Source organism: Spirochaetota bacterium, assembly GCA_030154445.1.
Taxonomy (GTDB): domain Bacteria; phylum Spirochaetota; class Brevinematia; order Brevinematales; family Brevinemataceae; genus Brevinema_A.
Genome location: JAGUQW010000013.1, coordinates 1 through 57,671, shown reverse-complemented (window position 1 = coordinate 57,671; position 57,671 = coordinate 1). Strand labels below are relative to the sequence as shown.

Sequence of the window (57,671 nt, the reverse complement as noted above, 5' to 3'; positions counted from 1 at the left end):
CACAATACCATCAGAAAATGACAAGCGTTTGATTTTTGGTTGAACACGGATAAAATCTGATACAGATACACCTGATTCTCTTACCCATTCACTTGAGGGAGACATAGCTTGAGAAGATTGATCCAATTCATCAAGACCTTCCGTTATACTTTGCATATCTTCAATTAAGCTTGTTTTTTCTAACACTTCTAATGATTTTGATTTTATAAAAGTATTTTCTTCTATTTTATCATAAAAAGAATTTGAACCTTTCAAATAAGGAGATAAGAGATCAACATCTACATCTCTTAATAGCATTTCTTTTTCTTTCATAAGAGGTTTTTTAGAAATAAAAACTGACTTTACAGGTTCAGATAAATCTTCAGCACCAATTTCTTGTAAAAAACTTGGTAGTTGAGAGTGATATTGAAACTTACTTGGCTCTAAATCATCTATTAAAGTATCTATAGATCCATAGTGAACCTCTTCATCAAACATAGGATTATATTGTGTAGATGGTATTTTTATAGAATTATTAATTGCTTCTAATTCATCAATATATTCATTATGATAAGCAGAATTATCTTGATATTCTGAATTATCTGTAGTTACTGCTATAGTTTGAGGAAGTTGATGCCAAGAATTTAGATATTTACTAAACTGTTGATAAGGAAAAGGCCACATCTTTATTAATAATATGATTAATAAAGACACAATGATAGCAATTATCATAAAATTAGGAACAGTACCCACAATTATATTTCCTATAATAGCTCCAAAAATTCCCCCTGTAAGAAAAGAAAAATTAGCAGTATAGACAGATAAAAGTACAGAACTTAGAAGTGCAACAATATGAAAAATAACAAAACGAATTAACAAATTACGCGGTTCAATACCTATTAAAATACTTATTCCCATAGACAAAGAAAATAGTACCCAAATCCAAGAAAAATATCCATAGAAAAACACAAATGGCGTTGCTATTGTTACACCAAATATTCCTAATATATTCATATATGATGTATTCATAGCTGTTGTATAAAAAAACCAATCATAAGGAGAAAATTTGACTAAAGAAATCATTAATAAAAGAGAAAACAAGATTAAAGTATAGGAAATTAAAATTCTTAAAATACCTTTGAACATTTTTGTACCTACAACTTTATAAAATAACAAATAGAAGTAATATTCCTATTATAAAACAATACACAGAAAATAAATATAATTTACCATTTTTTAATATATTAATTAAAAATTTCAATGACATTAATCCTACTATAAATGCTACTATAAATCCAATAAACAACATGCTATATGATAATGTTGAATTCCCTTGCTTAATATAATCTAATGTTTCTAGTAATAAAGCACCAAAAATAGTAACAAAAGATGCTAAAAAAGAAAGCTTACCAGCGAAAGATGGGGTCGCTCCTAATAATAATGCCATTGTAATAGTTGATCCTGATCTTGAAATTCCTGGAACTAAAGCAACACTCTGAGCTAATCCTACCAAAAAAGCATCTTTATTTGTAAATGTGGAAAGATCTATTTTTTTTGAAATAAAAAATTTAGTGGAAAATAATATAATAGCTGTAATAATCCAAGCTATACCCACTATTAATAAGTTAGATCCTTGATTTTCTATAAATGATTTAAGTGTAATTCCTACAATAGCTGTTGGAATAGATACCATTATAATTAATTGAATCCATTTTAGAGCATCTTTTGACTCTTGTGTATTTTTTTTATTAACAAAATCCCATAATCCTAAAAAAATAATATAAAGATCTTTCCTAAAAAAATAAATAGCAGCAAAAGATGTACCTGCATGTAACACCAAAAAATACAACAAAAGGTGCTGTTGATTAAAAGAAATAAAGTGAGCTAAAACATTAAGGTGTCCGGAACTAGATACTGGTAAAAATTCTGTAATACCTTGTATAATAGCTAAAAAAATCAATTCCAATAACATAAAAACCTCAATAATTGTAATAAAAATAAAATATCTCTATATACCTTTTCGTACTTTATTCATTTTTTTAAAGAATAAAGGGTCTCATTTTTGAAAAAAAAAAGTATTTAAGTTACAATATACTTATATTACTACAAATAATTATATTTTTTTTGATCAAGGAGATCCGTTTTGAATGAAAAACAACAGGTTACATTTTTTTCTAAAAATATTATTACTTGTCCAGCATGCCGAACTGAATTTCAAAAAGAAGAATTGCAGACAGGTAGGGGTCGTCTCAATGCAGGTGATCTAACAACAGAGCTAAGACGCATGTACATACCTACACAAAAATATGGTGTAGTAAATCCTATTCTATATACTATCATTGTATGTCCATCATGTCTTTATGCAGGAATGTTGAGTGATTTTAAAAAAGTTTTACCGAATATGATAGCGGATATTCAAGCTGAACAAGATAATAGAGATAAATTATTAACAGATATTTTTGGAGAAAAAATTGATTTTACTGTATTTAGAGATACTATTGAAGGATTGGCTGCGTATATTTTGGCATTTGCAAGTACTATTCACCTTCCAAAAGAATCATCACCTACAGCAAGGCGTGGATTGTATGCTTTAAGAGCAGCTTGGTTAGCCGATGATCTTTATATAAAAAGTCAATTAGAACATTTTAAAGAATTAAGAGATTCTTTATATTATCAATCTTATATTAATTATTCAGAATGTCTCGACAAACAATTTAAACATTTAGAATCTTTTGATGGATTTGTATGGATGGGACCAGATGTTGATACCAACTTCGGATATGATGGTCTTTTATATATTATTGCCTACCTATCTTTAAAACATATTCATCTATTACCACCTGAAAAACAGATTATTAAAATAGGTAATGTCAAACATGTATTATCCAAAATATTTGGTGTAGGAAAATCTACTAAAAACAAACCACAAGTAATTGTTCTCAATTCTAAAAATTTATATGCACAAGCTAGTAATCAATTATTACTACTTGCTAACAAAGGATTTGACACTAGTATTGCTGATGAAATCGAAAATCAGGAAGATGAAGAATAATGAAAATTACAAAATATATATTGTTATTAATAATAATACAGATCACTAGTATTTCTTTTTCTCAAACTACTGAGTCTGTAAATGTACAACTGGAACAAGTTCAACAACATATTACTGATAAAAACTATGCCCTAGGAATTTCTATATTAACTGTATTAATCCAAGAAAATCCTAATGATAATAATATTTATCGAGCATACGCTGAATTGTTATTGTCTTTTAGACACTATGATGACGCTACTACTAATATTCAAAAAGCAATTTTACTTTCTAAAGACAATCCTAGTAATTATGTAATTGAAGGGAATATTTATAGAGCGCAAAAAAAATATACTAATGCTCAAACATCTTATGCTCATGCTATCAAATTATCACCAAATATGGGAGAAGCATACTCTGAATTTTCTTTGCTAAATCTTCAATATCGTTTTATACAAGATGCAGAGCGTTTGGCAAAATTAGCATACCATTACAGTCCGAATTCTTGGCAAAATATTATCTTAAGAGCAAAAATTGCTCAACAAAATAATAATTCGACATTAGCTCAAAAAATATTTTTAGAAGGTGTTAGGCGATTTCCTTATAATGAAAATTTGTTAGATGCTTTTGCTGAATTTTATATCTCTAACAAAGAATATAACAAAGCTAGCGTTATCCTGAAAGAAGTAAATATACGCTTTGGAGATTCTATTCTTAGAAACAACCTTCTCGGGGATTTATTATTTTCACAAAGTAACTATACAGAAGCCTTAAAATATTATGAATTAATTGATCAAATATATGCTGAATTACCTATAGATAATATAGCCATATTAAAATGGAAATTATACAATTTATACCAAATTACTAATAACACTAATAAATCTAATGAATCTCTACAAAAAGCTTTTGAATTAGACCCAACGAATCAACTGTACATTTCAGCATTTTATAATTATTTATTATCCACAGATAACACAGCGTTAAAAACTATGTTTTCTAAATATCTTGAAAAATTAGCCACTCAAGAGCGTGGAAAAGGTCTCGGACATTATTATCTTTCTCTTTTAAAAAAAATATTTGAATTAGACCCCTCTAATACAAAAGTTCGTAATAGCCTTATTGACTATGCAAAAATAAAAAATGATCAACATCTAATAAATCAACTCCTAAAAGAAAATATTAAACAAGATACAAATAATACATTAATAACTAAAATTATTACTTTAAGAAATCATCTGACTAAAACCAAAAAACTAGATACTAATCAAAGACGCTCTTATCAATATACAAATAAAATATTTATTACAGATAGCTCTTGTAAAATTGGATCTTCTATCCAAAAAGAATTAAAAGACTTAGAATTTTTTTATCCTAATATCATTTTTAGTGTTGAATTAGAAAAAGACTTCAAACGAGAAAGCAAAACGATTTTTCAGAATAACACTAATTACAATCTAGTTATAGATATGGTTATTAATCAAGATAATTCTGTATTAAATATCGAAGTATTTGATAAAAAAGGATTGTTAATTAATTATTTCAAACATGCTTTTAGCACACAAATATTAAGTGAAAATCTTATTAATTTAGTTTTGAATATTTCTCAAATGTTACCACCTATTGGTTATATTAATACACGATTAGCAAATTCTACTTTTAATATTAGTTTAGGTTCAACTCACTTATTAACTACTAATTCAATAGTTACAATACTTGATAAAAATTTTGTTCCTTTGACTACAGCAACGATAACTAGTATTACACCTTACTCAGCAACTGTCAAACAAAATATGACTCCAAGATCAATCATTGATATAGAGTCTGCTTTTGTAATACCTATAGAATTTATACCATCCCTAGATACCAATACTATTCAATCTACAAATATTATTAAAAATATTAATCAGATTAGTCAAATCCGTCATGCAACTACGGTGGATTTTTCAACAACTGATAATAATTAAGAGGTTTTAATGTCTTATTCAGACAAAAAATTTATCGTTATAGGTGCAGGAGAATTACAAATTCCTCTCATTAAAGCTGCAAAGAATCTTGGATTAACAGTTATCGCTACAGATAAAAATGCTCAAGCACCTGGATTTGAATTATCTGATGATTTTATTATTGCTGATACTATGAACGCTCAAGAAAGCTTAAACAATATCCAAAAATATGTCGCACTAAAAGGCGAAATTCATGGTGTTGCAACATCTGGAACAGATGCTTCCTATACAGTAGCAACTATTGCTCATTATTTTAATTTACCGGGGCATCATCCCAATGCGGCTTTGAATGCTAGTGATAAATCTTTGATGCGTAATGCTTTTAAAAAAGCTGGAGTTTCTATTCCTTTATACAAAGTAGTCACTAATTTGGAAGAGGCCTTATCTTTTTTTGAAGAATTAAATCACCTATGTATTGTTAAGCCAACAAGAAATATGGGAGCAAGAGGCGTATCTCTTGTCAGATCTGTAGAAGAACTGACAAAAGCAATTGAGCTTGCTCAAGAAAACAATAGAGAATTTCCAGAAATTCTTATAGAAGAATATATTGATGCCCATGAATTAAGTATTGATGCTCTCATTAATAACGGTATTATTACCATTACTGGGATTGCAGATAGAATTATAGAATATCCCCCTTATTTTGTAGAAACAGGGCATATATTACCATCAAGCTTGAATAATGAGTGGTTGGAAAGAGCTATCTTCAGCTTTAGAGATGGTATCAAAGCTCTAGGACTTAGTCATGGAGCAGCCAAGGCTGATATCAAAATATCCAAAGAAAAAACTTGGGTAATAGAAATTGCAGCTCGTTTGTCTGGTGGATTTATGTCTTCTCATACTTTTCCTCTTGCTACAGGAATTCCTCTCCATGAATATATGATCAAAACAGCATTGGGTGAAAATATTCCCAAACTTACTCCGAATAGAAATTTTACTAGTATAGAAAGAGCAATTATATTACCTCCTGGCAAAGTTACTAGTATCTCTATTCCTGATAATATTTTAGAGCAAGAATATATTTCTCATTTCTCTATCAAGGCTCAAGTTGGCGATATTATAGTTAGTCCTAAAAACAATTTAGACAAACATGGTAATATAATTGCTACAGCACCTACAAGAGAGCTTGCATTAAGAGCCATCAACAAAAGTCTAGCAACTCTTCGTATAGCAGTAGAAGACACACGAGATTACGCGACAATTATCCAAAATAGTGAAAAATCCGCAAAAAAAATATTAAAAACTGTATGTAATGTTTGTAGAGCGTGCGATGGTATATGGTGTCGTGGACAAATACCTGGAGTTGGTGGTCTTGGAACAGGGGAAGCTTTTATTCAAGCTTATAGCCGATTTCAACAAATCAAACTTATTCCTAACTATATTAATGAAATTAAAACAGTTGATACTTCTATCACCATGTTTGATCGACAATTTTCTATGCCTATTTTTATTGCTCCTATAAGTGGTGGGATTGATAATTATAACAATACTATTACAGAGTTAAACTTACAAAGAACACTTATAAAAGGTGCTAAACATGCTGGAACAATGGCTTTCACACCAGATTCTGCTTATCCTGAATTATTTCCAAAAATAGCTCAAGCTATTTTAGAAAATTTCGGACATTCTGTTGTTATTTGTAAACCTAGAAAAGATTTAGATCATATAAAATTACGCTATCAATTAGCAGTAGAATCTGGTATATTAGGCATTGGATCTGATATTGATGGAATAGGATTAAAAACATTTGCTAATACAGGTCAAGAAACAACTCCTAAAACAGTACCAGAATTAAAAGAATTATCCCAAACTTATAAATTACCATTTGTTATCAAAGGTGTTTTATCTGTTTCCGATTCCCTCAAAGCCATAGAAGCTGGAGCTACACATATTGTTGTTTCATCTCATGGGGGGCGTATTAGTGATTCTTCTCCCCTACCTATAGATATGCTCCCTCATATAAAAAAAGTAATTGGAAACAAAGCCGTGATACTAGTAGATGGTGCTATCAGATCTGGAGCAGATATAGCTAAAGCTCTCATATTGGGAGCAGATGCAGTACTTATTGGCAGACCTGCATCTATACATGCTATTGGTGGTGGTTATGAAGCTGTTACTGTTTATCTAAATACTATCAAAGATCAACTTCAGACTCAAATGCTTTTATTAGGAGTATCTTCTATCAAAGAACTAAAAGAAAGAAAAGATCTTATATTTGATCCACAAAATATACAACAATTACTTTAATAATATATTCACAAAAAAAGAGACTCTTAGAAGTCTCTTTTTTAATATTTTTTATTTTGTATATATTATATTTCTATTAGTCTAAAGATCTACAGATATTTGTTCAACAAAACCAAGTTTAGATTGTAAAATATCATCGTATGAAATACCTTTATGAAGGGCTGTAACAACGATATAGCCTTCATTTAAATGATATACATCTGTCCCAACACCAGTACTTACACTCTTGTCAACAGTATTAATCTTTACATAATCTTTGTTATCTTTAGAAGAATGATCTAATTGTGTTATATAACTATGTAATCCTAATGTAGTGACTTTGATTCCTTTAGCTGGTATTACATCTGGAAAATTAATATTAATAAGAGATTCTTTGTATTGAAGTAATTCTCTTGGTAATTTATCAACAATTCTCTTGGTAATATTTGCTGTATAAGAAAAAATTTTTTTAATATCATCCGTAATAATATGTCCTTCTGTATCATAGATATGGAGAGAAATTGCTATAGCCATTACTCCATGAAAAGTAGCTTCACGAGCTGCTGCAACTGTTCCTGAATAAAAAATATCTTGAGCTGCATTAACACCATAATTAATACCTGATAAAACAAGATCAAATTTTTCTTCAAATAATCCATGTAAAGATGCTCTAGCACAATCTGCTGGAGTACCATCAAGAGCAAATCCTTTAATATTTCCAGTAAGTTTTTTCAATTCTAAGTGGTCATAATAATTAATAGCATGACTAAACGCACTTTTATGAGTAAGAGGAGCACACATGTAAGAATCATAATGATTAGTAAATTCTTTGTATAATGTTTGAATTCCTATTGCATCATATCCATCATCATTAATAAATAAAATTTTCATAGTAGCTCCTATTTTGTCTTAAAAGTGACCGTTAATTCTTGAAGTTTTGCACCTTCTGTTTTTGAAATGGTAATAACAATATCATCTATTGTTATTACTTCTCCTAATTGAGGCACATAAGTGAATTGTTCTATAACAAATCCACCTAAACTATCACAATCTTCACAAATAAGTTCTCGATTGAATTTTTTATTAAATTCATCCAAAGAACATCGTGCATTAATAAGATAATCATTTCCTTGAATTTTGACAAAATTGTGCAAAGATACTTCAGAAGTATTATTATCAAAAAAACTATTTAGAATTTCTGTACTAGTAACAACACCTCGAACAGCACCATGTTCATCGACAACAATAGCAAAACTAGTATTTTTTTGTCTAAATTCTTGTAATAATTCTAACAAGCTTTTGTTCTCTGATATAAATATAGGATAATGTAAGAGAGAATGCAAATCAAATGGCTCTGATTTGTTAATTAGTAGATCATGAATATAAAGAATTCCCAAAATATTATCTATTCCATCTTTATAAACGGGATAACAATATTGAGGGGATTTGGAAATTATCTCTATAATTTCCTCATAACTATCTTCTATACTGATTAACTGAGTCATTGAAATCGGCGTTAAAACATCTTCTGCTTCAAATATCGATAATAGTGCAACAAATTCTTCTTTGTTACACCTACTACTATCACTTTCCATGATTATATTTCCTTATTAGTTATTCTTCATAGGCATGGTAATATATTCATAGTCATTCTCTCCTGCAGGCTTTAGCAAAATAGGGCTACCTGCAGAATTAATTGATATAAGAACTTTTTTACCTTGAATATTTCGTAAAAATTCTGTCAATGCTTTGTGGTTCACGGCAATTGAGACTACATTTTGACCTTCAGTCATCTCACTTATTTCAATAGAAGCAGTAACATCACCCTGAACAATAACACCAGTAATTACTAATTGATTACCTTCAACATCTAATTTCACACGCCCAGATTCATTATCAGACATAACAGCAACTTGCTGTAAACAGGCGATTAAAGCACTTGCATCTACTGTTAGTGTTGATGTACTTTGTGCTGGAATAACATCTCTATAATTTGGAAATTTTCCCTCAACAAGATTTGTAAACACATAAGTACTATTAACTTTGAAATAAGCCTGACCATTATGTACTGCAAATAATACTTCACCTTGACCCAAAGAATCACTGATAGTTTTTAGAATTCGTTGTGGTACAATAATATCGGTTGGTACTACTCCTTCTTTTTCTTCTATCGATTTGGAAATAACAGCTAATCTTTTGCCATCTGTAGTAACAAAAGACAAAATGCCATCAGAACTTTCTGTAATGAATGTTCCCGTAAAAGCAATCTGAGATTGATCTGTAGATACGGCAAATTCTGTAGATGAAATCAGTTCCCTCAATGTTCCTTGATTAAGTTTAATATAACTATCCCAGTTAAATTCGTTAAAAGTAGGGTAAGTATCTGCTGATACTCCATTCAAACGAAAGATAGGTGTTTTTTTACCTTCAGGATAAATCACTACTTCTAATTCACCTTGTTTTTGTTCTATACAAATAACATCACTAGGAATATTTCGTATAATTTCTAATAGTTTTTTAGATAATAAGCTTATTTTTCCAGCTTCTTCTACCCTAGCTGTAGCTTCTACTTTGACCCCATGATCACCATTATAACTTTGAATAATAACTTGCCCATCATTATGTACTTCAAGATAAATATTTAATAAAATACTTAGTGGAGTTCTAGGGTATATAATTGAATCTGATATTGTCAAAGCTTTTAAAAATTCATCTTTGTTTACACTAAATTTCATTGTATGTCTCCAATATATATAATATGATAAACAAATAATACATTTTTTTTCAATAAAATGCAATAGTTTTATTGAAAAAAATTGCATTTTATTGTTTTTTATGATAATATATCTTATAAATATGAAATTGGGGAATTTTATATTTAGAGTCTAATAATGTTTTTAATTACTTTGTTACTATTCCCTATAAATATTAATCCCCACTCTTTATTTATTATTGAAATACCAAGATATAGTATTATCTATACCATATCTCCAAATAATTCTATAGATTGCTTACCTGCACAATCAGAAATTTATTTCGATCACCAAGAAAAAACATATCATACTAATCTTTATCAAGTAAAGAGTAATTATTCTATTATACATAAAACAAACAAAACCACTATCAATTCATTTATGCTTAATCAAATTATCTACACTAATACAAATAATAAATATTTTTTTGAAAAAAAAGCTAAAAACATATGGAAAAGATCAGGTAGAAATTATCGATATCAAACATTAAAAAGAACACATCTCTCTAATAATTTCTTTCATATTATTACAAATAACAAACAAGTTATAACCAATACTTCTATTATTTTTACAAGCAATAAAAATAAAACTGTTCAATCAGGATTATGGTATGATTATTTTACAGATAGTTATATTACGAATCCTAAACTTTTACAAATAGATCATATTGTTCCCTTTGCAGAGGCTTTTCGATCTCATACAAATCACTGGACAACAAACGATATTAAAGATTTTTTTGATACTAATATAGACTCAGGATTATTGGCTGTTCGTTCTCAAGAAAATAATAAAAAAAGTGATAATCCCCCTAACAAATATCTACCACCTAATACCAAATTTACAAATATTTATATAAATATGTATATCAATACTAAAAAACATTATAATCTTCCAATTCATACATATGAAACAAATATTCTCTAACAACAAACTCCTTAAATTAAATATTATATTATATATATTGGCAAATCAATAAAGTGCTTATATAATATTTCACTATTATTAAAATAGAAAGGAGTTGGAGATGCAAATCACACATATCAAAAGTAGATTTCTACTAGGAGATAATCAAAATAGATTAGAGCTTGCACTCATGCAGTTGCATATTAGCAATCAGGAAGTTTTATACAAGTAATTAATAATATAGGAGCATACTCTTTATTAGGACTACTACTAACTTTATTTATTCCTTTAATAGTTTATACTATTATTTCTAAACCTATGTCGTAATAAATCATATATATCAATATATAAAAAAAACACCTCTTAATAATAAGAGGTGTTTTTTTTTACTTAAGTTTATTTTCAAAGATAAGCTTAGAATGATTTTACATCATTCCTGGCATTCCCATACCACCGCCCATTCCACCGCCACCCATAGGAGCGTCAGCTTGAGCAGATGGAAGGTCTGTAATCATAACTTCTGTAGTGAGGAGCATTCCTGCAATAGAAATTGCATTTTGAAGAGCAGTACGAGTAACTTTAGCAGGGTCTACAATACCAGATTTGAGCATATCTACCCATTCATCAGTAAGTGCATTATACCCTTCTCCAGCTTTTGCATCACGAGCTTTCATAACGATAACAGACCCATCAACACCTGAATTTTCTGCAATTCTTTTCATAGGAGCTTCAAGAGATTTGATTACGATGTTAATACCAACTTGTTCTTCTGCATTATCTCCTTTTAGAGAATCTAATGATTTTTGAACTTGAAGTAATGCAACACCACCTCCAGGAACTATACCTTCGTCTACAGCAGCTTTTGTTGCAGAAAGTGCGTCTTGTACACGATCTTTTTTCTCTTTTAGTTCAACTTCTGTTGCTGCCCCTACTTTAATATTAGCTACACCACCAGCAAGTTTTGCTTTTCTTTCGTTTAATTTTTCTATATCATAGTCAGAAGTACTGTCAGCAATAGTAACATCTATTTGTGCTACACGACCTTTGATTGCATCTTTTGCACCAGCACCATCGATAATAATAGTATTTTCTTTTCCAACGATAACTTTTTTAGCTCTACCTAACATGTCAGGAGTAGCATGTTCAAGAGACATACCTTTTTCTTCGCTGATTACTTGTCCACCAGTTAGGATAGCAATATCTTCTAACATAGCTTTTCTTCTATCACCGAAAGCAGGAGCTTTAACTGCTACTGCATTTAAAGTACCACGAAGTTTGTTTACGATAAGAGTTGCTAATGCTTCTCCATCAATATCTTCAGCAATAATTACTAAAGGTTTTCCTTGTTTTAGAACAGTTTCTAATAATCCCATAATATCTTTAAGAGAAGATATTTTTTTATCACAAAGAAGAATATATGGATCTTCTAATTCAGCAATCATGCGTTCTGCATTAGTAGACATATAGGGAGAAAGATATCCACGATCAAATTGCATCCCTTCAACTACTTCAACAAATGTTTCCATAGCTTTGGAATCTTCAACAGTGATCACTCCATCTTTTCCGACTTTTTCCATTGCTTCAGCGATTAATGCTCCGATTTCAGGATCATTATTCCCAGAAATTGTAGCAACACTTTTAATTTCTTCAGAAGTTTTTACTTCTTTAGCAATCTTTTTAATTTCTTTCACAAGTACTTGTAAAGCTTTGTCCATACCTCTTTTTATTAAGGTAGGATTTGAACCAGCTGTGACATTTTTGAAGCCTTCTTTAATAATAGCATGAGCCAAAACAGTAGCAGTAGTAGTACCATCACCAGCAACATCATTAGTTTTTGTTGCAACTTCTCGTACAAGTTGAGCACCCATATTTTCAAAAGCATCTTCTAATTCAATTTCTTTAGCAACAGTAACACCATCTTTAGTGATATGAGGAGCACCATATTTTTTATCAATAACAACATTTCGTCCTCTTGGACCTAAAGTTGTACCTACAGCTCTTGCTAATTTTTCTACTCCAGAAAGCATTTTTTGATGTGCTTCACCAGAAAAAAGTAAATCTTTTGCCATTATAAACTCCTTAATTATTTATTTTATAATTTGATATAAATATATAGTAGCAAAAATAATGCCAACTAAATTAATTGCTGAGTAAAAAATTAATGATTCGAATAAGTAATCGACCTATAAGATAGAAGATTAATAGATTTGGACCCCAAACATAAGAAAAATCAATTATTTTATAAAAAAACTTTTTTATTTTGGAAGAACATTTACCAAACATTCTTGATTGAGAAAACATGTTTGTAAGTACATATAGAAGAATTAAAAAAATCCCAACAACAAGAGAGAAATTAAAAATAGTCCACACACTAGTACCTATCATATAAATTATATTTTTCATCATTTCACTCACTTTAATAACTGATGTATTGGTAAATTTTTAACCCATTCTTTGGGTTTTTCTAAAAATAGGTATATACTATCATTTTCTCTGACAAATTCTACCCCAACCCCATCTTTGAAAATATAAAAAGGTTCTTCTATCCAATAATAAGGCAAACTTTTTTCTGTATTTATATTATACATATATATACTATAAATTGCTCCATTTTGATGTTTATAAATAATATTAGAATCATCTAAAATAGACATATAAGTCCATTGAGGATTTTTACCAGACAAAGATCTGATTCGCTTCCCTTTATAAGTAGCACAGCTTTGTTCTTTATAAGTATAATATTCCAAATCTCCATTAGGGCTACGCTCTATTGATTTGAACTCTGTTTTTACTAATTCATCATTTTGGAATAAATAAATAGTATTTTTAATTTGAAATAAATATTGATTTACTAATTTAACCATCAAAGGAGCTGCACTCATTTTATTATTAAAACGATACAAAATCATTTCTTTACCTAATAAACTGTCTTTCGTTTTGTACATAAGTATTTTTTCTGAAGTATAAATTAATAAAGTGGAATCAATCCAATTGTAACTCAAAACACTATCTACTGATAATATTAATTCTTTAGTGGCAACACGATAGATATGTAATATTTTATTATTATCTATAGAATAATACATAGCTATCAATTGATTATCCTGAGAAAATTCTAAAGAACTCATCGATACGCTATCACCATAAAAATAGGTTAAAGGAGAAAAAATGCGCTGCTTCGTATTGTACAAAGCTACATTTAAAATACTAATATTATTAGAAAATACATCCCCTGTAAGAGCCAACAAAGATCTATCCTCTGTTGCTGATATATCTGAAAAATTAGGAAGTGCCGCCTTTAGTTGAATCTTAGGCTGATATTTATCCCGAAGATCTATATTATAAAAATTATTTTTATAAGCAAACCAAACTTCGTTTTCGCTAACAATAGGTAATTCATTGAATAAAACACTCTTATCTACAAAATTTTTTGCATTAAAAGAGATAATTCCTACATTTTTTTGATCAACCCATACCTCTCGACCTAGATACAAAAATTGAATTCTCATTCCTTTTTGACTCATAGGATAAAATGATATACCAAGGTCTATATTATCTATATTTTTATTATCTGCAAAATTAGAATAAATAGGTGTATTATGATTGATAATTACAAATTGATCTGTTTTATTAAAAACAGCATAAATATTATTAAAGTTCCATAAAAAAACAAATAAAAAAATAAATCTTGTTATTTGTTTCATCATTATTCTTCACTATATTCTTCTGTATAACCACATGCTGTATGCATACATTCTATTAATTTGTTTTTTCCTGCTTGGAAGAACAAAGGTGTTTTATCATTAGGACACGCCTTTCCTGATGGTTTTGCGTTTGTTAAAAAATCACATTCAGGGTAATTCGTACAAGCATAAAAGGCTCCACGACGACCACCTCTTTTTTCTACAACTTTTCCAACAAGACATTTTGGACATAATCCAAAAGGGATAGGTTGTGCATTAACACATTCTGGCCAACCAGAACAAGCCAAAAAGTATCCATATTTGCCTAATTTTTTTAACATAGCTCGTCCACATTTTTCACAAACTTCATCTGTTTTTTCGTCAAAAGCACCTTTAATAGAATCAACTTTTTCAAAAGCTTCCACCACTGTTTTGTTAAATGGAACATAAAATTCTTTTACTACGCTCTTCCAAGCTAATGTTTGTTCTTCAACGGCATCTAATTTTTCTTCCATTGTTGCCGTAAAAGAAGCACTGATTAATTCATTGAAATTTTCAATTAATAGTTTGTTTACTGCTTTGCCAAGATCTGTTGGTACTAATGTTTTACCAGATTTTTTTACATAATAACGCTTTGTTAATGTCATCATTGTTGGAGCATAAGTAGATGGTCTTCCTATACCTAACTCTTCCATGGTTTTTACAAGAGTAGCCTCTGTATAGCGAGGAGGAGCTTGAGTAGATTTTTGCTCTTCCTCTAAGGAAGAACATTTGATTATTTGTCCTTTTTCTACACTGGGTGGTAGTTTAGATTCTTTTTTATCTACTCCTACATTCCATACTTTTTGAAATCCATCAAAAATAATAATAGAACCAGAGACAGTGAACAAACAATGTCCGACTTCCAAACTTAATGCAGTAACAGATCTTTCAACAGAAACCATTTGAGAAGCTATAAATTTTCTCCAAATCAAATTATAAAGTTTATATTGATCTGTTGACAAATAACTTTTAATAGTATCAGGATGATGTGCTATTATAGCAGGACGAATCGCTTCATGGGCATCTTGTGAATTTTTTTTATTAGAAAAAAAATTGGGTGAGCTTGGAATATATTTTTCACCAAATTGTTCTAGAATGTAAGTTTTCGCTTCTTGTGCTGCAATAGGTGAAATACGAGTAGAATCTGTACGCATATAAGTAATCAAACCTGTTCTACTACTTCCCAAATCTATCCCTTCATATAATTCTTGAGCGGTACGCATTGTCTTTGCTGCGGCCCAACCTAATATATTATTGGCACCCTGTTGCAGTGTACTAGTGATAAATGGAGCAGACACTTTAGTTTGAGAAGGTATTTTTTTTACATCTTTGACAATAAAGTCTTTTCCCTTGATCTCTTTTAATAAAATGTCCATTTCTTTTTTAGATATGATCACATGCTGTTTGTCTTTGTTTTCTAATTCATTAGGAGATACAATTCTTTTTTGACCTACTTTATTCAAAGTAGATTGAAATTTTGATTTACCCGCTATTAAATTTGCAGATAACATCCAATATTCTTGAGGAATAAAAACTTCTATTTCTTTTTCTCTTTCTGTAATAATTCTTAGCGTTGTAGATTGAACACGACCGGCTGAAAGTTTGCCTTTGACCTTTTTCCAAAGCAAAGGACTAAGCCCATAGCCAAACAATCTATCAATAACTCTACGACCTTGTTGCGCATTCACCAAAGCTTCTGCGATCTCTGTAGGTTCTGATACAGCTTTTAGAATAGCATCTTTTGTAATCTCACTAAAACGAATTCTTTTGATAGGAATTTCTCTTTTTAATTTTGGTAATGCTTTTTCTTCAAAATAATTTTTCAAATGACTCGCGATAGCTTCCCCTTCACGATCAGGGTCAGAAGCTAATAATATTTCACTAGCATTTTTTACAGCGTCCATTAATTCTTTCATTACTTTACTACGATCACGCATGACAATATAACGAGGATCAAAAGTTTCTGTATCTATCCCTAAAGTAGATTTTGGTAGATCAATCACATGTCCTGCAGACGCTTTAATAGTGTAGCCAGAACCTAAATATTTTTTTAGTGTTGTTGCTTTGGAAGGAGATTCGACAATAATTAGTTTTGTTAATTTAGTAGGTTTTTTAGTAGGTTTTTTTGTAACACTGGTAGTTTTTTTTACTTTAGAAACAGTAGCCATGAAAACTCCTTTTAGTTTTTGAGTACAAGACAATGATTTAATATGATAATTATATAAATAGTTTCACTAAATAGTCAAGAATAATGACAAAAATTAATCAAAAAAGATCTCTTTAATAATTATAAAAATAATTATAAAGAAATCTTTGAAATGCGAATTCTTATTTATTTTTGCTCTTTAATATCTGCTCTATAATCAGCCAATCATGCTCTTCGTCAATTTCAACATAAGTATCTGCTGACATCTCATACAATCCTATTTTTCCTGAGAGATAAAATTTATCTTTCAAAATATTATCTCTTGTATTAATATAAAAAGCTCCATTTTCTACTAGAATTCCTTGCCAGTCTTGACGACGAGGCTTATTCGGTATAGTATAATTAATCGGTTTTTTTGTATCTTCATCCCATATAAAACGATGTTGTCTTACTACAGAAACAACAGAATCATAACCTTGCTCAAGTAATAGTATTCCTTTTGTAATATCGTCTACAGAAATTAATGGTGAGGTAGCTTGTATCAAAATAAGATTAGTATATTTTATTTGTTGAGAAACTTCTAATACTACATCTATGGTAGGAGATATATTAGTAGACACCTCTTCAGAGCGTCCTACCACCATGATCTTATCAGAAGGATATTCTCTAATAACTTTTGCTATCTCATCAGAATCTGTTGCAACAACCACGGTATCTATCAATTTACACGCTGTTGCTGCATCCAAAGCATAATAAGCCAAGGGTCTTCCATTTAATAATTTTATATTTTTTAGAGGTATTGATACGCTTCCTCCTCTCAGAGGAATAAATGCTATATTTTTCATACTCATACTACCTTTATTTTATTAACTTTTTAATAACTTTTAGAATAATATATGGAAATTTTATTGTTTGATACACTGCTTGTACTAACCAAGAGTTTCTTATAAAATCCCACTTACCCATTAAGTCTTTTTTTATAAATATGTTTTTAACCTGTTGTTTTATACTTCTTTGTTCTTGTTCTTGCTCTTGTTTTCTTTGTTCTTGTTCTTGCTCTTGTTTTCTTTGTTCTTGTTTTCTTTGTTCTTGTTCTTGTTGTACTGTTAAAACAATATCCTTTAGATAACCTTCTGGTTTTTCTTCAGGGATATAGGGAGTGTCATTTTGTATAGGTGCTAGAGGAACTAATGTTGACAAAAAGCTACTAGGCGTAATGGAATAAAGATTAACATTGTTGAAGTTTTTGATTAATTCTATAGCTTCTATATCCATCTTTTCATCATGCCACTCATCTACATTAAAAAAAGGATTTTCAACTCTAATATTAGCGTTATCAAAGATCTTGTTCAATACTTTTGCATTATTATAATCAAAAGCATATCGATCCTTACCTTTATAAAAATCAATACCTGTGACATAGATATCTATATATCCCATAGCAACTGCTGTAAAAATCATAATAATACCTGTTGTTGGATATACTCCATAACTAATAAACCAATAATTAACAAATTGAGATATTTGCTTGTGTTTGGTATATATATCAAATGCGACTTTTAATGTCCAAAAATCTTGTAAAGACTCTCTATTATGTATGCCATGAGTTAAAATTAATCCTGAAAAATATTTTTCAGTGAAAAAATACTCGTGTGAGGATTCCAGTATAAAAGAAGTATTAAATAAACTTTGAAAGGTTGGGTTTCCTATAAAATAACCCGTTACATCTTTCCCAAGATAATATTTATCTTCAAAGAAAAATTGATTGCATCTAAAAACATCGTATTCTTTAGGCAATCTTTTATAATCAATCTCTTTGAGAGATGGGCCATTACCAGCTATAATGATAGGTTTCATATTATATTACCCCCCACAATTTTTAATAATAATAATAATACAATTACAAATAAAAATCAATCTTATGTTATATTATAATTTACAAATCAAAAAAATATGCTATACTTAAAAGCAAAATTGGTGGAGAATATAATATGATAAGAGTTTTTTCTGGGGCATTTGTGGGACTTAATAGTCTCTCTATAGAAATAGAAATTGATATTAGATCAAAATTAAAAAGTTTTGAAATTGTAGGTCTTCCTAGCACAGCCGTTAAAGAATCCAACAAAAGAGTAGAAGCAGCTATTGTGAATTCAGGCTTTCACTTTCCAGGCAAGCAAATTGTGGTTAATCTTGCTCCTGCTGGCGTAAGAAAAATAGGAACTTTATTTGATCTTCCTATTGCCTTGGGAATATTAGCTAATGAATCCGATATGCAAATACCAAATGATACTTTCATCATTGGTGAACTTTCTTTGGATGGAGGACTAAGGTCAGCCACAGGAGTGCTCCTACTTGCAGGACATGCTTTAGATAATGGCTTCAAAACTTTTATCTGTCCAAAGGTTAATGTTCAGGAAGCAGCTCTTATCAAAGGTCTACAGATAATCGCTGTTGAAAATTTAGCAGAAGCGTTTGGGGTGCTCAATGGAACAAGAGAGATACCTGAAATTCCTAAAACTACTCACTCCCCTTTTCTTAAAAAATATGAATGCTTTAGTGATGTTAAAGGACAAGAAAGTGCCAAAAGAGCCTTAGAAATAGCTGCTTCTGGGGGACATAATATTCTAATGTTAGGCCCTCCTGGTACTGGCAAAACAATGTTGGCTCGTCGTTTGCCTGGTATTTTCCCTCTCATGACAATAAAAGAATCTCTTGAAACTTCTAAAATACATAGTATTGTAGGAACTTTAGAAGAGAATACTCTCGTCCAACAACGAGTCTTTCGTGCACCACACCATACTGCTTCTGATGTTTCTATTGTAGGTGGTGGTAGATTTCCCAAACCTGGTGAAATAAGTTTGGCTCATAATGGTATACTATTTTTAGATGAAATGCAGGAATTCAGTAGTGCTGTCATACAAGTCTTGAGACAACCTTTAGAAGAGAAAAAAATTACTATTTCTCGTGCCGAAGGTGCTGTAGATTTTCCTGCTAATTTTATGCTCGTGGGAGCAATGAATCCTTCTCGTAAAACACAAAGAGATATCACAGAAGCTTGGAGTCCAGAAGATCTCAAACGATTAATTCAGAAATTTTCTTATCCTTTTCTAGATAGAATCGATATGCATATACAAGTAGGACCTGTCCCTTATGATAAATTAGACAAAAAACACAAAGGTGAATCTTCAGAACAAATTAAAGAAAGAGTTTCTCTTGCTAGGCAAATTCAAGCAGAAAGATTCAAAAATCATAATATTAATGTGAATGCTGACTTAACTCCTAAGTTATTAGAACAATTTTGTGAGCCAACACAAGTAGCCAAAGATATTCTAAAAATGGCAATGAATAAATTAAATTTATCACTAAGATCTTACGATAAAATTATTAAATGTTCCCGTACTATCGCTGATCTAAGTGGTGATGAACAAATAAATGAAATACATATTAGCGAAGCATTACAATACAGAGCTTTGGATAGAATTTTATCTAATCAATAAAAATATCACAGAAATCTTGACAAAAGATATGAAATCTATTATACTCATTATTAATATGCATTATTAAAATTAATGCAAACCTTATAAAAGGAGACTTTCCATGTACGCAATGGTAGAAATTGGTGGACAAACCCACAAAGCTGAAAAAGGTTCAGAGTTTCTCGTTAATCTTATGAAAGAAGAAAAAGGATCAATTGTTGATTTTAATAATGTTATTATGCTTTCAGATAATGGTAACACAGAAATTGGATCACCTTATCTTTCTGCATCAGTAAAAGTAGAAATAGTTGAACCTGAAGTAAAAGGCAAAAAATTAACTGTTTTTAAATATAAAAACAAAACTAATTATCATGTAAAAACAGGGCATAGACAAAAATATACCCTTATCAAAATTATTGATATTTCAAAATAATTATGATTGTTCTTACTCTTAATGAGTTTGAAAATTATTATTATGTGAAAGCTGTTGGACATAGTGGAAATAAAAATAGAAGTATTATTTGTGCAAGTGTTTCAATATTATTAGAGACTTGGCGTTTAACGGAAATAGCTTTAGAAAAACAATCTATTATTTCTAGTGATGGTTCGTTAGAAGCAACGATTTCCAAAACAACTATATCTCAAATATTATTTGTACAATTGTGTATAGGATTAACAGCTATACACAAACAATACCCTAGTGATATTTCACTCAATATCGGAGGATAAAAATGGCATCAAAAAAAGCTGGTGGATCTGCCAAGAATGGTCGCGATAGTGAATCAAAGAGACTTGGTGTTAAAAAATTTGGTGGCGAAGCAGTAATTGCTGGAAACATCATTTTACGTCAACGTGGAACAAAATACCATGCAGGGGTATCTGTAGGTAGAGGTGGAGATGATACATTATTTGCTCTTGTAGATGGTGTTGTACTTTTCACTTCTCGAAGAGGTAAAACTGTTGTAAATGTAGCGACAGTTTAATTTTTAATTTCAAATATAGGTGAGTGCTCATAATACTATATGTCTTTAAAACCTAAAAGGGTTCTATTTTATGATAACAAAAGAACAATTATCAGAATTACACGCTCTCTTGACAGAAATGAAAATAGAGCTTATTGAAACGATAAAAAGTGAACTTGAAGATGAAAAAAGTCCTTTCAATGTTACTGGAGATATGGTTGACAAGGCAGAAGCGATTACATATGTTTCTGTAAATGAAGAATTAACTTCTGGTCAAAAAAATACTCTAGATAAAATTGATAGAGCTATTAAACGCATAGAAGATGGTATCTTTGGAAAATGTAGTACTTGTTCTAATTTTATCGAATTAGATCGTCTCACAGCGATTCCTTATGCTGAAACTTGTAAAGAACATATGCACTAACAAACAATTAAAAAGCTTCTTATTTAAGAAGCTTTTATTTTTAGAAATAACATTTTTTGGATATATCAATGAAAAAATTATTATTATTGCTATTATTTCTTTCTATTGTATCTTGTGGTACTTCAGAAAATTTACAAACAACCTCTTTTACTATAAAAAATGGAGAATCTATTCATCAAGTTACTACTAGATTGATTGATAATCACATTATTTTAAACAAAAATCAATTTCGTGTTTTTGCAAAAATTACTGGTAAAGATTCCAAACTTAAAGTCGGTACATATAATATTCCTCCTAAAATATCTTACAATAAATTATTAGATATTTTAACATCTGGTAAAGGTATTGGTATTCTTATTACTATTCCAGAAGGATTTAATATTTTTCAAATAGCAGCTTTGTTAGAAAATAATAATATTGTATCAGCTGTAAATTTTCTTAATGAAGTATATAAAAATACTTGGTTAAAAGAACTTAATATTCCCACCAACAATAATACTGAACCTATTACTTGTATAAAATATTTTACAGATAAAAATGATTATGAATTTGCTGTACCTGTTATTCCTAAAAAATATTCTTTAGAAGGATATCTTTTTCCAGATACTTATTCCTTTGATAAAAACAGTTCAGCAAAATTAATTGTACAATCTATGGTTTATCGTTTTAATAAAATCGTCAACAATTCTATTTTAGCTCAAATAAAACAACAAAACAAAACATTAAATGAAATTATTATTCTTGCTTCTATTATTCAAAAAGAAGCGACTAATATCGATGAAATGCCTAAAGTTTCTGGAGTATATAATAATAGATTAAAGCAAAATATGATTTTACAGGCAGATCCAACATTAATTTATGCCTTAATTCTAGATGGAGAATATGATGGAAATATTAAAACCAAACATTTAAGACCACCTTGGCCTTCTCCGTATAATACTTATTACATCAAAACACTTCCTATTGGATCTATTTCAAATCCAGGTAAAGAAGCTATTTTGGCAGCTTTAAATCCTACTATACATGATTATATATTTTTTGTAGGAAATCCAGATGGAAAACATACTTTTTCTCGTACTTATAGTGAACACAAAAAAGCTGTAGACAACTGGATTAATCATAATAAGAGGTAAGAAATGATTGATAGAAATGAATTAACTATCTTATTAGATTCTTGGTTAGAACCTCATAAGATAAAAGATTATACATTCAATGGATTACAATTTGAAGGGAAAAGATCTATAACACATATAGCTTGTGCCGTTGATGTATCTTTAGATACTCTCACTCAGGCAGCTAAATTAGGTGTTGATTTTTTAATCACACATCATGGATTAATATGGGGTGGACTGCAGAAAATAACTAGTTTTGATAAAAATCGAATTCAAATATTATGTGAGAATAATATGAATTTATATTGTTCTCATTTACCTTTAGATATTCATAAAAAATTAGGTAATAATGCCTTATTAATAAAATTATTAAATGCTAAAAATACAGAAGAAATATTCTTTGATGTAGGTTATTATGCAAATATAGATACATCTTATCATCAATTAAAAGAAACAATTCGAGAATATATTTCAGAAAAAATTGTGGAAATGAATTTTGGACCAGATAAAATAAACAAGATAGCTATTTGTTCTGGAGGTGCTACATTAGATTTAAAAGCACTATTTGAAGCGAGTTCTAAAGGAGTTCAAACAATACTTAGTGGTGAAACTAATAGTTTGTATTATCATTATGCTAAAGAATTAAAAATGAATATTCTTTGTGCAGGACATTATGCCACAGAAACTTTTGGAATCAGAGCTGTAAGTAGAGAAATTCAAAAAAAATATAAAGATCAAAAAAGTATAATCTACACTTTTATAGATATTCCTACAGGCTTTTAATTTTTTTAATTTTTATCCATAAATCGAAGATGTCTTCCAACTTTAAAATATGGTGACTTTCTTGCTGGAACATTAACATTTTCGTTTGTTTTAGGGTTTCTAGCTATTCTAGCTTTACGTTGACGCACACCAAAAGTACCAAAACCTCTAAGTTCAATGCGTTCACTATCATTAAGCTTTTCTATTTCTTGACGTATTGTTTCAATAAATTTTGATACAATAATAGCTATCTGATGCTTAGAAACACTTAACTCCATAACCTCATCATTGTTATACACCAGATCTACTAAATCAGATTTAGTTAATTTACTTTTACTCATATTATACCCCCCTATCTACATAATGTATTTGGATGTACATATTTACTATATAGTGAATTGTTAAATTATATTATTTATTTAAGCTATATGAATTTTTAAATAAAACTTCCATAGATGATTTGATTCTTGAAGATGTATTTCTTGAAAGAACACCTTTAGCCCAAGCTCTATCAATTTGTTTTTTAAACTCATTTAATTGCAATTGTGCAGCTACAACTTCTAATGTTTTCGCAGTCAATACAGTAGTTGTATTTCTTCGTAAATGTCTGATAAAAGTTCTAATCGCTTTATTACGCATATATTTCTTTTCGGTTTGTTTTACACGGGTTTTAGCTGATTTAATATTAGGCACTTAGTCCCTCCATTGTTTTTATATATGTTATTATACTATGTTTATATATAGAAAGTCAAGTCTTTACAAAATTTTATCATTACAATCTTATTTATCTTTTTCTGCTTTTTTATCTTTTTCTGCTTTTTTATCTTTTTCTGCTTTTTCTTGTTTTCTTCGTTCCCAAAAACTAAGTGGCTTTTCTTCTTCTAATGTATCTTCTTTTTCTTGTTGTTTTAGTGTATTTGTTTTGGTTTGTTTTGGTTTTTGAGTATTTATTATTAATTGATTGCTTAATTGTCTTTGTCTAACTTTTTCTTCTTCAGCTATTTTCCAGTCCTGTTCTCTAGATATTCTCATTTGTTCATTAAAATCATCTTCTACAGATAGTATCTGATCTGATACTACACTTGGATCAATAAAAGAGATTAAGTGTATTCTTTCTTGAACTTTATTGTTTTCTATTTGCTTCTGTTTAAAACTAGATTTAAACCCTATAAAACGAGAACGTTTAGTTAATAAACTTTTTTTAAATTGAATATTTGAAATAATAATATTTGTTCTATATATTTCACCTTTTAATAATTCTTTTAGAGAGAGTATTGTTTTTTCTTCTATCTCAATCAAAGGGAAAAGATCTATAGAAATATCATTAATATTATATAAAGATATATTTTGAAATTCAATTATTAATTCTATGGTATCATTTATATTCACTTTACTAGTATTATATTTCTGAACTAAAGGATAATATCTTTTACTCTGTTTCCATTTTCCTATTAAATCTCCAATAGATAGCATCCATTCATATGCTAAATAAGGACCTCTGTTTCCAAACATAGCTCTATAAAAATCTTTAATTCTTATAGTATTTACATTATAATCATTATATAAATTAAGGTTGTAATTAATCCAATTATCTATTGCTGAACTTTGACCAGATACTACATTATTATAATTCAAACAATAAGACAGAACTATTTTATCTTTATATTTATCTAAAATATTATCTTTATTAATCAAATTAAATTGTGTTGATAAATTTTGTGTAGACACAGACAAATCAAGAAAAACAAAATCTACTCCTGTTGCAAATGCCATATCTAAAAATCTAGAATTAGAACTTAACTCTTCTCCTGTAAAAATAAAAAAGATATGTTTATCTTCATTTGAACTATTTATTAATTCTCTAAAATATGCAACAGCTTTATATTCTGTCCAAATAATAAAAGCTTCCTGCACAGGATTAGAGGCATCTTGTTTGAACATATTAGAAAATTCACTAAACAATTCTTCATGATAATTATTAAAAAATACTCCTGTAAAACCAACATAATCAATACTACTATCTTTCATATGATCTTTAAAAATCAATTGTAATTCTTCTTTTCGTTTCTGGTCGTTCAATGAAATAATACTTTTATCTTGAATATTCTTATTTATAGATTTTGATAATAAATAATTATAGCCAGCAACATCTAAGCCATCAATTTCTAATGCTTGTATCCACAAAGCAACATCTTGACCTGCTTTTGAAAAAGTATTTGCTAACAATTTGCTTTCTTTTAATTTTTGTATATCCCATATAGTATTTTCTGTTTCAAAAGTTTTTGTAATCGCTGATGGCATAATAATCGCATCAACATTTAACAAATCAAACCATTTTGTAATTTCTGAAAAACTTGTTTCTTGACCATTAGTGGATAAAAATTTTCGTAAAGATAATACTTCTTTAGAATCTAATCCTAAAAAAGCATATGACTGTGGTAATAAATATTTTGATAATTTAGATCTTATCACAATAGAAATCTGTTGTTCTATTTTTTTGTAAAAAGGATCAGTTTCAAAGGTGACTATTGCGGTAAGAATTCCTTCATAATTAATATCTTTTAAATATAATTGATATTCAAAGATATTTAATTCCTTATTAAATATCATCGTAAACTCTTCTTGATCAAAAATATTTTTTAATAATTTATTTTCTTCATTATATATTTTTATGATAGGAGTAATATTAGTTGTTACTAATCCTGTTTTTTTATCTACAACACCCAAGTTAAAATTGATTTTTTCATATTTATTATAAGCAACTTGATCACTTTCGAAAAACATATATTGATCATTTTGTATTTGGGTTGAAATTTTTTCTTTAGAAAACATAGTTACATCTGAAAAATTAGGTAATGATCGTATCATTTCTTGATAACTTTTATTTGCAAAAGGTTTGAATATAAATGGTAACAAAATAAAGACTAAAAATAATCCACTTAATATTAAAGTTTTTTTATAATTATTTGAATTCATTATCTACTCCATTTTTTTGATTTATCAAAAAATACTATTATAGGATTTATTATTAAAAATGATAATATAATATTAAATAAAATAACTATAATAGTTATATATCCATAAGGTATTAATTTACTATACAAAACAAAGACTAATACCATTGATGAAAAAGATACAGCTATTGTATACAAGCAAAGTAGTAAACTTCTTAAAAAAAATGACATTATAAACCTACCTGTGTTTTTAGTGAATATTAGATGAATTATTCTTTGTAACTCTTTACAAATATATTATAATTCTATTATAATATATTTTCATGTTTGATCATCGGAAACATATAAATAAACTAAAAGGATTTTTTGTGCTTAATAATCAAAATTGGGATGTTATTATTGTCGGGGGAGGCCATGCTGGTATCGAAGCCTCTCATGCCTCTGCTCGTATAGGTGCAAAAACATTGCTCTTAACTTCAAATATAGATCTACTAGGTCATATGTCATGTAATCCTTCTATTGGTGGAATTGGAAAAGGTCAACTAGTCAAAGAAATTGATGCGCTTGGCGGATTAATGGGAATAGTGGCTGATCAGTCTAGTTTACAATTTCGTCGTCTCAATACCAAAAAAGGACCAGCTGTTCGCTCTTCTCGTTCTCAAGCTGATAAAGTAGCCTATCGTTCTTTAATACAACAGTTGTTATTTCAACAAGAAAATCTCACCATCATTCAAGAAGATATTCGTGATATTATAGTTTCTGAGGATACTGTCATTGGTGTGATTGGTCAATTAGGTCAAGAGTTTTATGCCAAGTCTGTTGTTATTACTCCTGGAACATTTCTTGATGGAATTATTCGTATCGGTGATTTTTCTACCCCCGCTGGGCGTATGGGAGAAAGCTCGTCCATTGCTCTGTCCCATCGTATCAAAGATCTTGGTTTCAAAACCCCTCGATTCAAAACTGGTACACCTCCACGCTTAGACAAGAGAACTATTGATTTTTCTAAAACAGAAGCTCATACAGGTGATCTTATTCCAAGACCCTTTTCTTTTAGGACTAATTTTGAAACATTCAAACCCTCTCAAGAATTATGTTATCTTACCCATACTTCAGAATTAACACATCAAATTATCAAAGATAATATTCACCGAGCACCTATGTATTCTGGAGATATTGATGCCACAGGTGTTCGCTATTGTCCTTCTATAGAAGACAAAGTTATGAAATTTCCTGATCATGAACGCCATCATGTCTTTTTAGAACCAGAAAGTATTTTCACAGGTGAAATTTATCCTAATGGACTGTCTAATGCACTTCCTATAGATATTCAAAAAGAATTATTACGCAGTATTCCTGGATTAGAAAATGCTATCATGACAAGACCTGCTTATGCTATAGAACATGATTATATAGATCCTACAGAATTAACCCCATGGTTGGAAACCAAAAAAATAAAAAATCTTTTTCTTGCAGGACAAATTAACGGAACTACTGGATATGAAGAAGCTGCTGCCTTGGGAATGATAGCAGGAATAAATGCAGCTCTCAAGGCTGGCGATAGTGATCCTTTTGTACTTAGTAGAATGGAAAGTTATATTGGTGTAATGATAGACGATCTTACTACACTAGGAACCATAGAACCTTACAGAATGTTCACTTCTCGTGTAGAATACAGACTAAGTATAAGAGAAGACAATGCTGATGATCGTTTGACTCCTCTTGGCTACAAACTAGGAATCATTGATCAACAAACCTTTGATCTATGTCAACAGAAATATGCTAAAGTTCAAAATAGTTTAGAATTTTTAGATAATAATTTTGTAACTCCTTCAGAAAAATTACATATTATTTATAAAGAATTAAACACTCCTATTCCCTTAAAAAGTATTTCATTAACTGAATTATTAAGAAGACCAGAAGTTACTCTTGAAAATATGCGTACCGTATTACCTCAAAAAAATATCAATATTCCAGATCTTACTTATTTGGAAGAAGAACAAGTATCTATAGAAGTAAAATACAAAGGTTATATAGATGACGAACTCAAGCGTATTGCACACCTAAAAAATATAGATACCCTTGTTATCCCAGACGATCTACCTTATGATAGAATATCAGGATTGAGATTAGAAGAGATAGAAAAATTATCTCAGCTTCGCCCTCATACCTTAGGTCAAATATCTCGAATTCCAGGTATTAGACCTGCTGCTATTCATATCATCTCCCTTATACTCAAATTCAAAGGTGAAAAAGGGATGAACGAGCATGTCATTAAAGCTCCTACTTGGGGACATAGCTCTAGTGAATATCAAAAAGATATTACAACTAATAACAAAAACAAATCTTAAAAAAAAAGACCATCCTAGTGATGGTCTTTTTTTTTAATCAAAACAATATTTATGATATTATATAAAGCATATCTTTGATTGCTCTATCAAGACCTACAAAAATAGATCGTGAAATAATAGCATGTCCTATATTTAATGTATGTATTTCTGGAATAGATGCTATCATCTTTGTATTTTCATAATGTAGTCCATGCCCAGCATTCACTTGTAAACCGAGAGAATACGCATATTGACTAGCGTGTTTTAATTCTTCAAATATTCGTTTTTGATCCTGAGATGTTACCGCATCAGCAAACCCACCCGTATGTAACTCAACAATATCTGCTCCTAATTCATTAGCTAATTTGATACTATCATCATCATGATTAATAAAAAGACTTACTCTGATATTTCTACTTTGTGCTTTACTAATAAATTTTTCTAATTTATCTTGAGAGGATACAATATCCAAACCACCCTCTGTTGTTACCTCTTCTCTTTTTTCAGGCACTATACAAACTTCTTCAGGGCAAAGATCCAAAGCAATGTGAATAATATCATCATAGAGAGCCATCTCCATATTCAAGGGTAAAGAACATGCTTCCCTAATAAGATAAACATCTCTTTTTTGAATATGACGCTGATCTTCTCTCGGATGAATAGTTAGATTATATGCTCCAGCATTTTGTACCATATAAGCTGCTTGTAAAGGCTCTGGGTAACTAGTACCTCGTGCTTGTCTCAAAGTAGCTACATGATCTATATTTACACCTAGTTTTTTCTTAATAAACATTCTACCCTCCAAGAGATATCTGTGAGTATATTTTTTAATATCCTAAGTAATATTATTATTTTTATAAGGAAATGATTTTCTAATACCAGCATACAAAGAAGGAACTATAAATAATGTAAAAATCATAGACAGCATCAAACCCCCTATCATAGAGGTAGCCAAAGATGCATAGGTAACTTCTCCATCACCTAGTCCTAAAGCCATGGGGGTCATTCCAAAGATAGTTGTTAATGTGGTCATACTTACTGGTCTAAATCTTCTAAGTCCTGTTTTCAAAGCAGCTTCATCTGGTGACATACCTTGATATAATAGAATATTCATATAATCAACTAGAACAATACCATTATTAATAACAATACCCACTAAAATAACCATACCTATCATAGAATAAACATTTAATGAATTATTAGTTATCCATAATAAGAACATAGATCCTAATACTCCAAAAGGAACAGATATCATAATCACTAAGGGTGCTATATAAGATTCAAACAATGATGCCATCAACGCATATACAATAAATATTGCTAACAAAAATGCTATTATCATAGCTTGGGTACTTTTTTTAGAATCCTCATAATCACCTTTAAAAACAAGCTGTGTTCCTACAGGGATATAGATGTTTTCATTTATTTTTTGTATAAGATCATCAACCACACCCATAGCATTTTTTGAATATTCACTGCGTATGGATGCTCTTATATTTACAATCCTAGTAGCTGTATCTCTTCTAATATCACGAGGTCCTATAGAGTCTTGTATATCTACAAGATCCTTTAATGCTACATTATGCCCATTTTCAAGAGAAAGTTTCAAATTTTTTAAAGTTTCTATAGAAAGTCTATCTTCTTTTCTTACCCTAACTCTAATATCAATATTATTTTCTAAGACACCTGCCACATTACCCGCAAATCTACCACCAAATGTGGCTTTAATAATTGTGAATAATTCTTTAGGAGTAATACCAACACGAGCTAATGATATTCTATCAGGTTTTAATACAATTTCTGAAACAGCTGCATCTGATACATTTCTTGGATTTCGGATACTAGGTACTGTTTTTAATAATTCTACAATTTTCTCAGCTAGTTTATGTGATTGATCTAAATCATTTCCTTGGATTTGGATATTTATTGATTCTCCGCCAGAACTACTTCTTTGTACTCCTGTAGATATATAATTTTTCACAGGATATTGATCCAAGATAGGATTTAATTCATCTGCAATAGCATGTACATCCTTATCACGCTCTGATCTAGGAATAAGAGTGATTCTCAAGCGAGATCTATATTCTAATACAGCAGAAGCACTTTGCCAATTTAATTTGACTTGTAGACTAAGGAGTTTAGCTCTATCTCCTAACTGATCACGAATTTTCTTTAAAATTTCTCTTGAAATTCTTTCATTTTGTTCATATCTTGTACCCAAAGGATAGCTCAAATTAATAATTATTTGACCCTCATCACTAGCTGGCATATATTCTTTATGTATATTATATGATAAAAGCCCCACTCCTATTAGAACCATTGACAACGAAAAGATAATTAATTTTTTCTTATTATAGATACACCATTCTAACATTCTATAATAAAACATATCCATAAAAGATAGTACTTTACTATTCCAACGAATATCTTTTGAAGATTGCTGTCCTGAGGTACTAGGATTTTCTTTGATTAATATAGAACATAACATAGGAATTAATGTCATAGAAATAAGTAATGATGCTAACAATCCTACAACTACTGTAATTACCAAATCTTTGAACAATTGTGCTATTATTCCTTCTAAAAAAAAGATAGGAGTAAAGACAGCTATAGTCGTAAAAGTAGAAGCTGTAATCGCCAAGACAACTTCTTTAGTACCTTGTATTGCTGAACTGTACCTGCCATAACCTTCATCTTTATATCTAAAAATATTTTCTAATACTACGATAGAAGAATCTACCATCATTCCTATTGCTAATGTCAAACCAGCCAAAGAAATAGTATTAAAACTTAAGCCCAAGGTATACATCGCAATTAAAGTGATAATGATAGAGGTAGGGATAGATACAAAAATTACTAATAAAGATCGCCAATCCCATAGATAGAAAAAAATCACTAATAGAGCAAAAAAACAGCCTTGTATTGCTGAATTAATAACACTCTGTAAAGAACGATCTATTTCACGAGCATTATTATACATTTCCAAAATATAAACATTAGAAGGTAATTTTTGTCTTAATTTTTGAAAATATTCTTGAACTTTTTCTTCTACTCTAATTGTATTAGCTTCTGATGTTTTTGTGATTTCCAAAATAACAGATCCTAGTCCAGCTTTGCTAGGACTTTCATCTTTAATATTTTTAGCTGAAATAAAAGTCAAACCATTATCTTCATGAGCACCATAATTTATATGAGCAATATCACTAAGAAATACAGGCACATTATTTTTGTAGGTAATTACGATATTTCGAAAATCTTGTAAAGTTTTAAGTTCTCCATCTATACGAACACCAAATTTATAAATACCTTGATAAACATAACCTCCAGCCGAAGAAAAATTATTTTTAATAATAATATTTGCTACTTGTTCCGTATTCAAATTATAAGCTTGCAATCTATTTTGTATTAATTCTACATGGACTTCTGTTTCTATACCACCAGAAACAGATACTTGTCCTACACCTGAAATTTGTTCTAAATTTTTTCTTATATAATATTCTGCAAAATCATAAGCCGTTGCTTGATCTTCAATCCCAACGATAACGAATCCTAATATAGGATCATCATCATTAGAAAATTTGAATATTTTAGTTCTTCCTACATTATCTGGAAAATAAGATCGTGCTATATCTATTTTCTCGCGTGCTTTAAAAATAGCATCGTTTAGATCAGTACCCCAAGCATACTCCAAACGAATAGAAGAGCTACCTTCTCTAGATACAGATGTTATTTTTTCAACACCATCTAAAATAGACATAGCGCTTTCTAAAATTCTAGTAACTGCTACCTCTACTTCTTCTGGACCCGCTCCTGAGTAAGAAGTACTTACTGTCAATACAGGAGATTCTATTTTTGGCAAAAGATCTACAGGAATACGAAAAGATACTAAAATACCTAAAAACATTAAAATAGATAGAAACATGGACATAGCAATAGGTTTTTTCACCGATAGATCAATAATAAACACATCAATCCTCATTATAGAAATAAAATATTAAAAGACAGCATATATTAAAAGACAATATATTGTAACTTCTAATAAAAAAAATGTCTATTTATAATAAATAGAGCTTACATAAAAAAAATAAAAAAAGTTTACAATCTCCTCATCTATTTCAAACTATAATTCTTATTATAAGCAAAAAAAAATGAATAATGAGCTAGATCACTCTAATATTATAGAACGATCCCTTTAGAGTATGATGGTCATACAAACCAGCTTTATAAATCCTGAAGAATCTATGCCATTAAATAAAATACATCAAACTTTATCATCTCTTTTAAATTGCAATCCTTATATAAGCAAAAAAAATAAAAAAAAGCTTGCAATCTCATCTATTTTAAACTATAATTCTTATTAAATAAGGTTTTAAATAAAAAATAATAAGGAAAGGTGTATGTCATACAATTTTTTACATATATTAATATTTTTATTAATAATACAGCAAAATGGATTTGCAAATGATAATACTAAAACAGATAAATGGGAGAATGATTTATTGAAAATATATAATGGTACTGTTGTATATACATCATCTGAATTATTAAAAATGAATGATGAGCTAGATCACTCTAATATTATCGAACGATCTCTTTGGGGTATGATGGTCATACAAACCAGCTTTATAAATCCTGAAGAATCTATATCATTAAATGAAATACATCAAGCTTTATCATCTCTTTTTCAAAAAAATCTAAAAATATCTAATAAAAAAAACACTGCTAAAGAACAGTATTATGCAGGTCGCTTTACGTTTTATTTATTAGGATATTCTACTTTTTATAAAATTCCTAAAGCTTCTTTTCATGATATCTATATACAATATCGTACTTTATTATCATCTGTAATATATAAAAATCAAGGATATATTAACAACGCAAATATTTTGATAGCTGATGGTCTCAGTAGACCTACAGATTTTAATACAAACAACTGGAATACTTTTATATTAAAATCTACGGATAATAATATATTATCATCCGTTCCTACTGAATTTCAATATAGAGCCTATCTTGCAAAAGCAAGAATCTTAATAAAAACCAATAGGATTAAAGAGGCTCAAATATTAATTAAAAATGCTATTGCTATCTTTCCTAACGGTGCTGCCGAAGCAATCATTTTAAATAATTCTATATAATAAGGATTTCTTATGAAAATAATAATAGCACTACTTCTTATATTAACTAATATTAATATATATTCCCAAGAAGTAAATCCAGAATCCTACAAAAAAGTATCCTTCGAACAAGAATTTAATTACTATGGCCCACCATTCTTCTATCATGGAGGATTAGGCTATCAAAAAGATGATTTTAAAATGATCTTTCCTTATGTAGGATATACTTTTAATCCCATGGGTGATTATGGCGTAGATGTATACACTGGTTTTAGTTTTGCCTATCAAAATATTATCTTCCATGCAAAAGCAGTCCAACAATTAGGAACATGGAAAGAAACATTTGAATTAGATTATTTAGAAGCACTGAATACTTATGGAGTTTTTTCTATACAATATAGTGTTTCTGGCATCAAAATGACAACAAGTGTTGAAGTCGGTAAAACATTAATGACTAACGAAAGTTCTTTAGGCATAAAAAGTGGAGAAAAAGTACTCTCTATAAAACCATCTGTTATTATTTCAGGTATTGCATTAGATAATGTTGTTTCTCGAATAGGCTATGAAATTGATTTTATCTTTGATATTGTTCCTGAAAAAAATACGCATGCTTACCATTTTAAAACTTATGTACCTATGAATTTCAATCTAGCTTATGGATGGTTAAATTTAAATATTATGCCAGGATTTGAATATAAAGATTTTATTAATAGAGGTAGTGAAACATTTTTATTATCAGGTCGTATAGAACCATATAAAATAGTAAAATTTTTATCAGAACATCAAATGCCAAATTATCAGTTTAGTGCTTCTGTTGGTTTTGAATTGCGTCTATATATGAAATTTCTCAATACCCTATCGCCATCTTTATCCAGATTTTTTATCAATGTATTTACTACTATTGGATATGCTTCTGAGTTTCATCAAACACCTGCTCAAGGTGATCTATTATATATCTATGGAGGAGGAGTTGGATATTATTTATTTGATTCTGCAGCATTTGTATTTAATGTAGGAGCAGATCGAAGTAAAGAATTATTTTTAAATATATCATTTGTAAGTCCGTTTGATGTGTCATTATAAATAAAGGAGAAAAATATGAAAAAATTAATTGTTTGTTTGCTGCTAATGGTAACCACCACCATGTTCAGCCAAGAAATTCCTCAAACATTTAAAGAGGTGTATTTATCTGTACAAGACACAGATAAAAAAGATTTTGCCAGTAGAGAAGCATATCTTACTAGATTGTCAAATATTATGACAGAAGATCTAAAAAAAATATCTGATAAAGAAAATCAGTTAATATACAAAGCTAATATTACTGAAATGTTTGCAAATATTACTGCCGATTCTAACAAAAATGAAATGACAAAAGCTGCTGTTAAAGAACTTTACAGTATAGAGGCAGAATTAGTTGCTTATGAAAAAGATAATAAAGTAAGTAGCGCATTTTATACTTCTATCGCAAATATAAGTGGAAGAATTCTCCATTTTGAATCACTTGCCTCTACTATTAAACTATCAAAAAGAAATTTAGATTATTTTAATAAAGCTATTAAAATAAATAAAAATGATTTCTCAGCATATTTAGGAATGGCTTTGTGGTATTTTTATGCACCAAAAGTTGGTGGTGGAGATATTAATAAATCTATGAACTATATAAATCAAGCAGAAAAAGTGGCTACTTTTGATTATCAAAAATATCAAATATATGTATGGAAATCTCAAATTTTATTTAAACAAAATAAAAAAGATGACAGTAAATTAGAACTCCAAAAAGCTAATGCTCTCTACCCAAAAGGTGAATTTCACAAAATTGTTGAACAAGCAAATGCACATGGTAATTTCTTTAAAATGAAATAATTAATATCTACACCAATATAGGAGTTATATATGTTAACAGTAAAAAATGTTTCTAAAACTTATCCAAATAATTTAATAAAAACAAATAATGATATTAGTTTTACTATAGAAAATGGGAAGATGGTTTGGATTTCAGGATCAACAGGTTCTGGAAAAACTACACTATTAAACATTTTAGCAGCTATTGATAATGTAGATGAAGGTCAAGTTTTTTGGAATAATCATAATATTACTGATATGACAGCTACCGAAAAAGCTGAATTTAGATTAGCTAATATGGGTATTGTTTTTCAATCATTAGAACTTATTAAATCTCAAAATGCTTTTAATAATGTAGCACTTCCTTTACGCTATCTTGGGTTGGATGAAAAAACTGTTCATACTGCTGTATCAGATATTTTTAATTATCTCAATATAGAAGAATTAATTGGAAAGTTACCTACACATATGTCTGGTGGTCAACAACAGCGTGTTGCTTTGGCTAGATCTTTGGTTAATAAACCTACACATATTTTAGGAGATGAGATTTCATCTGCCTTGGATTCTAGTACAGCTCATTTTATTTATGAAAAAATTTCTCAATATGTAAAAGAGTATAATGCTGTAGCTGTTTTAATTTCACACGATGAAACTATTAATAATTATGTCGATCAACATCTTGTAATGTCTGATGGCAAACTAGGAGTAAAATAATGAGAACATGGTTATTAGCATGGGATAATTTACGATTTAATTTCACAAAAACAATATTATCAATTGTTTTAATTGCATTAGCAACTTCTTCTATTTTAATTTTTAGAGGTTATGTTAATTTCACTGCTGAAGGATTAAGGATGGGCTTTATCGCTACATCTGGTGCAATGCAAATTTCACATCGTTCCTATTGGTCAGATGATTCTGAAACTCCTCCTATTTTGAAAACAGAAGATAAAGAAATTATTCAAAAAGCCTTAAATCAAATATCTGGTATTGATAGTATTACAGAATTATTAGCTTTTAACGGAATCGTTGGAACAGCATATAGAAGTACTTTTTTCTCTGGGACTTCTTATGAATCTTATCCAACAGGACTGTATCAAAAAATAGTAAAAGAAACTCCTGGACCTCTTGATGAAAATGGTATTGTACTCGGTACTGGAATTATCAATTATTTACAAATCAATGAATTAGATCCTGTTACTATTTTAGGTAATGGTGGAGATATGGGAATTGCTTTATCTAGTATGGAAGTAGTTGGTAGTATTGATATCGGAGATAGAAATATTAACAAAGTTATTGCTTTTGCTAATATTCAAAAATCAAGAGAATTTTATGGCTATACAGATGAGTTTGATAGAATAAGAGTTGATGTATCTTCTATCGATGATATTCCTAATATTTATACTCAATTGAATGAATTACTCAAAGATACACCTTACGAAGTTAAAGATTGGTTGTATCTAAATCCTTATTTTACAGATATTGAGACATTCAATAGTAATTCTGCATTTTGGATTACAGCTATTCTTATTCTTTTAATAATAACTTCTATTGTTCAAATGTTACAAATGAGCTATTTACAAAGAATGAGAGAGCTTGGAACTCTTCAAGCTCTTGGTTTAACTCCAAAAACTGTTTTCTCTTTATTACTAAGAGAAACCTTATTAATTTCAAGTGTTAGTGTAGTATTAGGAATAGCTTTTGCTTTTTTAACAAAATTTAGTATTCAATTATTAGGAGCTACTTTTAGTCCGCCGATGTCTACAGAAACCTTTCCATTAGTATTAATATATTATGTTAATGATATCATAATTATCAGTCTAGGTATTATGGGAATATCTATGATCTCTTCCTTATATCCAACATACAAAGCCGTATCTAAACCAGTTGTAGAGGTAATGAAATATGCATAAAATTATATATTTATTATTAGTTATAATAAGCACAGAAATAAAATCATATGGAACAGTACTAAAAGATTTTTTAGCATATCAAGAAATTATGCAATCTCAAAATGATCTTTATGAAATAGATAATATCTTTACTGCGATTACTAAAGATCGTACTGTAGATTTAGAAGCCAAAGTATTCATCAAAAAAGGATCTCAAGCATCTTATATTGTTCAAAATGGTCGTCCAACTATTTTTTTAACTACAAAATTAGGATCTTGGGTCGTTAGAGAAAATGTTCCAACCCCTCTAAAAGTCTCTGGAGGCTATACTGTCTTTGGAATTATGTCTGTTGATGATGTGTTAGGAATAGATTTTGCAGATGATTATAATATTATTTCTCAAGAAAAAAATAAAATAGTATTACAATCTAAAAATAAAAGTGCTACTTATAATTTTATTGAACTTTCTAAAATATCTGCAACAGTATTTGAATCTATATTGATGGATAAAAATAAAAAACCTATTAAAAGTGGATATTATGAATTAGGTACTGTTGATAATATTAAAACAATTGTAAAAGCAACATTTAAAGATCTTATTTTTGATAATCAACGTAGTAGTTCTTTTGTTGTTAAGAGTGTTAAAAAATCAAAAATACCTATACAAATTTTAGTCCCAGAAAGAGTCCAATTATTATTTAATCAGGTAAAATAACAATGAGAATTTTATATATATTGTTGTTTTATATATTTACTATTCCTTTATACTCCAATACTAAATTTGCTAGTGGTATGGAATTCAACTTATCTATTATCGAAATTAAAAGTAAATTTCCTATTCCAGAATCTTATTTTTTTGCTAATACAGGTATTTATGCTGGATTAATAACTACTCAAAATATAGGATTTAACCAATTAACACTTAGTTTATTACCAGGTATTGCTATTTCTCAAAATATTAATTTTCCTACTTCAGAGTATAATTTTAATTTTTATTTTCATGAAGCATATTTGAGATATGATGGACTTAGTGTATCTATTAATCTTGGGAAAAGTTTGTTAGGATGGGGGCTTGGAGAAATAAGACAATTCAGTTTCCTACAAAATGATAGTTTTCAAGACGAACAGAATAGATTTTATAATACTGAAATGTTATATAGAAATAATGCAACTTTACTATCTCTAGGTGTTGCTATAGATACAGAATCGTTAGATATTTTAGAAAAACCTGATTGGTATAAAACTTGGATGTATATCAAATTTGATCATACAGATTTTACAGTTTTATCATCTATTATAATGACATGGGACACTATTAAAGATTATTCTCTAAAAGTTGCTATAGATTTTCAATATTTTTTACCTAAGGGATTCGAACTTTATGGTTCTTTTGCCTACTCTATCTTACAAGATAATAAACTAGGTGATTTTGATGATCTTGATATTCTAGCTGCTTTAAAATATGAATATATATACAATGAAAATTTTCGTATCATTCCTTTAATGGAATATGTATGGGATCAAGAAGATAATCTCCTTTCTACAGGTATTACTATGCTAATCTATCAATTAGATGTTAATTTCTTTTATGTATATACCCATACTAAAGATAATGAAGATAAAAATTCTATCCTAACTAAATTAAAATGGAATGTTAATAATCATTTTAATTTGCGATTCGAACATCAAATATTTTTTGAAAAAGAACAAAATATAAATTTTAATAATACATTTTTATTAGGCATGGAAGTTCTTTTCTAATTTCACAAAACAAAAAAAGACAGGTAGTTAAACCTGTCTTTTTTTGTTTTATTAATTTAATCTTCTCTAATTATAAGAGGAAATCGTTTTCTAATTCCAGCATAAGCTGTGGGAACAACTAGAAGAGTAAAGAATGTCGAAAGAACCAATCCTCCAATAACTGAAGTTGCAAGAGGAGCATAAGTGTCACCACCTTCCCCAAGCCCCAAAGCCATAGGAAACATTCCCAAAATTGTAGTAAAAGTAGTCATACATACAGGTCGAATTCTTCGAACTCCAGCGATAATTGCAGCTTGATCTTCAGGTATTTTTTGTGCTAATAATGTATTAATATAGTCAATTAGAACAATACCATTGTTAATAACAATACCTACTAGAATAACAACTCCAATAGCAGAATATACATTTAAAGAATGTCCTGTAAAAAATAACAAAATCATAGAACCTAATGCTCCAAAAGGAACAGAAATCATAATTACTAAAGGAGCAATATAAGATTCAAATTGTGCTGCCATTAAGGCATAAACTACAAAAATAGCTACAAAGAACGCTAGTAATAAAGCTATCATACTTTCCTGAGTTTCTTCTGCATCACCTTTAAATACCACATTCACACCAGAAGGAATAAATAATTTTTCAGTGATCACTTTACGAATGGCAGTAACAGCACCTGTTGTATCTTTTTCATAGATTCCTGTAGTAGCTGCTTTTATTTTTAGGATACGAATAGAATCTGCTCTTTCGATCTCTGCTGGACCCAAACGTTGATTTGCATCTACTAATGTTCTAAAAGGTACTGATGTCCCTGATGAAATCGGAATATTAAGATTCAATAATGAATCAATAGAATATCTATCTTTATCACTAACACGCACACGCACATCTATATCATTACCAGTAGTACCTAAGATAGTAGTTGCTACACGACCACCAAAAGCTGTTCGTATCGTATTAAATAGAGTAACAGGTGATAGACCAGCTTGTGCTAATGCTATTCTATTAGGTCTTAATACAATTTCAGGAACTCCGCCATCTGAAGTGTTTCTAGGATTATCAATTCCTTGAATTCCTTCAAGTAATACCAATAATTGTTCTGCCACTTTCGAACTAACTTCCAAGTCATTACCTTGAATTTGAATTTCAATAGCTTCCCCACCATGACCACCGCCTATACCGCCACCGACAGACAAGAAACTTTTAACAGGATATTTAGCAAGAACAACTCTTACTTTTTCAACAATTTGATTAACTGTCTCTTTTCTCTCTGTACGAGAAACAAGAGTTACTCTCATTTTTGATTTGTGCTCTAAAATAGAACCAAAAAATCCTTTTTTCTCTTTTATTTGTAAACCAATAAGTTCCAAATCTTTCCCTATAACATTTCTAACTTCTTTTAAAATTTCACGAGAAAGAGACTCATTATATTCATATTTTGTACCTAAAGGATAAGTCAAATTAACAGAAAATTGACCATCATCATTAGCTGGCATATATTCTTTTGCTAAAATATTTGTGAAAAAGAGTAATAAAACAATAACAACTATATTACCCCCATACACTACTATTTTTTTATGCATTATACACCATTCTAATGCATGTTTGTAAACCACATCAATATCATGAAGAATTTTATCATTAAAACGCATATTTTTTCTTTTGTATTCTGGAATTATATCTTCTTCATCTGAAGAAAATCCTTCCATATGAACTTCTTTGATCAATATAGAGCATAACATAGGTACAAGAGTAATAGAAATTAATAAGGAAGCTAATAAACCAACAACAACGGTAATAACAAGATCTTTAAACAATTGAGCCATCAATCCTTCAACAAATAAAATAGGAAGAAAAACAGCTATTGTTGTAAGTGTTGATGCTGTGATTGCTAAACCAACTTCTTCAGCTCCATTAATAGAAGCTTTGATTTTACCCTGTCCTTCAGATCTATGTCGAAAAATATTTTCTAATACTACAATAGAAGAGTCAACCATCATACCTACAGCCAATGTTAATCCAGCCATAGAAATAATATTAAAACTTGTATCGGCTGCTAACATTGCAATAAAAGTAACTATGATAGAAGTTGGAATAGAAAGTCCAATTACTAATAATGATCTCCAATCCCAAAGATAAAAGAAAATAATTAATAGTGCAAATAAACCACCTTGTAAACCTGAAGATCTAACATTAGCCATTGATTCATTAATAGTTTCTGCAGTATTATACATTTCTGAAATTGCTACAGAAGGTGGAAGAGTCTTTTTTAGCTCTTTAAGATGTTGTTGTACTAATCTTTCTACTTCAACAGTATTTGCTCCTGATGATTTAGTGATTTCAATAATAACAGCTCCACGACCAGTTAAGATATCAGATTCATCTTCGATATCTAGACTTGTAACAAACATTCTTGAATTATCTTCATTTCCACCATAATAAATTTCAGCAATATCTTTAAGTAATATTGGAGATCCAGCTCTATAAGCTATAACAATATTTCTAAAATCTTCTAATGTTTTTAATTCTCCATCCGTACGAATACCAAATTTATAAGCACCTTGATAAACATAACCACCAGCAGTAGAAACATCATTTGCACTTACGATTTGAGCTATTGTTTCAGCATCAATATTATAAGCTTGAAGTCTATTTTGAGTTAACTCAATATGTACTTCTGTTTGAATACCACCAGAAACTTTTACTTGACCAACGCCAGGAATTTGTTCTAATGATTTTTTAATTTGATTTTCGGCTAAATCATAAGCCGTAGCTAGATCATCAATACCAGACATTAATAGTCCCATTACTGGAATCATATCTGTAGAAAATTTAAAAATTTGAGGAGAATCGGCTTCACTTGGAAGATTATTTCTAACAATATCAATTTTTTCACGAACATTAAACATAGCTTGATCCAAATCTGATCCCCATGCAAATTCTAAACGAACTGCTGAGTTACCTTCCATTGATGTAGAAGTAATCTCATCAAGATTTTCTACAGTAGATAGCACACTTTCTAAAGGTCTAGTAACAGATACTTCTACTTCTTCAGGACCTGCTCCTGTATAATCAGTACTAATCGTCAATACAGGTGTTTCAATATCTGGTAAAAAATCTACAGGCAATCTAAGAGAAGCAACTATTCCTACAGCCATGACTATAGATAGGAGCATAGACATAGCAACAGGTTTTTTGACCGATGTTTCTATAATAGACATTTCTAGCTCCTTTTATTTGTTTGTTTGATTTTCATCAGAGGGCGGTTTTATATTTTCCGTAACATTAGTGTCTTCTGACACTTGTGGTAAAGGTCTAATAGGAGCACCATCACTTAAATATTCACGACCAAAGACAATCATTTCATCACCTTCGTTGATTCCAGAAGAAATAGCAACTTTATCTCTGTAGCGTAAAGAAATTTCAACAGGTCTTAACACAGCTATTTCATTTTCATTGATAAAAATAGCATCTTGACCTTCTTTGGTTTTTGCTAATGCTGATTCTGGTATCACATAAACATTAGTTGCTTCTTCAATAAAAACAAAACTTTCAGCAAATATTCCAGAGAATAATAGATGATCTTTATTTGGTATATTAGCTCTTACAGTAAGAGATCTAGTTTCAGGATTTAGAGAAAGATCTCGTCTTGTAATTACCCCTTCAAAAATACGATTTGGAATAGCTCTAGCTTTGAAATATACTTTTTGTCCAATTTTCACTTCTGGAGCAGAAGACTCTGGTACTTGAATAATGGCTTCTAATATATTGATATTACCAACCATAGCCACGGAAGTTCCAATAGTAACATCAGCTCCTTCAGATACCAAAATACGAGTTACTACCCCATTAACAGGACTTGCTACAGGTGCTGCAGCATAACGAGCTCCAACTTCAAATCTATCAATAGAAACTACTGATTGATTACGACGAACAGCATCGCCTTCCAATCTGTTAAAACGCAAAACCTTGCCTGTAACAGGAGAAGTCAAAGCAACTTCGTTATATGCTTTCAATTCGCCATATAGATCTAAAAATCGTTGTAATGATCCTGATGTAGCTTTTTGAACAAGAACGGTTGTTCTATTATCCATTCCTTTGCCAGATTTTTTACCCATTTGGCTATTTGAAACAATTCTATACACTGCTAATAAAATAATACTAATAATAATAATTATCATTATTATTTTTGACTTAGATATCTTCATTGAATTTATATCCCCTTATCTATACTTTAAATTTATTTATTTTAAAATTTCTTTATTTTTGTATTTTTGCAACTTCTGCTAAGAAAGAAGGTAAATCATTAATCGCTTGTTGTAAAATTAATTTAGCATTTAATTCATTATATACAGATAATAAGAGATTCTTCTTGGCATCAACATAATCTACTTGTGCTTGATTTAATTCTAATAAAGAAATACGACCAAATCGATATTGTTCTTGAGCAATATCTGAAGCTCTTTTTGCCTGCTCTTCACTACTTCTAAAAGCATTCACACTTTGATTTAGTTCTCTAATATGTAAGAGAACATTTTTAATTTGTATAATTTTTTGTTCCTCTGCATCTAATAAAGCGTATTGAGATTTAACAATATTTGCTTGAGCCGATTTCACTTTAGAAGCCACCCCAGTGCCTGGAATCCATTCCAACAATGGAATTTGGACAGATGCTGATACTCCATAAGAACCATTATAAGATGATTCGCCAAAACTTCCAATAGCGACATCCCTACCCCATGATGGGGTATAATCAAATTGAACATTTACTTTTGGTAAACGGATTGCATTCGCTTGTCCCTTTTGACTTTTGGCATTATTGTAATTAGCTCTTAAACTAGCTATTGCCGTATCATTAGAAAAAACATACTCTAAAGAAGCGTTTTCATCAAATTTAGAAAAAACGATATTAGTTACTTGAAGAAGATCGCCTTCTAATTCTATCATCGTATCAGATTCTAAAGCATAGCCAATATAACGATAAAAATCTTCTTTAGAAAAAAGTCTGTTTTTTTCTGCTGTGAAATATGTTGGTTGTGCTGAATAAAATTGTGAACGAGAAAGAGATACATCAAAATCTGATACTCTACCATTATTATAGTTAATTTCAGCTTGATTTAATTGATTTTTCAACTGTTGCAATCGCTCTAAAGATACTTTCACTTCTTCTTGTTTTAGAAATTGATCATAATAACGTATAGTACTTTCGTACACTATTTCTCTCATTTTATTTGAATAAGTATTTTGAATATTAAGATAATTTTCTTTTGCAATACGGTACGCATAGAGATTTGCAAAGCCGTTAAAAATAGTTTTTGATAATACTATAGAAGGTACAGATATATCCATATTAAAACCTAAGGATGTTGCTGCAATATCGAGTTTGTTTTTGGAAGTAGTAAATAGATCTCGGACACTTGCACCAACAGTTGTGGATAAATTAGGGACATAGAAATCTTGAATAGATCCTGTATACAATGCTTGGGCACTATCTAAATCTTTTTTTGCTTGTGCTAATAATAAATTGTTTAACAAAGCCATATCAATAACATCTTGTAATGACCATTGATTTGTTATTTGGGGAGCATCTGTGGGGACTTCATTTTCTAAATTAGCAGCTCTTTTAAGTAACATATCTATATCGTAGATTTCTTGATTTGGAAATAAAGATTTTGGTAATTCTTGAGAATATATATTAACACTCATCAAAATCATACTAAGTAAACAACCATTAAGTAAAGATTTTAACATTCAATTTCTCCTATTTTATAGTAAACACATTTTCTATATTTTATGATATCTTATCTAATAATAAGATATTTTTTATATAAAACGATTCGATTATTTATCTATTTATTTGTTTTTAACTAAGTTTATAAAAAAATTCCCTCTCTCTATATAAGAAGTGAACTCATCAAACGAAGTCCCTCCAGGAGAGAGTAATACAATATCTTGCTCTTCTGCATATAACAATGCCATATCGAAAGCTTCTTCTAATGTCTTACATACATAAGATTCTGAATCATACCATACTCTGGAAAGCTCTTCTGCTAATTCTCCAAAAACAAAAATTTTTTTAGTGCTTTGTTTGATGATATCTCTAATTTCACTAAAATCCATTCCTTTGGATCTTCCACCAGCAAGTAATAATATCGGTCTATTAAAAGATTGTATCGCTAATTTAAGAGATTGTACGGTAGTAGACTTAGAATCATTATAAAATAATACACCATTTTTATTATCTACAAATTCCAAACGATGAGCAACCCCTTGAAATTCTGTTAATGCTTTATAGATATTATTTTGACTAATACCCAAGGCCGAAGCTATTATTGATACAATAATAGCGTTTTGAAAATTATGGATTCCTACAACTTTCAAATCTTTGGTATTAATGAATACTTTATTATCTGTATATATTTTTTTATCTTTATAATACCAATTTGTTTCTTTAATTAATGAAAAATATTTGATATCAGCATTGATATCTATAGCAAAAGAATGAGTATAGTTATTATCTTTATTTATAAGAGCTAGATCTGTTGCATTTTGATTCGTAAATATATTTTTTTTAATTGATGCATAGTGATTTATATCATCATAACGATCTAAATGATCCGCATGAATATTAGTAATAACAGCGATATGAGGGTGAAATTGTTGTATAGATTCCAATTGAAAACTCGATAATTCTACTACAAAAATATGATCTTGATAATAAAGATCAGCATATTCAAATATCGGAATTCCTATATTTCCAACCAATACAACAGGTTTTTCTGTAGCAATAGTATCCCCTAACCATGTTGTAACTGTTGTTTTTCCATCTGTTCCTGTTACAGCGATATAAGTTCTATCAGGAAATTCTCGATAAAAATATTCTATGTCATTAAGAATCTCTATTCCCAGAGATAATGCTTTTTGAATCAATGAAATAGACCGTGGAACTCCAGGACTAATAAATATTTTTTGTATAGGATATTTGTCTAAAAGAGTCACTTCTTGACTGCCTAGCTCATTATAAACTGTGCCAAGCTTAGATAATTCTAGTAACATATCTTGCTGATTTATGGTGTTTTGTTGATCGACAATAACAAGTTTTTCTTTTTTATTTTGTAACAAATAACACGCTAATAGATAAGAGGTTCTATTTGTAAAACCCAATATTAAGTACATTCATTCTCCATAATAAATAATAACATAGTAATATTATAGTGCACAATTATGAAAAAAGCAATTACATTTCATATTTTATGAATTTACAAACATTGATTTTAAAAGGGATATCTCCTATAATAATTTAATACAAATATTTATATTCGAGGATACCCATGGCAAAAAAAATGATTTTAGTCATTGATGATGAAGAAAATATTCGTAGTGGTATTGTTTTTGCCTTACAAGAAGAAGGATATACTGTTCAAAGTGCTGAAAATGGTGAGCAAGGATTAGAAAAATTAAATTTATTTTTGCCAGATTTGGTAATTTGTGATGTTAAAATGCACGGAATAGATGGTATTGAATTTTTAACTCAAGCAAAAAAAAAACATCCTATGATTCCTATTATTATGCTTACAGGACATGCTGGTTTAGATGATGCTATTAATGCTATGAAAATTGGTGCTTATGATTTTTTAACCAAACCAGTACACTTAGAAAAATTATTTCTATTAATACAAAGAGCCTTATCTTCTACTAAAAGTCAACAGCATTCAAAAGAACTCGAACATAGGCTAGATCAACGAAAAGGATTTAAAGATATCATTGGTAATTCCCCTCAAATAAACAAAATGATTGACATTCTCAAGCAAGTTTCTCCAACAGATGCTACTGTTTTATTATTAGGAGAAAGTGGCGTAGGCAAAGAAGTGTTTGCTAATGCCATACATGAAAACAGTGAAAGAATTAACGGACCTTTCGTTAAAGTACATTGTGCAGCCTTACCTGAAACATTACTAGAAAGTGAATTATTTGGACATGAAAAGGGGGCTTTTACAGGTGCTACAACAAAAAGACAAGGTAGATTTGAAAGAGCTGATGGTGGTACTATTTTTTTAGATGAAATCGGTGATATTAGTCCCCATGTACAAGTCAAACTACTCCGTGTATTGCAGGAAAGAGAGTTTGAGAGAGTTGGTGGAGAAGAGACTATCACTGTCGATATCCGTATTATCACCGCAACCAATAAAAATCTTGAACAAGCGGTTAAAAATGGAACTTTTAGAGAGGATCTTTATTATCGATTAAATGTGGTTGAAATCACAATACCACCTCTTAGAGAGAGAACAGAAGATATTCCAAAATTATCCATAGAATTCTTACAAAGAATTACTAAAAAATATAATAAAAATATTATTGAATTTTCTCCAGAAGTCTTAAATATTTTTTTAAAATATCCATGGCCAGGAAATATAAGAGAGCTACAAAATGCTATAGAAACAGCTGTTGTATTATCTAATACAACTATCATCACCAAAGATTTCCTTCCTCAACATTTGAATACATTATAAAAAATAAAGCTCTCTTTTACAAAGAGAGCTTTATTTTATCAAGGCTTATATAATGCTTTGAGACATCATATATATTTTTTATTTTTAAAGTTCATTATCCTAATAATAATTATATTATATAAGAAATCCTCTTTTTTTCAGTGTTTGAATAATTAAGCTTTGACGCTTAAGTAAATCTTTTTCTTTGATTATTACTACTCTATTAGTATTTATTTCTTCTCTATATTCATTAAATAAAAGATCTTGAATAATATTAGTTGCAAAGGGATTTTTTTCTCTATAATCAAATTCTGGAGAAATAAATTCTGAAAAAGGTGTTAAAAAAAAAATTATATCATAGATTTCATTATGTTCTCTACAAGAACTTTCATAATCATTAAAAAAATGAATAACTTTTTGATCCTTAATCTTCAAATCTTTTATCAATTCATAAGGAAAACGAGATAAGCCATTTTTGAGATAAACCGTATAATCCATATATGACCTATCAGAAACCATTCCCTTTCCCAAACTTAAAGCAGTTTTTTCACTTTCTATTTTTTTCATTAATATTTGGGTTTCAAAATCAATAAAATCTTCTGGAGAATTAATTTGAAAACCTTGTTCTAAAAATTCACGAGCGAATTCTGGAATATAGGACATATTTAAAGTGGTTGCCAACCAAGTTGCCAAGGTTGTTTTGCCTATTCCATGCGTGCCTGTAAAAGTAATATTCATTAATTTCCTCGATTATTTACTCAAAAGATTGTTTACTATATATTGTGCTATCTTTTTAGTTGCTCCAGGTTCACCCATATGTGATATACCAATAGTACCCAAACGATTTCTTTCATGGCTATTATGTATTAAACTATCTATTTCCTTAACAACAGCCTTAGGATAATTTTCAACAAAAACAAAAGATTCACCTAATAATTTGGCATTATCTTCCATTCTACGCCTAGTACTTTGCGGGCCAGTTCCTCTAAAACCTATAATTGGCTTTCCAAGTCCTGCTATTTGTTCTCCCGCAGTACCAGCTAAACTTAATGCAAAAATACAAGATAAAGCAACACTATCAAACATTGCTGAAGAATAGCAATATACTTGATGAGAGTCTTTTTCCCATATAGGAATTTCATCGTCTAAATTCTCACATTTCCAAGCTTTATGAAGAAAAACTTCCTTGATTTTTTCTTTGCTAAGACTTCCCGCTTGTACAAAAGCCCAATGAATAGGTGTTTTAATAAATGGTAATAAATTTAACATCATTTCTAAATTACCATAAGATTCTTCTCTACTTCCAGGTAATAGTGCTGCAACAGGTATCTTAGAAGTAATTAATGGTGTTTTATGGTCTAACAAATCTTGCATTAAATTACCATAATATTGAGTCTTTATTCCAAATTTCACAAAATCATCAGCTGTACTTTGATCTCTAGGAAAAGAGATCGTTGCATATTTTTTTATGAAATGTTTTTCTATTTTAAAATGTGATTGTATATAATCTGATTTAGCTGTTGGGATAAAAACCATAGGAACATTTTTGTTGTTTTTCAAAGCAGGTACGACCAAGGTCATCAATAAAAAATCACCTACAACAATAATAATATCCAAATTATATTTACTCCACTCTTTGATCCTATCTTTAAATTTAAAAGGAGTTAAAAAAGCTCCCGCTCCTAGATCTGCTAAAAAACCAGCAAAAGAACGCGTTGGAAAACCACCAGAGGGCGTCATACCACCTGTAAAAAAAGTAGCAAATTGTTCTTTATAGTACCAGCGTCCAGAACTCACTAAAGATCCACCTACAAATTGAAATTTGTCTATTTTTTTTTGAATTTGTAATTCTTTTTGTATTTCTGTCATTAATTTTGCTGCCATAATTTCTTCAGCGTAACCATTTGCGATTACACAAATATTTTTTTTCATAAAATGCCCTTTTTCACAGATGATAACTTCTATTATATCTTAATTAAATTTTATACTTTTATTATTATTATTATTTGATCCTAATGCTATCAATATCATAAATAAAGTGGAAGACCATATAAAATAAAGCCAGTTGTCAAATATTCCCGTAGCTAACCATGAAAAAAATACCACAAGAAATATCATATTATTGTTATTAGCTCGATAATTCAAAATAATTTGTCTACCTATTAGATAAAGTAAAAATAGAAATATTATAATTCCTATATAACCAATCTCTAAGATTATAGATAAAAACAATTGATGTAAATAATCTGATAAGTTAATATCATTCATCATTCGTTGATAGAAAGGGCCAAAATTCATCAATCCTATTCCTATGAGAAAATTATCATTTTGTTGTATTTGTTCTATACCAAATTGATATTGATCTATTCTTGACGCTATTGTAAATTGTTGCAAAGGATTGGTAAATAGTTCTCTCCATTTTTGGAAATGTGTTACAAGATAATAAAGTATTCCTAAAAAAACACTTCCTATTCCTAGTAAGAAAAAAAACCATCGTTTTTGCTTTTTTTGGATGATCAAAATTAACAAGCTCATCCCAATAGAGATCCCTAAAAATAAAAAAGCATTACGTGATAAAGTCGCTAAAGTACCAATAAAAGAAAAAATGATACCACTATTAATAATAATTTTTCTTGTTTTTGATAAATTATATGTAGATCGAATACCTATTAATACCCAAAAAGCTAAACTCAAAAAAGCACTGGAGTGTGTTGGCCAATTACCATAAATAGAAGCCATCCCTAAAGAATCTGTGCCTGTACTGGCTTGGAATCTAAAAATTAATACATCAATATAATAAGGCATGTTATAATGCCATAAAGAAAAAATCACCGTACTAATAATAGAAAATGATAATAATATCCCTATTCGTTGCACAAATTCTGTACCTCGTTCTCGAATAAAATTTTGATTGTATACAGCTATAAAAAAACAAGTATATAATACCAAACCAAAAGTAGCCCAAAAAGACATCACGCGAGATTCAACAGCAAAAAAAGAAGAAATCATAGAAATCCCTAGCATCCCTAACCACCCATAAATAATAGTATTATCTAATATTAATGTTTTCTCATATATATTTCCCGCAATAATAATGATAGTAGCAACTGTCAAAAATATCCAAAATCCATCTGACAAAGAAGCGCATATTGCAGCTAGCATGATAAATAATTCAGCAAATTTTCTCCAAGCTTTTATTTCAGAATAATTTGCATACAAATAAATAGAAATCAATCCTGATAATAAAAGTGTAAAAACAGTAATAGCTAAAGGTAAAGGAATGGTTACAATATTATCTATAGGCTGAATAAATAATGAAACCAAAGCTAGTAAGCAAAAAACAATAGAAAAATAAATACCCATAATTTCTGTAGGATATTTTTTAATAAATATTGCAACTTCTTTTTTAAACATAATTTTTTAGCCTATCCCATAAAATTTGTAGCGTTTGATCTTTTTGAAATAATAAAACCCTTTCTTTTCCTTTTATCACAAGATCTTTTCTTAATTCTGTATTATTTATAATTTCTATCATTTTTTGTTGTATTTCGTAAGGATTATTAGGATCAGCATAAATAGCTGCATCTCCAGCAACTTCTCTATGAGACGGAATATCTGATAATAACAAAGGACAACCACAAGCCATTGCTTCCAAAGTAGGTAGTCCAAAACCTTCATAAAAAGACATGCTACAATAAAACATCGCTCTATTATAAAGTTGAATTAATTCCTTATCTTTACAGCGTCCTAAAAAAGAAATACTGCTATGTTCTCTAAAAACATTATATTCTATATCCCGAGCAAAATTTTTAGAATTTCCTCCAACAGCATATAGATTAACATTTTTTTTATTTAATCCTATAAAAGAATGCAATAAAGATATATAATTTTTACGAGGATCTAGACTAGCTACTGTTAATATGTAAGAATCGTTATCTTCATTAATCTCTTTGTTGATCTCTAGGTCAAATTCTGAATTCAACCATAAAGGGAGTACAACAACTTTTTTGTGATCTACATTCAAAGTATTTATAATTTCTTTTTTAGAAAATTCACTGACTGTCATTATAAATGCTGCATGTTTGGCAATAATAGGAATAACAAAACAGTAATACAAAGAAAATATATTAGAAAACCATTTAGGATGCCTCAAAAAAGCAACATCATGTATCATTACAGCCTGATTTTTCAATCCAAATAATGGTGCTACATTACCAAAATTTAATAAAAACTCTTTTGTTTTTGTTACTTGAAAAGGTAACTTTATTTGTTCCCAAAATAATAAATATGGTTTTGCTGAATATAATTTTTGTGGCTTTAAAATCTGACACATAGATTCTTGTATGGTATCTAAAGGTGTGTATACAGTAGCAGTAGTATTATATATTGACGCTTGTTTGACCAGCTCTACTGCAAAATTATAAGCAACACGCTGTACTCCTGTGATTTGTTGTGTTAAAAAACGACCATTAATTGCTAATTTCATAAGTCCAGACCTTTTAATAGTATTTCTACTACATATTCTACATCTTCTAAGCTCATCCCATTATGGAGAGGTAAAGAAATGGCATTACTATATTGAGCATAACTATGAGGAAGTGATCCTTGATATTGATAATATTTATTCACTGTCATCATATGGAGAGGTTTGTAATGCACATTAGTGTGTACACCATTTTCCAAAAAATACATCATCAATTGATTACGCTGTACTTCATTATAATCACGAATGCGTATAGTCATTAAATGACATGATGATTTTTTTATGTGATCAAACATACAAGACTCATCCATTATAATGATATTATAATCTTGTAATAATTGTTTGTAATGAGACATAAGTGATCTTCTATTAGGTAAGATCGTACTTTTATAACGCTTTAATTGAGAAAGCCCTAAAGCTGCTAATACATCAGGCATATTGTACTTATAACCAGGAATAACAATATCATACTCCCAAGAGCCTGATGTAAATTTTTCTCTAGCACTTTTATTTTGACCATGCAGAATATAAGCCTTGAGTAGAGCGTGAAACTCATTGTCCAAATGATTATCATTAAAAGAAGAAAAACTCAAAGCCCCACCTTCTGCCGTAGTCAAATTTTTCACTGCATGAAAAGAATAAGCTGCCATATCTGATTGACTATCTAAAAAACGAGATCCCAATGCATGAGCACTATCCGATAAAATCAAGGGTCTCCCCAAGGATTCTTGAAACTTATTATTGGAGCTAAATTGCTGAGCAAGGATTTGAGTATCAAAAATCAAATCATGTGCTGTAGAAAAATCAACAGGAATAATCGCTTTGGTATTATGCGTGATTTTTTTATAAACATCTTCTGGATCTATATAAAAAGAATCCTTAGCCACATCAGCAAAAATAACTTTAGCACCTGTATGGTAAATCACATTAGCTGTTGCTGCAAAAGTATAAGGGCTTGTTATTACCTCGTCACCCTCACCTATCCCCATAGCTATTAACGCTACAAATAATGCTGAGGTTGCAGAATTTGTTAAAACAGTGCTATGAGCTTTATTATAATTAGTTAATAATGCTGTAAATTCTTCTCCAACACTACCTGAAGTAATCCACCCAGATCTTAAAACATCAGTAAGGGCTAAGATATCATCTTCATTAATACAAGGAGGAGAAAATGGTATTATCTTCATAGTAAACCTTAAGGAATGTATTTTTGTAATGATTCTAAAATCTCATCACAAGATCCATGAACCATAACATGAGAAAGGGTTTCACAAACCTCTTTCACTTGCTCTTGAGTCCAAGATTGCTCTGTATTTCGAAGGGCGAATAATTTTTTATGCTTGGAGGTAAGAATCTGTTCAAAAGCATATGTTAATTCTTCTGCGTCTTTTTCGCCACCTCTATTACCTATAATACTAACATCTTTGATATCAAATTTGAAACCTATATATTCAACCAAACGCTGTGCTAATTTGCCTATACTGATAGAATCACCCATATCAAAAGAAAATAAATTACCTTCTTCTGTTGTTACGGCAAGTAATACCAATCGAGCAGCTTCATTTACAGACATAAAATAACGTAACATCGATGGATCTGTTATAGTCAGAGGGGTATTATGTGCAATTTGATCTAAAAAAATAGGAACTACACTTCCCACAGAGCCAAAAACATTTCCAAAACGAACAGTAGTAATATGCATATTTGGAACAAACTCATCCATAGCTAGACAAATTTTTTCAGCAATTCTTTTGGATGCCCCTAAGGCAGAAATAGGATTGACAGCTTTGTCTGTCGATACCAAAACAAAATGTCCTACAGATGCAGCTATTGCCGCTTCTATAGTATTAACTGTACCGATAACATTAGTTTTTATAGCTTCTTCAGGATATAATTCCAATACAGGAACATGTTTGTGTGCCGCTGCATGAAACACTATATTAGGATGAGAGTTTTTAATACTTCTGAATAATTTGTGCTTATCTCTAATATCTCCCAAAATAAATTCAAAGCGTTTGTCTTGATGATATTTTTTACAAAGAGTGCTTGCACTATTTTCTCCATGTCCATAAACAATTACTTTTTCAATAGATAATCGAAGCAAATTGTCCACGATTTCCGATCCTATAAAACCTTCTCCTCCAGTTACAAAAACAGTTTTACCTTTATAAAAATTAGTAAGATCTACACTGCTAATAGGATTCTCTTCTCTATTCATAATATCAGAAAAATTAGGTATAGTAACAGCACTAGCTTGACGAATCAAATCAGACAATAGGATGATTTTAAAACCCTCTTGTATTAACTGTGATGAAACATTTGAATCTGGATAATAATCCAAAATACAAATATTCTTATTCGTGTTAGAAATCGTTGACATAAGTTGCGAAGGGTCTACATGAGAAAGTGAAGATAGATGTTCATCATTCGTGATGATAGCAAACTTCATTGATATTCCTTATTTGACTATAATAATTTTTGAATTTCTTCTATATCAGAAAAATGAATCTTGCTTTTGCCGATAATTTGATAATTTTCATGTCCTTTTCCCGCTACTAAAACAACATCCCCTCGATCAGCTTTTTGATAAGCCAAACGAATGGCTTGCACTCTATCAATTTCTTGATAGATATTAGTCATAGAATCAAAACCTCTCATAATATCTTGAATAATTAACATCGGATCTTCTGTCCTAGGATTATCAGATGTTACGATTTTTATATGAGCATTTTTAGTAGCTTGTGCCATTAATGGTCTTTTACATGTGTCCCTATCTCCTCCAGCACCAAAAACCACAATGGATTTTTTACCAGAAGATAAAGTATCATTAACAACAGAAATCACTTTTTCCAAGGCATCTGGCGTATGTGCATAATCAATAAGAAAAACAACCCCTTTTGGAGAATTCACTTTTTGCAAACGACCAAGAATTGTTATATTAGGTATATGAGACAAAATATTATCATCCGAATAACCAAGATGCCGTAATAAGACAAAAGCCATCATAATATTTTGAACATTTATCATGCCTAGAAGATTGCTATTCACAGCAATAGATATCTCCCCATTACTTAGTGTAAATTCAGTGTTATTGATAGTAAGATTGATATTAGTAGCATTCCAAACCCCTTGTCCTTCTATAGATAAGGAAGTTGTTGGAACACCTCTTTCTCCTAGTTCTTTTAACAAGCGTTGTCCATACAAATCATCTGCATTAACAAATGATTTTTTGTTTTTTTTACAAGATTGAGCCAACAATTTTAAAAATAATTGAGATTTAACACGATAATACTTTTCAAAAGTCCCATGATAATCCAAATGATCTTGAGTCAAATTTGTGAACAAAGCACAATCAAAATTCAAGTTTTCCACACGTCCCAAATCCAAAGCATGAGAAGCAACCTCCATAATAACATGAGTTACCTTTTGATCTATTGCTTGGCGTAATAATTTGATCAATGTCAAAAAATCTGGAGTTGTGTTTGGTGCTGGATAAACAATATCTCCAACAACCCATTCCACAGTACCAAAACAAGCTGTTTTTGCACCCATCAATTGCAAGCTTTGATTGATCAACGTAGCTGTGGTAGTTTTACCATTAGTACCTGTTACACCAATCAACACCAATTCTTTGTCAGGATAATTATAAAATTTTAAGATCACTTGCGACATATCTTCTTTGAGATTTATACTAGGGATAAATAAGGCATCCCTATAAGAATCTTGTAAAGCAATAAGTCTATTCTGAGCAACCAAAAAATAACGACAACTATGTTGATATGCATCATCTATAAAATCATGCACATCTATTTCAAAACCAGTAAAAGCTACAAACAAAGTATCTTTATTAGCATGTCTGGAATCATTTTGAATGTTTTGAATAGTAATATCTGTAGAAAATTCAATGGTTGGAAACAAGTCTTTTAATGTCATTATTATTTTTTCCCATAAAGAATATTTTATATTATAATGACTAACTATTAAAATATCAAAAATATAACTTGTATATTTTATAAATAAATATATCGATTCATCATGCCCTATTCATTATTGACAATTTATACCGTAATATGTTATGATACCATAAGTATATTCTATAACTGTATACAAACATATTAATTGAGATAAATCATTTATGATAGAAGAAAATATAATCAATCCTCATCATCAAGTTGTTGATGTTGAGGATACCCTCCGCCCTCAACGACTACACGAATTTGTTGGTCAAAGTAAAATCAAAGAGAATATTTCTATTTATATAGAAGCGGCACGAAAACGAAATCAAGCTATGGATCATGTATTGCTTTATGGGCCTCCTGGGCTAGGTAAAACAACACTTAGTCATATTATCGCTACAGAATTAGAAGCTCCCATCAAAATAACATCTGCGCCAACATTAGACAAACAAGGTGATTTGATGGCTATCCTTACCAGTCTTCAAGAGGGTGAGGTATTATTTATTGACGAAATACATAGACTCAAAAAAACACTAGAAGAAATTTTGTACTCAGCTATGGAAGATTTCAAAGTAGATATTATTATTGGTGAAGGAACGGGAGCTAAAACATTATCTTTTTCTATACCAAGATTCACTCTTATAGGAGCAACTACTAGGGCAGGATCTTTATCAGCACCGTTACGATCTCGCTTTGGAATTATAGAAAGAATGGAATTTTACAATGAGCAAGAACTATCAGATGTTATCAAACGCTCTGCCAAAATCCTACAAGTAAATATAAACGATTCTGGAGCTCAAGCGTTGGCCTGTCGTTCTAGAGGCACTCCTCGTATTGCCAACAGATTGTTAAGAAGAATTTCTGATTTTGCATTAGTTGCAAATATATCAGAAGCTCATTCTGAATTTATAGATCAAACACTACAAAAATTAGAAATTGATCATGAAGGATTGGATTCTGTAGATAGAAAATTATTACAAATAATCATAGAGTTTTATCAAGGTGGTCCTGTAGGGATTTCAGCTCTTGCCGCTACTCTTAACGAAGAAATTGAAACATTAGAAGATGTTATTGAACCTTATTTGATTCAAAAAGGATACATACAGCGTACCCCTAGAGGAAGAGTGGCATCTTTTAGAGCTTATGAACATCTTGGGATAAAATCCCAACAAAGAGATAATGATACAACACTATTTCACAATAATTAAAAAAAATATTCACTATCATAAGGAAATAAAATGACTCCTAAAATATCTGTTATTATCCCTGTTTATAATACCGAAGCTTTTCTTCGTGAATGTCTCGACTCTGTCATCAATCAAACTCTTAAAGATATTGAAATTATTAT

General features: G+C 29.7%; 49 protein-coding genes (1 of these 49 running past the window's edge). 22 read left to right on the top strand and 27 right to left on the bottom strand.

All coding sequences use genetic code 11. The features are described from left to right. Positions 1-1,155, bottom strand: partial view of a DNA translocase FtsK 4TM domain-containing protein gene (locus KFW21_06520; GenBank protein MDK2819084.1) — the 5' portion only. Its footprint begins 3,114 nt before the window's first position; 1,155 of the gene's 4,269 nt are visible here — the first part of the coding sequence; the start codon lies at positions 1,153-1,155; its stop codon lies beyond the left edge, outside the window. Beyond that, positions 1,142-1,951 (bottom strand): undecaprenyl-diphosphate phosphatase, encoded by an 810-nt coding sequence (locus KFW21_06515; protein ID MDK2819083.1) that lies wholly within the window; start codon positions 1,949-1,951, stop codon positions 1,142-1,144. Before KFW21_06515 ends, KFW21_06520 begins: the two co-directional genes overlap by 14 nt. 171 nt (positions 1,952-2,122) lie before the next feature. On the opposite strand from KFW21_06515, the gene KFW21_06510 reads away from it, so the two are divergent. From KFW21_06510 to KFW21_06500, 3 genes are read left to right on the top strand one after another with little or no spacing between them, the layout of a single operon-like run. Further along, on the top strand, positions 2,123-3,031 hold the full coding sequence (locus tag KFW21_06510) for a DUF2225 domain-containing protein (protein ID MDK2819082.1): 909 nt from the start codon (positions 2,123-2,125) through the stop codon (positions 3,029-3,031). Further along, complete coding sequence (locus KFW21_06505; protein MDK2819081.1) at positions 3,031-4,977, top strand: hypothetical protein; 1,947 nt, start codon at positions 3,031-3,033, stop codon at positions 4,975-4,977. The genes KFW21_06510 and KFW21_06505 overlap by 1 nt, the downstream gene beginning before the upstream one ends. 9 nt (positions 4,978-4,986) lie before the next feature. Next, positions 4,987-7,263 (top strand): alpha-hydroxy-acid oxidizing protein, encoded by a 2,277-nt coding sequence (locus KFW21_06500; protein MDK2819080.1) that lies wholly within the window; start codon positions 4,987-4,989, stop codon positions 7,261-7,263. Positions 7,264-7,344: 81 nt separating this feature from the next. Here KFW21_06500 and surE read toward each other — a convergent pair whose 3' ends face one another. Genes surE through dnaN form a run of 3 tightly spaced genes read right to left on the bottom strand, consistent with a single transcriptional unit; the run spans position 7,345 to position 9,977 of the window. Then, positions 7,345-8,133, bottom strand: coding sequence for a 5'/3'-nucleotidase SurE (gene surE, locus KFW21_06495; protein MDK2819079.1), 789 nt, complete (start codon positions 8,131-8,133; stop codon positions 7,345-7,347). A gap of 8 nt (positions 8,134-8,141) precedes the next feature. Further along, positions 8,142-8,837 carry a CBS domain-containing protein gene (locus KFW21_06490; protein ID MDK2819078.1) on the bottom strand — a complete coding sequence of 232 codons (696 nt, stop codon included), beginning with the start codon at positions 8,835-8,837 and terminating at the stop codon, positions 8,142-8,144. Between the two features lie 15 nt (positions 8,838-8,852). Beyond that, positions 8,853-9,977: a DNA polymerase III subunit beta gene (dnaN, locus tag KFW21_06485; protein ID MDK2819077.1), complete on the bottom strand. Its 1,125-nt coding sequence runs from the start codon at positions 9,975-9,977 to the stop codon at positions 8,853-8,855. 156 nt (positions 9,978-10,133) lie between these two features. Here dnaN and KFW21_06480 point away from each other — a divergent pair, with 156 nt between their 5' ends. After that, positions 10,134-10,919, top strand: coding sequence for a hypothetical protein (locus KFW21_06480; protein ID MDK2819076.1), 786 nt, complete (start codon positions 10,134-10,136; stop codon positions 10,917-10,919). A 404-nt stretch (positions 10,920-11,323) separates the two neighbouring features. Here KFW21_06480 and groL read toward each other — a convergent pair whose 3' ends face one another. From groL to KFW21_06450, 6 genes are all read right to left on the bottom strand, one after another. Further along, the gene (gene groL, locus KFW21_06475) at positions 11,324-12,967 is read right to left on the bottom strand and encodes a chaperonin GroEL (protein ID MDK2819075.1); all 1,644 of its coding nucleotides are present in this window, start codon (positions 12,965-12,967) and stop codon (positions 11,324-11,326) included. 70 nt (positions 12,968-13,037) lie between these two features. After that, complete coding sequence (locus tag KFW21_06470) at positions 13,038-13,301, bottom strand: hypothetical protein (GenBank protein ID MDK2819074.1); 264 nt, start codon at positions 13,299-13,301, stop codon at positions 13,038-13,040. Positions 13,302-13,309: 8 nt separating this feature from the next. Then, positions 13,310-14,602: a hypothetical protein gene (locus KFW21_06465; GenBank protein ID MDK2819073.1), complete on the bottom strand. Its 1,293-nt coding sequence runs from the start codon at positions 14,600-14,602 to the stop codon at positions 13,310-13,312. A 2-nt stretch (positions 14,603-14,604) separates the two neighbouring features. Continuing rightward, positions 14,605-16,791, bottom strand: coding sequence for a type I DNA topoisomerase (gene topA, locus KFW21_06460; GenBank protein ID MDK2819072.1), 2,187 nt, complete (start codon positions 16,789-16,791; stop codon positions 14,605-14,607). A gap of 160 nt (positions 16,792-16,951) precedes the next feature. Then, positions 16,952-17,614, bottom strand: coding sequence for an acylneuraminate cytidylyltransferase family protein (locus KFW21_06455; protein MDK2819071.1), 663 nt, complete (start codon positions 17,612-17,614; stop codon positions 16,952-16,954). Positions 17,615-17,627: 13 nt separating this feature from the next. Further along, positions 17,628-18,626, bottom strand: coding sequence for a hypothetical protein (locus tag KFW21_06450; protein MDK2819070.1), 999 nt, complete (start codon positions 18,624-18,626; stop codon positions 17,628-17,630). A 134-nt stretch (positions 18,627-18,760) separates the two neighbouring features. Between KFW21_06450 and KFW21_06445 the strand changes: the two genes are divergently transcribed. The 7 genes from KFW21_06445 to KFW21_06415 all read left to right on the top strand — a co-directional run bounded on the left by KFW21_06445 (position 18,761) and on the right by KFW21_06415 (position 23,526). Then, complete coding sequence (locus KFW21_06445; protein ID MDK2819069.1) at positions 18,761-20,266, top strand: YifB family Mg chelatase-like AAA ATPase; 1,506 nt, start codon at positions 18,761-18,763, stop codon at positions 20,264-20,266. 100 nt (positions 20,267-20,366) lie between these two features. Further along, positions 20,367-20,678 (top strand): 50S ribosomal protein L21, encoded by a 312-nt coding sequence (rplU, locus tag KFW21_06440; protein MDK2819068.1) that lies wholly within the window; start codon positions 20,367-20,369, stop codon positions 20,676-20,678. A gap of 2 nt (positions 20,679-20,680) precedes the next feature. Further along, positions 20,681-20,974: a ribosomal-processing cysteine protease Prp gene (locus tag KFW21_06435; GenBank protein MDK2819067.1), complete on the top strand. Its 294-nt coding sequence runs from the start codon at positions 20,681-20,683 to the stop codon at positions 20,972-20,974. A gap of 2 nt (positions 20,975-20,976) precedes the next feature. Next, a complete protein-coding gene (gene rpmA, locus KFW21_06430; GenBank protein MDK2819066.1) occupies positions 20,977-21,228 on the top strand; it encodes a 50S ribosomal protein L27 in 252 nt (83 codons plus the stop codon). A 70-nt stretch (positions 21,229-21,298) separates the two neighbouring features. Then, complete coding sequence (locus KFW21_06425) at positions 21,299-21,631, top strand: TraR/DksA family transcriptional regulator (GenBank protein ID MDK2819065.1); 333 nt, start codon at positions 21,299-21,301, stop codon at positions 21,629-21,631. 68 nt (positions 21,632-21,699) lie between these two features. Beyond that, complete coding sequence (gene mltG / locus KFW21_06420; protein ID MDK2819064.1) at positions 21,700-22,764, top strand: endolytic transglycosylase MltG; 1,065 nt, start codon at positions 21,700-21,702, stop codon at positions 22,762-22,764. A gap of 3 nt (positions 22,765-22,767) precedes the next feature. Next, entirely contained in the window at positions 22,768-23,526 is a 759-nt protein-coding gene (locus tag KFW21_06415) for a Nif3-like dinuclear metal center hexameric protein (protein MDK2819063.1), read from the top strand. Between the two features lie 5 nt (positions 23,527-23,531). Here KFW21_06415 and KFW21_06410 read toward each other — a convergent pair whose 3' ends face one another. The 3 genes from KFW21_06410 to KFW21_06400 all read right to left on the bottom strand — a co-directional run bounded on the left by KFW21_06410 (position 23,532) and on the right by KFW21_06400 (position 26,481). After that, on the bottom strand, positions 23,532-23,846 hold the full coding sequence (locus tag KFW21_06410) for an integration host factor subunit beta (GenBank protein ID MDK2819062.1): 315 nt from the start codon (positions 23,844-23,846) through the stop codon (positions 23,532-23,534). A 70-nt stretch (positions 23,847-23,916) separates the two neighbouring features. Further along, on the bottom strand, positions 23,917-24,198 hold the full coding sequence (rpsT, locus tag KFW21_06405) for a 30S ribosomal protein S20 (protein ID MDK2819061.1): 282 nt from the start codon (positions 24,196-24,198) through the stop codon (positions 23,917-23,919). 87 nt (positions 24,199-24,285) lie between these two features. Then, positions 24,286-26,481 (bottom strand): hypothetical protein, encoded by a 2,196-nt coding sequence (locus KFW21_06400; GenBank protein ID MDK2819060.1) that lies wholly within the window; start codon positions 26,479-26,481, stop codon positions 24,286-24,288. 346 nt (positions 26,482-26,827) lie between these two features. Between KFW21_06400 and mnmG the strand changes: the two genes are divergently transcribed. Beyond that, on the top strand, positions 26,828-28,810 hold the full coding sequence (gene mnmG, locus KFW21_06395; GenBank protein ID MDK2819059.1) for a tRNA uridine-5-carboxymethylaminomethyl(34) synthesis enzyme MnmG: 1,983 nt from the start codon (positions 26,828-26,830) through the stop codon (positions 28,808-28,810). Positions 28,811-28,859: 49 nt separating this feature from the next. Here mnmG and KFW21_06390 read toward each other — a convergent pair whose 3' ends face one another. Both KFW21_06390 and KFW21_06385 read right to left on the bottom strand, forming a co-directional pair. Then, positions 28,860-29,582: a pyridoxine 5'-phosphate synthase gene (locus KFW21_06390; GenBank protein MDK2819058.1), complete on the bottom strand. Its 723-nt coding sequence runs from the start codon at positions 29,580-29,582 to the stop codon at positions 28,860-28,862. A 42-nt stretch (positions 29,583-29,624) separates the two neighbouring features. Beyond that, positions 29,625-32,756, bottom strand: coding sequence for an efflux RND transporter permease subunit (locus KFW21_06385; protein ID MDK2819057.1), 3,132 nt, complete (start codon positions 32,754-32,756; stop codon positions 29,625-29,627). Positions 32,757-33,186: 430 nt separating this feature from the next. On the opposite strand from KFW21_06385, the gene KFW21_06380 reads away from it, so the two are divergent. Genes KFW21_06380 through KFW21_06350 form a run of 7 tightly spaced genes read left to right on the top strand, consistent with a single transcriptional unit; the run spans position 33,187 to position 39,401 of the window. Then, entirely contained in the window at positions 33,187-33,927 is a 741-nt protein-coding gene (locus KFW21_06380) for a hypothetical protein (GenBank protein MDK2819056.1), read from the top strand. Positions 33,928-33,939: 12 nt separating this feature from the next. After that, positions 33,940-34,989: a hypothetical protein gene (locus KFW21_06375; GenBank protein MDK2819055.1), complete on the top strand. Its 1,050-nt coding sequence runs from the start codon at positions 33,940-33,942 to the stop codon at positions 34,987-34,989. Between the two features lie 15 nt (positions 34,990-35,004). Further along, on the top strand, positions 35,005-35,769 hold the full coding sequence (locus KFW21_06370) for a hypothetical protein (protein ID MDK2819054.1): 765 nt from the start codon (positions 35,005-35,007) through the stop codon (positions 35,767-35,769). Between the two features lie 30 nt (positions 35,770-35,799). Beyond that, positions 35,800-36,462 (top strand): ABC transporter ATP-binding protein, encoded by a 663-nt coding sequence (locus KFW21_06365; protein MDK2819053.1) that lies wholly within the window; start codon positions 35,800-35,802, stop codon positions 36,460-36,462. Beyond that, positions 36,462-37,661 (top strand): ABC transporter permease, encoded by a 1,200-nt coding sequence (locus KFW21_06360; protein MDK2819052.1) that lies wholly within the window; start codon positions 36,462-36,464, stop codon positions 37,659-37,661. Before KFW21_06365 ends, KFW21_06360 begins: the two co-directional genes overlap by 1 nt. After that, entirely contained in the window at positions 37,654-38,355 is a 702-nt protein-coding gene (locus KFW21_06355; GenBank protein ID MDK2819051.1) for a hypothetical protein, read from the top strand. The genes KFW21_06360 and KFW21_06355 overlap by 8 nt, the downstream gene beginning before the upstream one ends. 20 nt (positions 38,356-38,375) lie before the next feature. After that, positions 38,376-39,401 (top strand): hypothetical protein, encoded by a 1,026-nt coding sequence (locus KFW21_06350; GenBank protein ID MDK2819050.1) that lies wholly within the window; start codon positions 38,376-38,378, stop codon positions 39,399-39,401. Between the two features lie 56 nt (positions 39,402-39,457). Here the strand turns inward: KFW21_06350 and KFW21_06345 are convergent, their stop codons facing one another. The 4 genes from KFW21_06345 to murD all read right to left on the bottom strand — a co-directional run bounded on the left by KFW21_06345 (position 39,458) and on the right by murD (position 46,571). Further along, positions 39,458-42,616 carry an efflux RND transporter permease subunit gene (locus KFW21_06345; GenBank protein ID MDK2819049.1) on the bottom strand — a complete coding sequence of 1,053 codons (3,159 nt, stop codon included), beginning with the start codon at positions 42,614-42,616 and terminating at the stop codon, positions 39,458-39,460. A gap of 12 nt (positions 42,617-42,628) precedes the next feature. Beyond that, positions 42,629-43,603 carry an efflux RND transporter periplasmic adaptor subunit gene (locus KFW21_06340; protein MDK2819048.1) on the bottom strand — a complete coding sequence of 325 codons (975 nt, stop codon included), beginning with the start codon at positions 43,601-43,603 and terminating at the stop codon, positions 42,629-42,631. Between the two features lie 52 nt (positions 43,604-43,655). Beyond that, positions 43,656-45,146, bottom strand: coding sequence for a TolC family protein (locus KFW21_06335; protein MDK2819047.1), 1,491 nt, complete (start codon positions 45,144-45,146; stop codon positions 43,656-43,658). 102 nt (positions 45,147-45,248) lie between these two features. After that, positions 45,249-46,571 (bottom strand): UDP-N-acetylmuramoyl-L-alanine--D-glutamate ligase, encoded by a 1,323-nt coding sequence (murD, locus tag KFW21_06330; GenBank protein ID MDK2819046.1) that lies wholly within the window; start codon positions 46,569-46,571, stop codon positions 45,249-45,251. Between the two features lie 155 nt (positions 46,572-46,726). On the opposite strand from murD, the gene KFW21_06325 reads away from it, so the two are divergent. Beyond that, positions 46,727-47,905, top strand: a complete 1,179-nt coding sequence (locus KFW21_06325; GenBank protein MDK2819045.1) for a sigma-54-dependent Fis family transcriptional regulator — start codon at positions 46,727-46,729, stop codon at positions 47,903-47,905. A gap of 114 nt (positions 47,906-48,019) precedes the next feature. Here KFW21_06325 and KFW21_06320 read toward each other — a convergent pair whose 3' ends face one another. Genes KFW21_06320 through KFW21_06290 form a run of 7 tightly spaced genes read right to left on the bottom strand, consistent with a single transcriptional unit; the run spans position 48,020 to position 56,300 of the window. Next, on the bottom strand, positions 48,020-48,622 hold the full coding sequence (locus KFW21_06320; GenBank protein ID MDK2819044.1) for an AAA family ATPase: 603 nt from the start codon (positions 48,620-48,622) through the stop codon (positions 48,020-48,022). A gap of 12 nt (positions 48,623-48,634) precedes the next feature. Next, on the bottom strand, positions 48,635-49,816 hold the full coding sequence (locus KFW21_06315; protein MDK2819043.1) for a hypothetical protein: 1,182 nt from the start codon (positions 49,814-49,816) through the stop codon (positions 48,635-48,637). A gap of 39 nt (positions 49,817-49,855) precedes the next feature. After that, on the bottom strand, positions 49,856-51,298 hold the full coding sequence (locus KFW21_06310; protein ID MDK2819042.1) for an O-antigen ligase family protein: 1,443 nt from the start codon (positions 51,296-51,298) through the stop codon (positions 49,856-49,858). Next, the gene (locus KFW21_06305; GenBank protein MDK2819041.1) at positions 51,291-52,370 is read right to left on the bottom strand and encodes a glycosyltransferase family 4 protein; all 1,080 of its coding nucleotides are present in this window, start codon (positions 52,368-52,370) and stop codon (positions 51,291-51,293) included. Before KFW21_06305 ends, KFW21_06310 begins: the two co-directional genes overlap by 8 nt. Beyond that, positions 52,367-53,554, bottom strand: coding sequence for a DegT/DnrJ/EryC1/StrS family aminotransferase (locus KFW21_06300; GenBank protein MDK2819040.1), 1,188 nt, complete (start codon positions 53,552-53,554; stop codon positions 52,367-52,369). The genes KFW21_06305 and KFW21_06300 overlap by 4 nt, the downstream gene beginning before the upstream one ends. Before the next feature lie 8 nt (positions 53,555-53,562). After that, positions 53,563-54,816, bottom strand: a complete 1,254-nt coding sequence (locus KFW21_06295) for a polysaccharide biosynthesis protein (protein ID MDK2819039.1) — start codon at positions 54,814-54,816, stop codon at positions 53,563-53,565. A 17-nt stretch (positions 54,817-54,833) separates the two neighbouring features. Beyond that, a complete protein-coding gene (locus KFW21_06290) occupies positions 54,834-56,300 on the bottom strand; it encodes a UDP-N-acetylmuramoyl-L-alanyl-D-glutamate--2,6-diaminopimelate ligase (GenBank protein ID MDK2819038.1) in 1,467 nt (488 codons plus the stop codon). 202 nt (positions 56,301-56,502) lie between these two features. Here KFW21_06290 and ruvB point away from each other — a divergent pair, with 202 nt between their 5' ends. Both ruvB and KFW21_06280 read left to right on the top strand, forming a co-directional pair. After that, positions 56,503-57,531, top strand: a complete 1,029-nt coding sequence (ruvB, locus tag KFW21_06285; GenBank protein ID MDK2819037.1) for a Holliday junction branch migration DNA helicase RuvB — start codon at positions 56,503-56,505, stop codon at positions 57,529-57,531. A gap of 30 nt (positions 57,532-57,561) precedes the next feature. Then, positions 57,562-57,671 (top strand): glycosyltransferase (locus tag KFW21_06280; GenBank protein MDK2819036.1); only part of this gene is annotated, 110 nt, incomplete at its 3' end.

Excerpts from the sequence above, each read along its gene's own strand:
- KFW21_06515 (MDK2819083.1), bottom strand. The coding sequence starts at position 1,951 with ATGTTATTGGAATTGATTTTTTTAGCTATTATACAAGGTATTACAGAA.
- KFW21_06505 (MDK2819081.1), top strand. The coding sequence starts at position 3,031 with ATGAAAATTACAAAATATATATTGTTATTAATAATAATACAGATCACT.
- KFW21_06500 (MDK2819080.1), top strand. The coding sequence starts at position 4,987 with ATGTCTTATTCAGACAAAAAATTTATCGTTATAGGTGCAGGAGAATTA.
- surE (MDK2819079.1), bottom strand. The coding sequence starts at position 8,133 with ATGAAAATTTTATTTATTAATGATGATGGATATGATGCAATAGGAATT.
- KFW21_06490 (MDK2819078.1), bottom strand. The coding sequence starts at position 8,837 with ATGGAAAGTGATAGTAGTAGGTGTAACAAAGAAGAATTTGTTGCACTA.
- dnaN (MDK2819077.1), bottom strand. The coding sequence starts at position 9,977 with ATGAAATTTAGTGTAAACAAAGATGAATTTTTAAAAGCTTTGACAATA.
- KFW21_06480 (MDK2819076.1), top strand. The coding sequence starts at position 10,134 with ATGTTTTTAATTACTTTGTTACTATTCCCTATAAATATTAATCCCCAC.
- groL (MDK2819075.1), bottom strand. The coding sequence starts at position 12,967 with ATGGCAAAAGATTTACTTTTTTCTGGTGAAGCACATCAAAAAATGCTT.
- KFW21_06470 (MDK2819074.1), bottom strand. The coding sequence starts at position 13,301 with ATGAAAAATATAATTTATATGATAGGTACTAGTGTGTGGACTATTTTT.
- KFW21_06465 (MDK2819073.1), bottom strand. The coding sequence starts at position 14,602 with ATGAAACAAATAACAAGATTTATTTTTTTATTTGTTTTTTTATGGAAC.
- topA (MDK2819072.1), bottom strand. The coding sequence starts at position 16,791 with ATGGCTACTGTTTCTAAAGTAAAAAAAACTACCAGTGTTACAAAAAAA.
- KFW21_06455 (MDK2819071.1), bottom strand. The coding sequence starts at position 17,614 with ATGAAAAATATAGCATTTATTCCTCTGAGAGGAGGAAGCGTATCAATA.
- KFW21_06450 (MDK2819070.1), bottom strand. The coding sequence starts at position 18,626 with ATGAAACCTATCATTATAGCTGGTAATGGCCCATCTCTCAAAGAGATT.
- KFW21_06445 (MDK2819069.1), top strand. The coding sequence starts at position 18,761 with ATGATAAGAGTTTTTTCTGGGGCATTTGTGGGACTTAATAGTCTCTCT.
- rplU (MDK2819068.1), top strand. The coding sequence starts at position 20,367 with ATGTACGCAATGGTAGAAATTGGTGGACAAACCCACAAAGCTGAAAAA.
- KFW21_06435 (MDK2819067.1), top strand. The coding sequence starts at position 20,681 with ATGATTGTTCTTACTCTTAATGAGTTTGAAAATTATTATTATGTGAAA.
- rpmA (MDK2819066.1), top strand. The coding sequence starts at position 20,977 with ATGGCATCAAAAAAAGCTGGTGGATCTGCCAAGAATGGTCGCGATAGT.
- KFW21_06425 (MDK2819065.1), top strand. The coding sequence starts at position 21,299 with ATGATAACAAAAGAACAATTATCAGAATTACACGCTCTCTTGACAGAA.
- mltG (MDK2819064.1), top strand. The coding sequence starts at position 21,700 with ATGAAAAAATTATTATTATTGCTATTATTTCTTTCTATTGTATCTTGT.
- KFW21_06415 (MDK2819063.1), top strand. The coding sequence starts at position 22,768 with ATGATTGATAGAAATGAATTAACTATCTTATTAGATTCTTGGTTAGAA.
- KFW21_06410 (MDK2819062.1), bottom strand. The coding sequence starts at position 23,846 with ATGAGTAAAAGTAAATTAACTAAATCTGATTTAGTAGATCTGGTGTAT.
- KFW21_06400 (MDK2819060.1), bottom strand. The coding sequence starts at position 26,481 with ATGAATTCAAATAATTATAAAAAAACTTTAATATTAAGTGGATTATTT.
- KFW21_06390 (MDK2819058.1), bottom strand. The coding sequence starts at position 29,582 with ATGTTTATTAAGAAAAAACTAGGTGTAAATATAGATCATGTAGCTACT.
- KFW21_06380 (MDK2819056.1), top strand. The coding sequence starts at position 33,187 with ATGTCATACAATTTTTTACATATATTAATATTTTTATTAATAATACAG.
- KFW21_06375 (MDK2819055.1), top strand. The coding sequence starts at position 33,940 with ATGAAAATAATAATAGCACTACTTCTTATATTAACTAATATTAATATA.
- KFW21_06370 (MDK2819054.1), top strand. The coding sequence starts at position 35,005 with ATGAAAAAATTAATTGTTTGTTTGCTGCTAATGGTAACCACCACCATG.
- KFW21_06365 (MDK2819053.1), top strand. The coding sequence starts at position 35,800 with ATGTTAACAGTAAAAAATGTTTCTAAAACTTATCCAAATAATTTAATA.
- KFW21_06360 (MDK2819052.1), top strand. The coding sequence starts at position 36,462 with ATGAGAACATGGTTATTAGCATGGGATAATTTACGATTTAATTTCACA.
- KFW21_06355 (MDK2819051.1), top strand. The coding sequence starts at position 37,654 with ATGCATAAAATTATATATTTATTATTAGTTATAATAAGCACAGAAATA.
- KFW21_06345 (MDK2819049.1), bottom strand. The coding sequence starts at position 42,616 with ATGTCTATTATAGAAACATCGGTCAAAAAACCTGTTGCTATGTCTATG.
- KFW21_06340 (MDK2819048.1), bottom strand. The coding sequence starts at position 43,603 with ATGAAGATATCTAAGTCAAAAATAATAATGATAATTATTATTATTAGT.
- KFW21_06335 (MDK2819047.1), bottom strand. The coding sequence starts at position 45,146 with ATGTTAAAATCTTTACTTAATGGTTGTTTACTTAGTATGATTTTGATG.
- murD (MDK2819046.1), bottom strand. The coding sequence starts at position 46,571 with ATGTACTTAATATTGGGTTTTACAAATAGAACCTCTTATCTATTAGCG.
- KFW21_06325 (MDK2819045.1), top strand. The coding sequence starts at position 46,727 with ATGGCAAAAAAAATGATTTTAGTCATTGATGATGAAGAAAATATTCGT.
- KFW21_06320 (MDK2819044.1), bottom strand. The coding sequence starts at position 48,622 with ATGAATATTACTTTTACAGGCACGCATGGAATAGGCAAAACAACCTTG.
- KFW21_06315 (MDK2819043.1), bottom strand. The coding sequence starts at position 49,816 with ATGAAAAAAAATATTTGTGTAATCGCAAATGGTTACGCTGAAGAAATT.
- KFW21_06310 (MDK2819042.1), bottom strand. The coding sequence starts at position 51,298 with ATGTTTAAAAAAGAAGTTGCAATATTTATTAAAAAATATCCTACAGAA.
- KFW21_06305 (MDK2819041.1), bottom strand. The coding sequence starts at position 52,370 with ATGAAATTAGCAATTAATGGTCGTTTTTTAACACAACAAATCACAGGA.
- KFW21_06300 (MDK2819040.1), bottom strand. The coding sequence starts at position 53,554 with ATGAAGATAATACCATTTTCTCCTCCTTGTATTAATGAAGATGATATC.
- KFW21_06295 (MDK2819039.1), bottom strand. The coding sequence starts at position 54,816 with ATGAAGTTTGCTATCATCACGAATGATGAACATCTATCTTCACTTTCT.
- KFW21_06290 (MDK2819038.1), bottom strand. The coding sequence starts at position 56,300 with ATGACATTAAAAGACTTGTTTCCAACCATTGAATTTTCTACAGATATT.
- ruvB (MDK2819037.1), top strand. The coding sequence starts at position 56,503 with ATGATAGAAGAAAATATAATCAATCCTCATCATCAAGTTGTTGATGTT.